Consider the following 55345-nt stretch of genomic DNA (forward strand, 5'->3'; position numbering starts at 1 on the left):
TGGCGGGCGCCGTCACCGGCCTCGGGACGCAGGGCGCGCTGCTCGGGCTCGCGGCCGGCGTCTGCGCCCTGATCGGGCTGCGCGTCGCGAGCTACGACTACCCGTCCCGGTTCGTCCACATGACGGCCGGGGTGGCCCTGCCGCTGTCGGCCGCCGCACCCGCGATCTGTCTGATCGGGCGGATCATCAACTGAACAGGCCGTTAGGCTCTGGCCTGTGCCGCCGGCACGCGAGGACTCGGGTACGAGCAGGGGGACACCGTTCATGCGAGCACTGCGGACACTGCTCATCGTCGTCGTGGTGCTGGGCGGGCTCTTCGTCCTCGCCGACCGGATCGCGGTGCATGTCGCGGAGAACAAGGCGGCTGACCGAATACGGACCAGCGAGAACCTCTCGGCCTCGCCCGACGTGGACATCAAGGGCTTCCCGTTCCTGACCCAGGTGCTCGACAAGAAGCTCGGCCGGGTCGACGTCACGCTCAAGGGCGTCGAGGCGAACGCGTCGGGCCGCCAGGTGCGGATCACCGAGGTGCGGGCCGAACTGCATGACGTCACGGTCTCCAGCAGCTTCAGCAGCGCCGTGGCCGCGCGCGCCAGCGGCAGCGCGCACATCTCGTACGCGGACCTCACCAAGGCGTCCGACTCCGGCGCCAAGGTCGCCTACGCGGGGAACGGCAAGGTCAAGGTCACCGGCTCGGTCGCCATCCTGGGGCGCACGGTCAGCCGCAGTGTGACGTCGTCGGTGACCATGGTGGGGACGAACCGGATCAAGGTCCACGCGGACACCGTGCCCGGCGAGGGCATCCCCGGTCTTGAGGGCCTGGTCCGCGGCCAGACCGACTTCGAGAGCGCGATCGGCGGGCTGCCGGCCGGTCTGAAGCTCAGCGAGCTGCGGGCCACACCCGACGGTGTCGACATCGGTGTCACGGGTACGAATGTCGCGCTGACCGGACAGTGAGGCCCCTGGAGCCGGTCCGCCCCTCGCCCGGTGACCTGCCCTCCACCTGGTGACCCAGCCCCCCTCCCGCCCCGCCCGTCCGGTCCGTGAGACGGAGGCGTCCGGTCCGTAGATGGTGGGCAGGTACGCAGGCGTGGGAATTCCGGGCCTCGTGTGCCGTGTCGAGAGATTGTCCCGTATCGCGGACGATCGCGTCTCACTGCCTGAAACGGCGGTGACATCTCCGGCCGTACTTCCCTACGATCGACCCCATGAAGCAACAGGCGGATCTCACGAAGCGGCGGGCAGTCGACCTGTGCCGCGTCGCCGCCATGCTCTGTCGCGCCTTCTGAGCGGGAGCTCCGACTCCCGTATCCCCCGGGTCCCCCGACCGTCCGTCGGGACCCCCGCGGTGCCGGACGCGCTCTGTCTCCCGGTCTCCGTGGATCCGTACGCCGACACCATCGCACCATCCCGCCGCACCGTCCCCGGGCTCCGCAGGAGCAGGGGATTCCCCATCCCCGGAGGAGATTCCGCATGAGCCGCAGCGACGTTCTGGTAGACGCCGACTGGGTCGAGGCCCACATCGACGACCCGCAGGTCGCCATCGTCGAGGTCGACGAGGACACCTCCGCGTACGAGAAGAACCACATCAAGAACGCGATCCGGATCGACTGGACCAAGGACCTCCAGGACCCGGTCCGCCGTGACTTCATCGACCAGGCCGGCTTCGAGAAGCTGCTGTCGGAGAAGGGCATCGGCAACGACACGACCGTCGTGCTCTACGGCGGCAACAACAACTGGTTCGCCTCGTACGCCTTCTGGTACTTCAAGCTCTACGGCCACAGCGACGTCCGGCTGCTCGACGGCGGCCGCAAGAAGTGGGAGCTGGACTCCCGCGACCTGGTCGACGCCGTGCCGTCCCGCCCGGCCACCACGTACAAGGCCAAGCCGCAGGACGAGTCGATCCGCGCCTACCGCGACGACGTGGTCGCCGCGATCAACAACAAGAACCTGGTCGACGTCCGGTCGCCCGACGAGTTCAGCGGCAAGCTGCTCGCCCCCGCCCACCTCCCGCAGGAGCAGTCGCAGCGCCCCGGCCACGTGCCGAGCGCCCGCAACATCCCGTGGTCGAAGAACGCCAACGACGACGGCACCTTCAAGTCGGACGACGAGCTCAAGGCTCTCTACGAGGGCGAGCAGGTCGACCTGGCCAAGGACACCATCGCGTACTGCCGCATCGGCGAGCGCTCCGCGCTGACCTGGTTCGTGCTGCACGAGCTGCTCGGCCAGGAGAACGTCAAGAACTACGACGGCTCGTGGACCGAGTACGGCTCGCTCGTGGGCGTGCCGATCGAGCTCGGCGCCAACAAGTAGGACCGGCCTTCACCACCTCAGGCCCCTCAACCTCTCAGGCCCCTCAGGAGAACAGCATGTGCGGAGCGAAGGCCGGCGGCCCGGACGCCTCGACGATCAAGCCCGGTGAGACCACGATCCAGGGCAGCGTGACCCGTGACGGCGAGCCCGTCACCGGTTATGTGCGCCTGCTGGACTCGACCGGCGAGTTCACCGCCGAGGTCCCGACCTCGGCCACCGGACAGTTCCGCTTCTACGCGGCCGAGGGCACGTGGACGCTGCGCGCCCTCGTCCCGGGCGGCACGGCCGACCGTACGGTCGTCGCGCAGACCGGCGGCCTCGCGGAGATCGCGATCGCTGTCTGACGGAGCCGCCGGAGGCCGGCGGAGCCATCCGATCCGGCCGGAGGGCCGCACCCCAGGGGGTTGGACGCCACTTGGACAGGGTGCGGTCCTCCGCGCCGTTCCGGGGCGGGCGGGCGGCCGGGAAAAGGCCGAGCGCCTTCCGGGGGCGGGGAGTTACCGATCGGTCTTACGCTGGAGGCATGTACTCGCGACGTCGGCGCGGCTATTTCCTGCTGATGGGCGGCTGTCTGCTGCTCTTCATCTCCGCCTGGGCCTTCGTACGTCTCTGGTCGGTGCCCGCCGCCATCGCCATGTGCTTCGTGGCGATGGTCATCCCGCCGGTCGCGGCGATCGTCGGCAACCGGCGCGGCCCGGACGACCGCTGGTGGGACGAGCCGCCACCGGGGCGGGGACCCGACGACAAGCAGAAGGATCTGCCGCCGTCGGGCGACCGTACGTCCGACGAGTGGTGGGACGAGCTGGACGGCAGGAAGCGGCGCCGGTAGCCGTCAGGCCGGCCGGCGGCAGCTGCCGATACCTGTCAGTAGACGAGCGCCTGGACGCCGTCGCCCATCGCTTCCTGCACGAAGAGCTGCGCGCCCGCGATCCGTACGCCGTCCAGCACGTCCTGCTCGGTGATGTCACGGCGGGCCGCGCACTGCGTGCAGACGGTGATCTGTCCGCCGGACCTGATCGAGTCGATCAGATCGGGCAGCGGCGCCGCGTGCGGCAGCTCGAACTCGGCGGCCCGGCCCGGCAGGGCGAACCACGAGGACTCCCCGGTGAGCCAGAGCGAGACCTCCACCCCGCTGGCCACCGCGACCGCGGCCACGGTGAACGCCTGGGAGCAGCGCTCGGGGGCGTCGGATCCCGCGGTCACCTTGATCACTAGCTTCTTCTGCGCCATGGCCGAACTGTAATCGGAGAACCGGACGGCGAACCGGAACCGGCGGACCGGCCTGACCTGTGCTGCGGAGCCCGACCGGGCCTCGCAGAGAAGGCCGGGCGCCCACCCATTAGGCTGGGACCCGGCCCCTCATGCTTTTCACGTTCACGCGGCCGCCGTTGTCCGTGCAGTCGCTCATACAAGGAGCACCTCGTGCTTGAAGCCTTCTACATCGCCCTGCTGATCCTGGTCTGCGTCGGCGTCATCGCCTTCACCGGTCTCTCGGTGAAGAAGCTGTACCAGGGCCAGCGCTGAGCGCTGGGCGGCCCGCAGCGACAGCCCGTACCCCCCTCTCACAGATCGTCTGAGCCCTCATGATCGAGATTCCGTCGGACCTCCATCCGAGCCTCGTCCCGCTGGTCTTCCTCCTCGGTAACTGGACGGGGGCCGGTGTCGCGGACTTCCCCGGTGAGGAGAAGTGCAACTTCGGCCAGGAAGTCGCCTTCACCCACGACGGCCGCGACTTCCTCGAGTACACCTCGCACACCTGGGTGCTGGACTCCGAGGGCGCGAAGGTCAGGCCGCTGGAGACCGAGTCCGGGTACTGGCGCGTCGACGAGGACCGCAAGGTCGAGGTCGTGATGGTCCGCGACCAGGGCGTCGTCGAGATCTGGTACGGCGAGCTGGCCGACCAGAAGCCGCAGATCGACCTGGTGACGGACGCGGTCGCGCGGACCGCGGCGTCCGGCCCGTACAGCGGCGGCAAGCGGCTCTACGGCTATGTGAACAGCGATCTGATGTGGGTGGGCGAGAAGTCCACTCCCGAGGTCGAGCTGCGGCCGTACATGTCCGCGCATCTGAAGAAGACCGTCGACCCCAGCGAGTGGGTCAAGGATCTGAAGGACCTTCCTGACGACGGAGTCGCCTTCTTCAAGTAGGCCGCTCCTACACTGGGGGTGTGGTGACCACTGACTGGCAGAGCGACCTCCGCAGCCGCGGATACCGGCTGACCCCGCAGCGACAGCTCGTGCTGGAGGCCGTGGACACGCTGGAGCACGCGACGCCCGACGACATCCTCACCGAGGTGCGGAAGACGGCGGGCGGCGTGAACATCTCCACGGTCTACCGGACGCTGGAGCTCCTGGAGGAGCTGGGCCTGGTGAGCCATGCCCATCTCGGGCACGGCGCTCCCACGTACCACCTCGCCGACCGGCACCACCACATCCATCTGGTCTGCCGGGACTGCACGGATGTCATCGAGGCGGACATCAGTGTGGCCGCGGGCTTCACCGGTCAGCTCCGTGAGTCCTTCGGCTTCGAGACGGACATGAAGCACTTCGCCATCTTCGGGCGGTGCGCGAAGTGCGCGGCCGGGGCCGTCGAGCCCCCGGCCTCCGGCGGCGGTTCGTAGCCTTCCGCCGGGCGGCCGTAGGCTTGCGGACATGAAGAGCCCGCTGTTGTCACTGCCCGGTGCCGTCCCCGCCGAAGGCCGGGACGAAGGTGTCGCCGCCCACTACGGGGACCTGTTCCGCGAACAGCGCGCGCTGTCCGACGGCACCGGCCTCGTGGACCTCTCGCACCGCGGCGTCGTCACGGTCTCCGGACCCGACCGGCTGAGCTGGCTGCATCTGCTGCTCACCCAGCACGTCAGCGAGCTGCCGCAGGGTGTGGCCACCGAGGCGCTGATCCTCTCGGCCAACGGCCACATCGAGCACGCCCTCTATCTCGTGGACGACGGCGAGACGGTGTGGGCGCATGTGGAGCCGGGCACGCAGCAGGAGCTGATCGCGTACCTGGAGAGCATGAAGTTCTACTACCGGGCCGAGATCGCCGACCGCACCGAGGACATCGCGGTCGTCCATCTGCCGGCCGGTTCGATCGCCGACGTGCCGGAGAACGTGGTCGTACGGGAGACGGCGTACGGCCGCGATCTCTTCCTGCCCCGGGAGCGGCTGGAGACGTACGCGGCCGAGCACGGCCCGGTCGCCGGGCTCCTCGCGTACGAGGCGCTGCGGATCGAGGCGCACCGGCCGCGGCTCGGCCTGGAGACCGACCACCGGACCATCCCGCACGAGCTGGGCTGGATCGGCACCGCGGTCCATCTGGAGAAGGGCTGCTACCGGGGGCAGGAGACGGTCGCCCGGGTCCACAACCTGGGGAAGCCGCCGCGCCGTCTGGTCTTTCTGCACCTGGACGGCAGTGAGGTGGTGCTGCCTGGGCCCGGTACGCCGGTCCGGCGCGCGTCGGACGGCGCTGAGGGCCGCCAGCTGGGCTTCGTCACCTCGTCGGCCCGCCACCACGAACTGGGGCCGATCGCGCTGGCGCTGGTGAAGCGCAATGTGCCGGTGGACGCGGAGCTGCTGGCGGGGGACACCGCGGCCGCGCAGGAAGTCGTCGTGGAACCTTAGGCGGTGGCCGGGGGGTGACTACAGGGGCTTTGAGTAGCCGTACTCATGATCGGGTCGCCGGGGCGGGGCAGAGTGGCGGCTACACCGATCCCTTAGGAGTGCACCATGCGCGCGTCCCTTCGTCCCCGTACAGCCCCGTCCGGAAGCCGGCGCGGCCGGCGCGGCCGCCGCTCCGTGCCCGTCCTCGTGCTGGCGGCGGTGTCGACGGTTTTCGCCGTCACCGGCTGCTCGCAGGCGGACGCGGTCTGCGGGGGCGGCGAGTACCCGGTCCTGAACGTGGGCTCCACCGGCAGCGCCTGCGAAACCAAGGGCCACGAGCCGTCGAAGGGCTACACCCGTTACCCGAAGGGCAAGGTGCCCGAGCACGTCGGCGACAAGTGGGACACCTACTGGCAGACCCACACGGTCGACAGGAACGGGAAGATCATCAAGGCACCGAAGGGCTGAGCACGGCCGAGCATGACTGCCCGGACTGAGCACGGACTCAGGACGGACTGAGCGTGGACGGACCACGGACTCAGCACGGACTGAGCATGGACGGACCACGGACTCAGCGCGGACTCAGCGCGCAGTGAGCACGGACCGAGCCCGGCCCGGATCTCCCGCCGGGCCGTGCGGGCTCGCCTCAGATCTCCAGCAGGACCGTGAACGGACCGTCGTTCGTCAGCGAGACCCGCATGCTCGCGCCGAAGCGGCCCGTGCGGACCGTCGCACCCAGGGCGCGCAGCTGCGCCACCACCTCGTCGACGAGCGGCTCGGCCAGCTCGCCGGGCGCCGCCCCGTTCCAGGTCGGGCGGCGGCCCTTCCGGGCGTCTCCGTACAGCGTGAACTGCGAAATCACCAGCAAAGGTGCATTCACGTCCGAGCAGGACTTTTCGCCCGACAGGATCCGGAGCGACCATACCTTTCGGGCTAGCTGCGCCGCTTTTTCCGTTGTGTCCTCATGGGTGACCCCCACCAGGACGCACAGACCCTCGCCGGTGATCTCACCCACCGTCTCACCAGCCACGACGACGCTCGCGCCGTCCACCCTCTGCACCACTGCACGCATGCGGTCCAACCTATCCGGGGCCGAACGGGCGCGGAGAGCCAGCAGTGGCACCACCTGGAGTGGCACCATGCACGAGAGGCGGTGCACCGCACCGGTCGAGGGGACGGAATACGCATATGAGCACATCTGGCGCCGGACAGTCGTCCGGTCCCGTATCCATGACCCGGATCAGCTCCGTACAACGGGCACCCGCGCAACGAGCGGGCGCCATGCTCCCCGCGGTCACCGAGCACGACATCGGCGGGCTGCGGCTGCCCGAGCTGCGCACGCTGCGCAGGGACGCCCAGCGGGACGAGGCCGACCTCAGTTACGTACGCCGGATGCTGCACGGGCGGATCGACATCCTCCGCGCCGAGCTGTCCCGGCGCACGGGCCCGGAGTCCCCGGTCGTCGAGCGGCTCTCGGAGATCCTGGCCGACGTGCCGTCGTCGCACCGTTCGTCCGCCCGCCATGTGACGCTCTCGACGCCGCGCAGCGCGGAGAACAGCAGGCTGGCCGCCGACATGCTCGCCGAGGTGGAGCTGTCCGACCTCGGCGCCCGTACGGACGAAGAGCTGCACACCGGAATGGGCCGCCTCGTCCGCTACGAGCAGCAGGTGTCCAGCCGCAGACAGCACCTCCAGCGCACCGCGGACGATTGCAGCGCGGAGATCGCCCGCAGGTACCGTGAGGGCGAAGCGCAAGTAGACGACCTGCTCACCTGAGGCGATCCTTCCGGTGGGCGGCCCCGTTCCGGAAGGCCGATGATGACCGCCACCACCACCGCCCCTGTATCCCCGGTCCTCGCGGAGGTCGTACGCTCCGGCTTCGTGGAGGGCCGGCACCGGGGCTCACTGGTGGTGCTCGCGGCCGACGGGAGCGTCGAGTACGCGATCGGCGACCCGTCACTGCCCGTCTTCCCCCGTTCCAGCAACAAGCCGATGCAGGCGGCCGCCGTGCTGCGGGCCGGACTCGACCTCTCCGGCGAGCGGCTGGCGCTGGCCTCGGCCAGCCACTCGGGCGAGGAGTTCCAGCGGGCGCTGGTACGGACGATGCTCGGTGAGTACGGCCTGCACGAGAGCGACCTCCAGTGCCCGGCCGATCTGCCGCTCGACCCCGTCGAGGCCGAGGGATATCTCGCCGCAGGCCACGAGCGCGAGCGCGTCACCATGAACTGCTCGGGCAAGCACACCGCGATGCTGGCCGTCTGCGCCCTCAACGGCTGGCCCACCGACTCCTACCTCGACCCCTCCCACCCGCTCCAGCGGCTGGTCCTGACGGTGGTCGAGGAAGCGGCGGGCGAGCGGGTGGCGTCGGTCGGTACGGACGGCTGCGGGGCGCCGCTGATGGCGATCAGCCTGGTGGGCCTGGCCCGTGCGTTCCGTACGTTCGTCCTGGCCCCCGAGGGCTCACCGGAGCGCCGGGTCGCGGACGCGATGCGGGCCCACCCCGAGTACGTCGCAGGCACCCGCAGGCCCGACACCTGGGTGATGCGCGCGCTGCCCGGAACGCTCTCCAAGATGGGCGCCGAGGCGGTCCAGGCGCTGGCGCTCCCCGACGGCCGGGCGCTGGCCTTCAAGGTCGACGACGGTGCCACCCGGGTGCTCGGCCCGGTCCTGGCGCGGACTCTGGAACGGATGGGCGTGGAGAGCCCGGTACTGGCCAGGCTGGCGGACGCGCCACTGCTCGGCGGCGCCGCCAAGGTCGGCGAGATCCGCGCGACGGTCTGAAGTTGTCCGAACCGGACGACGGTTGTCCGGACGAGCCGGTCCGAAATTCGCGCGACAGTCCGAAGGATGGGTGCTTACCGTGGCCACCATGGCAGTTGACGTCCGTACGGTCTCCGATTCCGAGTTCCCCGGCTGGCTGCGCGCCTGTCGCACCGGCTTCCTCCAGTCACCGGCGGTCTCCGACGAGGAGGTCCGCAGCCGCCGCCCGCACACCGATCTGGCGCGGACTCAGGGGGCGTTCGACGGCGGCCGCTGTGTCGCGACCTTCCGCTCCTTCGCGCAGAAGATCACCGTCGTCGGCGGGGCCTCGCTCCCGTCGGACGCCGTCTCCAGCGTCACGGTCACGGCGACGCACCGCAGGCGCGGTCTGCTCAGCCGGATGATGGCGGTGGACCTGGCGGCGGCGAAGGAGCGCGGGGAGGTGCTGGCCACGCTGATCGCCGCCGAGTACCCGATCTACGGCCGGTTCGGCTTCGGCCCGGCCGCCTGCGCCACCGACTGGACGGTCGACGTGCCGCGCGCCGGGCTCGACCGGCGCTGGGCCCGCCCGGAGTGCGGCGGCCGGATCGATCTGGTCGACGGCGCGGACGTACGCAAGCTCGGCCCCGAACTGCACGCCCGCTTCCGGCAGTCGCAGCCCGGCGCGATCAGCAGGGACGAGCACTGGTGGGCCGTGCGGACGGGTCTGGAACACGCGGGGCCCGGCCACCCGTGGACCGAGCCCTTCTACGCGGTCTACCGCTCGCCCAGGGGCGAGGTCGACGGCCTGCTCGTGTACACCGCCGACGACCACTGGGGCGCCGCCAAGCAGCCGCTCAACACCGCGACCGTGCAGGACATGATCGCCGTGTCCCCGGCCGCCGAACGCGCCCTGTGGCACTTCCTCTGCTCGGTGGACTGGATCACCACGGTGAAGGCCGAGCACCGGAGCCCGGACGATCTGCTGCCGTCGCTGCTGCCGGACCCGCGCGCGGCCAGGATCACCCAGCAGGCGGACTACCTGTGGATCAGGCTGCTCGATGTCGTACGGGCGCTGGAGGCCAGGACGTACGAGACGTCCGGCACGGTGGTCCTTGAGGTACGGGACCACGACGGGCTCTCGGCGGGCCGCTACCGGCTGGACGCGTCGCCCGAAGGCGCGGTCTGTGCGCCGACCTCCGATCCGGCCGATATCACGCTGGACACGGGGGAGTTGGGGGCGCTGTATCTGGGCGACGCCTCGGCGGTCCGGCTGGCAGCGCTGGGCCGGATCTCGGAGGAGACGCCGGGTGCGGTCGCCGTCACCGAGGCGCTGTTCCGTACGGCGGTCAGGCCCTGGTGCCCGGACGGCTTCTGAGCAGGGTCACGTCCGGCCGGGCCGTCAGCCGAGCAGGGGCCGTCAGCCGAGCAGGGGCTGTCAGCCGAGCAGGGCCTTCACCTGGACGAAGAGCATGAAGGCGCCCAGGCAGCTGCACGGCACACTGCCCGCCTTCACGCCGACGGTGAGCATGCCGAATCCGATGAGACCTGCGATTCCGAACGCGGACTGAACGGTCTGCTCGATGATGAATCCGAGTCCTGCGACCAGGAGAGCTGCGGTAGGCATGGGGTTCCCTCCTTCGGGATGGCGGGGAGCACCCGTTGCCTGCACACCGTTGTATCGGCTCGTATGCCCCGTGGAGAGTTCTTGCAGTCAAGTACCAGACAAGTTGGCCTGGTTGGCCTGACAGTGGTATGCCCGTTGGTCGGATGTCCGTAAACTTGTCTGGTCGCTGGCCTGGTTGGTTGGCCGGAAAAGGGCCCCTGCCTGTTCGGTCCTGTCAATTACGCCGAGGTGCCCGGTAGTTGTACGGTGGTCCGGTGGCCCCACGTGACGCAGGCAGCACAGACGGCAGGAAGTTCCAGGTCATCGCGGACGACCTGCGGGCCGGGATCGCCGACGGAGTGCACCGGGTGGGCGGCCGGTTGCCCTCCCAGCGTGAACTCCAGGCCGCCTACGGCGTATCGCGCGAGACGGTCGGCCGGGCGCTCGACGTGCTCAGGGCCGAGGGGCTGATCACGTCCAGCCGGGGCCGTCCGGCGACCGTGACCGGTGGCCCCGCCGCCCCGGCCACCGCGCACTCCGTACCGCCCGCACAGCCCGCGCAGGTCACCCTCCAGCCCAGGCTGCGGGCCGCCTTCGAGGCCGAGTCGATCACCATGGACGTGCTCTCGCTGACCTCCGAGACGATGGCCCAGCACCTCGGTGCGCAGGTCGCCCGGATCAGCGACGGCGAGATCCGCCCGCAGAGCATCGCGCTGCGGCTGATGCTTCCCGACATCACCGGGATACGGCTCGCCTTCCCGCGGGGGGTCGATGACCCCGACGACGACCGGCCGCGCAAACGCCACCGGGACATGGTGATCAACCACGCCAGGTCGCTGCGCCACTCCCTGCTGCGGCTGCGCCACCAGGGGCTGGTGCCCGAGGTCTCGGTGCAGATCCGGACCGTGCCCTTCACCCCGCCGCTGAAGTTGTACCTGCTGAACAAGGACCAGCTGCTGGAGGGCTACTACACCCTGGAGCAGTGGACACCTGAGCCCATCGACGGCGTGGAGGTCACCATCCTCGACTCGCTCGGTGTGGGCGCGACGCTCTTCCCGTACACCAAGCCCGGACAGGCTCTGAAGGTGGAAGCGGCGCAGAAATTCTTCGACTCCTACTGGGACCAGCTGGCCCAAGATGCGGATTTCGGCGACTGACGTGCTGCCTTCCTCCGGTGCCTCTTCCTCCGGTGCTCCTTCCTCCGGTGCCTCTTCCTCCGGTGCCCTTTCCCCCGGTGCTTCTTCCTCCGGCGCCCCTTCCCCTGTCTCCCCTCCGCCCTCCTCCCCTGCCCCCTCTCCTCTCAGCCGGCCGCCCGCTCCCACTCCCGTCCCCGGGCTGCGCGTGCTGCTCTCCCGTGCCTCGCTGGTCCTCTGGGACTTCGACGGCCCGGTCTGCGGGCTCTTCGCCGGGCTGCGCGCCCCCGCGATCGCCGCCGAACTGCGCGCCATGGCCGCCGCCGGGCTGCCGCACTGGTCGAAGCCGGACGACCCGCACGACCCGCTGGCGGTGCTCAGGCGCGCCCACAGCGCCTTCCCCAGCGATCCGGACGGGCTGGTCGCCGCCCTGCGCAAGCGGCTGGAGGAGCTGGAGACGGAGGCGGCCGCCACGGCGGAGCCCACCCCCGGTGCGTTCGGCCTGATGGAAGAGCTGCTCTCGGCCGGGAAGCAGCTGGTCATCGCGACCAACAACAGTGAGGCCGCGGCCCGCGCCTATCTGGAACTGCACGGAATCGAGAAGTACTTCGGAGCGGTCGTCGGACGGCACGACGACCCCCGGCTGATGAAACCGCACCCGTACTGCCTGGAGCGGCTGCTGGCCGAGACCGGTACGGCCGCCGCCGACGGGCTGATGATCGGGGACTCACCGGCCGATGCGCTCGCGGCCGCCGCGCTCGACGTCCCGTTCGTGGGCTACGGCACCGGTCCGGCCAAGCTGCTGCGGCTCGCGGAGGCGGGCGCCGAGTACTTCGTCGGGGACCTGGCGGCCCTGACGGAGGCGGTCGGCGACTAGGCCGCAGGGGCGGGCAGGTCCGGTCGGCCGGGGTCCGGGCCTACGGGTCCTGGGCACGGCAGTCGTTGCAACTCCCTTTCACCCCGGTGGGTTTGAGGCCATCGGTACTCTTGGTATGAAGGTGGGCAGCGGCCAGGGACGGCCCGCCGGCGAGCTTCCGGTCACGAGAGCGCAGGAGCCGCATGCCTGATGTAGCCCGCAGCGCCTCCGGCCGTACGGCCGACAGCTGGGACCTGCTGTACCGAGCCGCCGGTGAAGGAGAGCCTCTCAGCGGCTACTACCACCGGAACTACCGCGTACGGCTGCCGCCCGACCTCGCCGAAGCGGCCGCGCTCCCCGCCGGTACGCCGGTGAAGGTGCGCGCGCCCATTCCGGAAGCGGTCCAGTTCAATCTGCGGATCTGGCTGGAGGGCGAACTGCTGCGCGCCATCGCGGGCCGGGTGGACGGCAGCCCGCGGGTGCTCGCCGACCGGCCGGGCTACAGCGTGCACTCCTTCGCCCAGGGCATGCCGCTCTCCGGCCCGGGCGGCGTGACGGGCCGCCGCGCCGGGCGTGCGTACACGGCCCAACTGGAGTCGCTCTTCCGGCAGATGGCCGCCGTGCCGTCCCATGTGCTGCCGCCGCTGCCCGACGGCTGGCCGGCGGACGGGGACTGCGGCGGATTCCTGCGTACGCTCATCGACTTCACCGAGTCCGAGGTCAAGGGCCGCGGCAGCCCGGCCCACCAGGAGCTCTTCAGGGCGCTCGGAGTGGACGACGGAGCGCTCGGGAGGCTGCGGGAGCGGGCGGCCGGGCTGGGCGAGCGGCCGTTCGCGCTGCTGCACACGGATGCCCACGCCGGGAACCTGATCGTCGGGCCGGGCGGCGAACTGTCACTGATCGACTGGGAGTTGGCGCTGTTCGGCGACCCGGTCTACGAGATAGCCGCCCATCTGGGCCGGATGCGGTACGCGACAGGCAGCCGGCGCAGGGCCGCGCTCCGGGCCTGGCGCTCAGCGGTCACGGTGAGCTGCCCCGGTGCGCTGAGCGGCCACCGGGGCGCGCTGCGGATCTATCTGGACTTCGAGCGGCTGCTCTCCGTCCACATCGATGTGATCCGGCTGACCCTGGCGCTGCCGCACCGGGCGGGCCCGGCGGAGCGGGCGGCGACCGCGGAGCGGATCCGGGCCGTGCTCGCCGCCGCGCGGGGGCCGCTGGGGCTGCGCCGGGTGCCGGATGCGGAACGGATCGCGGCGGCCTGCGCGGTGTGGCAGCGGAACGTACGGGATGTGCCCCCGATGTGGAACGGCCGTTCGTCGGCGGGCGTCTTGACGTACGGGCAGAAGCGTTCGCAGGGAAAGCGGAACGTGGTGAAAGAGCCTCAGAAGTGGTTCGATGCAGTCAGGACTGCGAAGGGACCGGACATGGGCAGCCTGTCCGAGTGACTTCAGAGGCGGCTGATGTGACTGATGAGACCGACCCGACTGTGACGGCCGGCCCGACTGTGACGACTGACCCGATGAGAAGCGAACAGGCGGTATCCGTGATCCGTGAGAACCTCCGAGACCGGATCACCGCGACCCGCTATGTGCTGTTCGGCTTCGACGGACCGCTCTGCCGGCTCTTCGGCCCGAGCGCCGAGCGGGCGGCGTCCGACGGGATGCGGGCCTTCCTCGACGAGCGCGGGGTCACCGCCCTCGCCCCGGACACGGATCTCGGCGGGCTCACCGATCCGCTCGCCATCCTGCGTACGGTCGGGGCCCTCCACCCGGACAGCGATCTCGTGGCGGACCTGGAGGAGTGGCTGACGCGCCAGGAGCAGCGTGCCGTCGCCGCGGCCTGGCCCGCGATGTACGCGGACGGCGTCGTGCGCACCTGGGCGGCGACCGGCGGGCGGCTGGCCGTCACCACCAACCACTCGTCCCGTACGGTGCGCGCGTACGTGCAGGGCCGCGGCCTCGACGAGTGCTTCGGGCCGCACATCCACGGCCGGGCGACGGCGGACCTCACGCTGCTCAAGCCGCACCCGCACACGCTGGAACAGGCGCTGGCGGGGCTGGGGGCGGACCGCGAGACGACGCTGGTGATCGGCGACTCGGTGCCGGACCTGCGGGCGGCCCAGGAGATCGGCCTGCCGTTCCTGGGCTACGCCACGAGCGACCCGGCCGTCGACGAACTCGCTTCGGCGGGCGCCGACCTGGTGCTCAACACCTGGGAGCCGGTCCTGGACATCCTGTGGGGCCGGTAGACGGGTGGGCCGGTAGACGGGTGGGCCGGTGGGCCGGATGGCCGGTAGGCGGGTGGGCCGGCAGGCCGATGGGCAGGTGGCCCGGCTCCCGGCTCCCGGGAACTGCCCGCGCAGCGCATGGCGTCCTCCGGTGGGGAGTGAGGCCCGGCGCAGGGGTGTGATATTCGTTCGATCACTCGTGCGGGGGCCGGGTGCACCCCCTGAAGCAGGCATGGCGCATATTGAGGACCATGGTTGAGCAGGCAGATGAGGGGCGCGGGAAGGCCGTGTCCCCGCTCGCCCGCCGGTCTTCGTCGATGCTTGCGGGTGCCGGGGACGGTCACCTGTGGGCTGCGTGAGTGGGGACGACATGGAAATCGTGGTGAAGTTCGACCGGACCCCCCGGGCGGAGCACCAGTTGTGGCAGGAGCTGTGCGCCGGGCTGCCCGCCGGTACCCCGGAGCCCGCGGGGAGCCGCCCGCGCCCTGGGACGCTGGGCGTGGCGACCGCCCGCTCCGGCGACGGCGCACTGCTCGGGTGGGCCCCCGTGTTCACCGGCCAGGAGCCGAAGGCGGCGACCGTCGAGTGGCTGCTGGTGACCCGGGAGCGCGAGCGCATCGTCCACGGCTCCGTGGCCGATCCCGACGGGACCGGGGACGAGGAGGCGGCCCTGGTCGCCCTCTTCCGCGCGGCGGCCGACGCGGCCCGCGCGGCCGGTTTCCGGGCGCTGGACTGGCTGGACCGCGGTGACACCGGAGCGGAGCTGGACGCCCGCGCGGCGGCTGAGCTGGAGGCTTCCGTACACCGGGAGCTGGGCCGTAAGTGGGGCGTCTCGGCGCTGGCCCGCTGGCAGCGCCCCGGGGGAATGCCGGCCGTACGGACCCGCCGTGCCCCCGGCGGCACGGGGTGGCAGGGCCTGGAGCTGCTGACGGCCGACGGACGTACGGCGGCCCGGATCGCCGCCGTGGTCGCGGGCCCCGAGGTGTACGTCGAGAAGGTCGGCCACCACGGCGTGGACGCGCCCGAACTGGGCTCCCTGGTGGCGGACTTCGTCGAGCAGGTCCGCGAGGACCACCCGTCCGTGGAGTCCTTCCAGGTACGTGAGCAGGACGACGAGGTGCTGGGCGCGGCGCTCAAGTCGGCCAAGCTGCGGATCAGCCATCGCTGGTGGCAGTACCGCCTGACTCTCTGACCGGCTCAGAGACTCCCGGACGTGACGACGACCCCGTACAGGTCGCTGATCGTCGCGAGTGCGCTGTGGTGGATCTGGGCGGCGCTGAGGCCGATGCCTCCCTCGGCGCCGGCCGAGCGCAGGGGGCGTGTCGCGCAGGCGTCGGCGACCACGGTGGGCCGGTTTCCGCGCAGGAAGGCGCCCTCGGCGGTGAACGTCACACACATGTGGGTCATGAACCCGGCGATGATGACGTCCTGGTGCCCGGCGGCGTCGACCCGCTCGCCCAGATCGGTGCCGACGAAGGCGTTCGGTGCGGTCTTGACGACGACGGGCTCGCCTTCGGCCGGCGCCACGGCCGGGTGGATCCGGCCGGTCTCGGCGCGGATGTCGTACGGGGTGCCCGCGCCGCCGTCGTGGATGACGTGGATGACCTCGGCACCGGCCTCACGGGCCCTGGCCAGCAGCGCGGCGGCGGAGTCGAGTGCGGCCCGCCATCCTTCCAGCTCCAGTACGCCGCCGACGTAGGTGTTCTGGTAGTCGACGAGGACCAGGGTCGCGTCGGCGAGCGACGCGGGCGTCTCGTCGAAGCCGTTGAGCTCGCGCAGGGTCGTCGTAGCCATGGGAGTACCGCCTCGGGGTCCGTGCTGGATGTTGCCGGATGTCACGCGCTCGGTGAGTGCGTCCAGCTCGATGAGCTGTGTCCAGAAAGCTATGGCCCGCCGGAGAGTGTCGGCAATGTCGTCTAACCTGCAGATCCAGACATGGCCGGCTGGCCAGACATGGCCAGGAACACATGAACAACAACCGGGTGGGGCTTCATGCGTACCGTCGGACGACTCGTCGTCATCGTCCTGTTCGACGGCGTCGACCTGCTCGACATCACCGGACCACCGGAAGTGTTCTCGCTCGTACGACGGGAGATGGACGCGTCGACGACCGGGCCGACGAGTGGGCCGACGGGCGCGTCGACGAGCGGGCCGACGGGCGGTGAGCCGGGTGGCGAGGCGGGCTGCGGTGCGGCCGGGTACGAAGTCGTCCTCGCCGCCGGGACCATGGACCCCGTCACCACCTCGGCCGGTGTGCGCGTCCTGCCCGACGCCACCTTCGACGAGGTGTCCACGAGGAGCATCGACACGCTTCTGGTGCCCGGTGCGGTCGAGATCGACAACGACCGCCGTGTCCATGCCCTCGCCGACCCCGCCGTGGTCGGCCGGGTCCGGACGCTCGCCGCCAGGGCGCGGCGGGTCACGTCCGTCTGCGTCGGCGCGCATCTGCTGGCGGCCGCCGGGCTGCTCGACGGCAAGCGCGCCACCACCCACTGGTCGACCGCGCAGCAGCTGGCCGCCGATCACCCCCGGGTCGAGGTCGACGCCGACCCGATCTTCATCCGCGAGGGCGATGTGTGGACGGGCGCGGGAATCAGCGCCTGTCTCGACCTGTCACTGGCCCTGGTCGCCGACGATTTCGGCGAGGCGCTCGCGCTCCGTGTCGCCCGCCAGCTGGTGATGTACCTGAAACGGCCGAGCGGGCAGAGCCAGTTCAGCGTCCCCCTCGAACCTCTCTCCACGACGCGGCGCGTGGAGGACCTCCGCCACCACATCATGCGGCACATCACCGAGCGGCTCACCGTCGCGGACCTCGCCGCGTACGCCCACGTCGGGGAGCGGCAGCTCACCCGGATCTTCAAGGCCGAGCTGGGCACGACCCCGAGCGCCTATGTGGAATCGGCGCGCGTCGAAGTGGCCCGCCAGCAGCTGGAATCCACCGATGCCACGCTTGAACGGATCGTGTCCGCCTGCGGGTTCGGCACGACGGACACGCTGGTACGGGCGTTCCGCCGCAGGCTGGGCACGACACCGACGGAGTACCGCCTCCGGTTCCGCGCCACGGCGGGCTGACCTCACGGAGCCCGCGGCCGCCACAGGGGGCGGGGCAGGGCAGGGCAGGTGAGCGTTGAGTGTTGAGTGTTCACGCAGGTCGAGGGCGTGAGCGGTAATCTGGGAGCCATGAAATCGCGTGATCTTGAGAACCTCACGCAGCTGCGCCGGGCGCGGGATCTGATCGACCGGGAGTACGCGAGCCCGCTCGACGTGCCCGCGATGGCCCGGCACGCGCTCATGTCGCCCGGGCACTTCTCGCGGCAGTTCCGTGCGGCCTACGGCGAGACGCCGTACAGCTATCTCATGACCCGCCGTGTGGAGCGGGCGATGGCGCTGCTGCGCGGCGGTACGAGTGTGACCGACGCGTGCATGGAGGTCGGCTGTACGTCGCTCGGCTCGTTCAGCTCGCGGTTCAGCGAACTCGTGGGGGAGTCGCCGACCGCGTACCGCGCCCGGGAACACCGTGCCGTGCGGGCGATGCCCGCATGCGTGGCGAAGGTCCGTACCCGTCCGGTCAGGAACACTCCGGCGGCAAGCGGCGGAATTGCGGAAACGGGCCAGGACAGGACTTAGCTTGGGCCGCATGACCATCGCTCTGCAGTACTGCCACATCACCGTCAACGACCCGGACGAGGCCCTCGCCTTCTACCGTGACGCGCTCGGGCTCGAAGTCCGCAACGACGTGACGTCGGGCGCGTTCCGCTGGGTCACCCTCGGCAGCCCGTCCCAGCCCGGCCTCGAGATCGTGATCTCGGAGCCGCACGCGGGCCGGTCCCAGGCCGACGGCGACGCACTGCAGGAACTGCTCACCAAGGGCGTCCTGCCGAACATCGTCTTCTGCTCCGACGATCTCGACGCGGCCTTCGAGAAGGTACGGGCATCCGGCGCGGAGGTGCTCCAGGAGCCCATCGACCAGCCGTGGGGGCCGCGGGACTGCGCGTTCCGCGACCCGTCGGGCAACATGGTGCGGATCTCGCAGGCACCGAAGGCGTAGCGGGAGCCGGAGCCGGAGCCGGGGCGTAGCCGGGCAGGCAGGCACCGAAGGCGTAGCGGGACCGGGCACCTGAGGCATAGCGGGGACCGACGTCGGCGCCCACGCCGGATGTCACTGCGGGGGCGGGGCGTCAGCTCTGTGCGGTGCCGTCGCCCGCCTGCGCGGCGCCGTCAGCTGTGCCTGCCCTCTCGCGCATCTTGCGCACCAGCTCGGCCTTCTGGTCGGCCGCACCCCGGCGGTCGAGGTTGCGGTGCGGACCGTTGTTCTGCCGTTCGGCGCGGGACAGCTTCTTGCGCTGGCCGCCGCCCATACCCACGGGGTTGTTGATGTTCTTGCTCACGGTCATGGGTTCTCCCGGTAGTGATGTGAAGTGATCTACGGGTGCATCGGTGGGGACGGGCAGCGACACGGTGACACGGCGACGTACGGCGACGTACGTCGAAGGACGTCGAAGGACGTCGAAGGACGTCAGCAGAGGCCCGTCACGCTCTCACTCGTGAATCGGCGTCTGGAAGAGCGTGACCTGGAAGAACATGACAAAGACGTTACCCGGTTCCGCGAGGCCCGCATACCAGCCGTTTTCCGGTAGGCCCGGCACCGCAACCACGGGGCGTGACACCTCGCTCACTCCTCGACGGCCTCCGCATCGACCCGATCCGCATGGCCGACGGCTACTACCTGGCCGCGAACGGCAGCGTCGCCGCAAAGCCCTACACCCTGCTGCGCCAGGCCCTGGAACGCAGCTCGAAGGTCGCCATCGCCAAGTTCGCGTGGCACGGGCGGGAGCGTCTGGGCGTGCTGCGGGTCGTGGACGACGTGATCGTGCTGCACTCGATGAAGTGGCCTGATGAAGTCCGCCGGCCTGAGGACGCAGGCAGGGCGCCTGAGGCAGAGGTGAGCGATGTCGAGATCGACGCGGCTGTTGAGCGGAAGCTTCACAGGTTGCGCATGGACCGCATCCTGGTTCGTCCCCGGCAAGGCAATCAAGGCGATCGGAGATGCAATACGCGCCGTCGACGCCTCGATGCGTACGGGCATCGGAGTCCGGGACGCGCTCACGGCTCTGAAGGCACTGGATCTGGACGCTGCGGCCCTCGCCAAGCTTGAGGACACCGTCCACGTCTACGAAGACATCCTCACCGCCTGCAAGACCAACAGCTTCCCCGGCGAAACCCAGGTGTTGCTGGCTGACGGCACGCACAGACCGATCCGTGACATCCACATCGGTGACCTGGTTATGGCCACCGATCCCAGCACAGGCCGCAATGCCCCGGAACCGATCACTGACACCTGCCGACACGGCACCGACCACCTGGTCGACATCGTTATGACCGACGGGTCCTCCCTGACCAGCACGACCGGGCACCGTCTGTACGTAGTGGGGCGCGGCTGGACCCGAGTATCGGGTCTGAGCACAGGCGTACGACTTCGCACCCAGGACGGAACGGTGCAGACGGTGACCGGGCTCCACGACCGGCCCGGGCTGGCACCGCAGGAGGTCTTCGGCCTGACGGTCGGCGGTCTGCACACGTTCTATGTCAGCTCTGAGGGTGCACAGCGGCGGGAGGTGCTGGTGCACAACTGCACCAACATCGTGGCCGATGAGGGCATCGAGGGGGCGCATACCCTCCGTGACCACGTGGTTCGTACTGACAAGCAGATGGCGGATGACGCCATCGTGAAGGGGATCGCAACGAGGTGGAACGACGAGGCGACAGCCGCACAATCACAAACCGACCAAATTCGTCGTGTACACGTCCTACCTGCAGTGAGGAAGAATCCCGATGGAGCAGGGCATGAAGCAGGACGAAGAGAGCGATGCGGAGGGGTACGAAGAGTTCATCCTGGATATCGGGCTGAGCTGGATGGCGTCGAAGTCCGAGTACCCGGCGTGGCTTTCCGAGGAGGACTTCAACCAGTTTGTCCCCAAGGGCGGGCCGGTAGACGTACAACTCAGCATCGTGGACGAATCCATTACCGAGTTCGAACGCACGGCTGGTATGCAGATCGGCGAGGACGTACGGCGGCTACTGGACTCGGAATTGCCGGATGAGGTGATCCGCACTGTGTGGCTCGGCGTCACGAAGTCGTACTTCGACCCCGCGAAGCATGGGATGACCGGACGAGACTGGATGCGCCGGATCGAAATGGTATGGACCGCCAGTGCGCGCCGGCTGGACGCGGCGTTCGTCCCGCCCCCACCGCACCCGGTGACCGATGCCGGTCTACGAAGCGCTGTTCTGGACCAGATCCGTCCTGTCGCGGATGAGCTGGAGCAGGCGGCCTCGAAGCGCTCTGTGCCGGGTGTGGTGCCTGCGCTGCAGCAGGTCGTCAGCGAAGCCTGCGCGGACCTCGGATACCGGCTGTTCCTGAGGGCTATGAAGGCGTACTCCGTGGAGGTCAGCGAAGAACGCTGCGAGATGTTCCTCGCTCTTGGTGAACGTTTCGGGTACCCGGAGTTCCTCGTCGACGACAATCTCAACGTCAGAGTCGACTGAGCTCTACAACAGGCCCTGCTGAAGCTGTTCTGTGCACAATCCGGCTTCGGCGGGGCCTGTTCAGCTCGCACTTTGGTCGTCGTCTTGCCTGCCACCGTGGGTGCCGTTGAGCCATACGATCATGGAAACCACGCTAACGCTGGACGGGTGAACGGCGGTCGCCGTCCACGGACGGCGGGCCGGGAATACTGTCGCGGGCATGGCCGAACCCGATACCCACCATGTTCACCGTCCCCGCGATTCCCGCGATTCCCGCGATGCCTGCCGTGCGATCCGTGCGATCCGTGCGACCCGGGAGGCTTACGACGCTGCGGCCCCCACCTATGCGGAGCTGTTCCGCGACACGCTGCGGGACAGCCCTCTGGACCGCGCGTTCCTGAATGCCTTCGCCGAGGCCGTCGGCGCGCAGGGAGAAGGCAGGGTGGCTGATGTGGGGTGTGGGCCTGGCCATGTCACCTCGTATCTGAGTGAGTTGGGGCTGGCCGCGTTCGGTGTCGATGCCTCTCCGGTGATGATCGGGTTGGCCCGGCAGGCTTATCCGGACCTGCGGTTCGACGTGGGCTCGATGGCAGCCCTGAACATCGCTGACGGTGCGCTGGGCGGCGTACTGTCGCGGTGGTCCATCATTCACACCCCGCCCCATGAACTTCCCGCTGTCGTGCGGGAGTTCCACCGCGTGCTGGCGCCCGGCGGCCACCTCCTGATCGGCTTCTCGGCCGGCGACGATCCGGCCGGCCCGCCGCAGGTCTTCGATCACGCGGTCGCGCCGGCGTACCGCTGGTCGCCGGACCAGCTGGCCGCGATGCTGCGCGAGGCCGGGTTGGCCGAGGTGGCCCGGATGGTTCGCGCGCCTCAGCCGACCGACCGGCGGCAGTTCCAGGAGATCCACCTCCTCGCCCGCAAGGCTCAGCAGGGCGCTGCCCGGCCGGGTGCCTGACCGCGGCGGATCAGAGGTGGAGTTCGGGCGGGAAGCCGGTCCAGCGCAGCTCTTCGGGCAGGTGCCGCATGTCGTTGTAGAAGAGCACGGCGGACGGCTTGCCGGGTGTGTAGCGGAGGACCGTCAGAGCCGCGTTGCTGTGGTTGATGCCCAGCCAGCGCCACTGGGGTGCGTCGAGGGCGGCCCGGATGAGCCAGCCGATGAGGAAGTTGTGCGTGACGACCAGCTCATGGCGGGGACCGTCACCGTCGGCCGGGCCGGTGAATTCCGCGACCGCTCGCCGGGCCAGCGCCGGACCGCCGTTGCGCTCCTCGTCCGAGAACTGCGCGAGGAAACCGAGCAGGGCATCGGCCGAATCCGGCGGCAGCTCATCCTTCGTGGGCAGGTAGGGGATGTAGTCACCGGCCGGTTCCGACTGGTGCAGCGGGACGCCGTCGAGCTGCGCGCCGATCAGCTGGGCCGTCTGCCGCGCCCGGGGGAGCGGCCCGTGGTGGATCGCCGAGAGCGGGGCACTCCGGAGCCGTTCCCCGAGCAGAACGGCCTGACGCCGGCCGCTGGCCGTCAGGGTGGTCTCATCCGCCGAGGCTTCGCCGTGCCGGGCGAGGTAGAGGCATCGGGTGGCTTTCTCTGTATCTGTATCTCTGTCTGTCATGTCCCCGGCTCTGTCGTGTTCAGCGGATCGGCGATCGGCGATCCGTGATCTGTATCGCGTATGTCAGGGACGGACGCCGAGGCACTCCTGCGTGGTTCCGTCGCGGTGCGGGTGCCCTGTGCCGGCCGGACTCTTCACCGGCTCATCGGCTGTCGATGCCTCAGCTCCACGACGTCGGCGACCACGCAGCTGACGTTGTCGGGACCTCCGTAGCCATTGGCGAGGGCGACGAGTTCGCGTACGGCCTGTTCCGGATCCCGTACATCGGCGAGCACTTGGCGAATTTCCGTGGCCTGGACGACGGTCGACAGGCCGTCGGAGCAGAGCAGGTAACGGTCTCCGTGCTGAGCGTCGTGCAGGCGCATATCTGTGGTGCAGTCGGCCGCTCCATGGCCGAGGGCGCGTATCAGCAGTGCCCGCTGGGGGTGGGAGACGGCTTCCTCCGGGGTGAGGCGGCCTTCGTCGACCATCGACTGCACCATGGTGTGGTCGTGGGTGATCTGGAACAGCTCTCCGTCGCGCAGAAGGCAGACGCGGGAGTCGCCGATGTGGACGAGAGCCAGCTGTGACCCCGTCCAGAGCATGGCGGTGAGCGTGGTCCCGTCCGCTGCGGAGCCGGAGCCGGAGCCGGAGGCGGATCCGGTCCGGGTGATGTCGTGCACGGCCCGCCTGGCCTGCTCGACCGCTTCCTCCAGGACGTTGAGGAGACCGCCCTCCGCGATGGTGCCGGTTTCGAGGTGCTTGAGCGCGTCGACGGCGGCCGCGCTGGCGGGGGCCCCTTGGGCACCGCAGCCGTCGGCGACGGCGAGCAGACGAGGACCCGCGTAGGCGGTGTCCTGATTGCTCTCGCGGACAAGGCCCGTGTCGGAAAGGGCGGCGTAGCGGAGGCCCAGGGGTCTGGTGGTCGGAGACATGGCGGGGTCCTTCCGGGACAGATGGTCGATGAGGAAGGAAGCGAGGTCCCGCCGAGCTGCGGTGTCGGCCTCGGCTTGGGCCCAGAACGACCGGATCTCCTGGGCCGCCGGGTCCGGCTCCAGCGTGGAGACGTACTGGATACGGGCCAGAGGCATCCCCAGCCGCCGGAGCCAGGCGACCAGGCGGGCCTGGTCGAGCTGGGCCGGCGCGTAGAAGCGATAGCCGCTCACCGGGTCGACGCGGGCCGGGGTCAGCAGGCCGAGCTCGTCGTAAAGACGCAGCGCCTTCGGCGACAGACGGGACGCCTTCGCGAAGGCCCCGATGGTCAGCAGCCCCATGAGCGCTCCCTGTTCCTCCTCATGCCGAGCATGTCGCCCGGCCCCACCGATGCTGTGGCTTTCCCCAAGGTGAAGGTCAACTGCCGGGTAGCCGACTGTTCGTCCGACTGAGGGAGTGCCTGGTCGGCCGGCGCGCGGACAGTCGGTGCACACAGGCAGTCCACCGGTGTACGCACCGGACTGGTCGTGCGTGGACGTGCGTATCGACAGGCACCGCTGCACCAACTGCATCAGCTCGGAAGTACCAGCAGACTCGGCCGAGAGGATATGCGCCGGCGCTGCTCGCCACCTGTCCGCGAAGGCGTCGACCGACGCGGCGATCCCCCTGGGCGATCGCCCAGGGCCTGCGTCAGCTGCGGCGCGTGAGTCCGTCGAGGATCAGCCCGATGGTGAAGTCGAAGCGTTCGTGGTCGGCTCCCGCGGTGAGTTCGGCGGCGTAGCGCTTGGTCTGCGGGAATGTGTCGGGCAGCTCGGCGTACCGCTGCAGCATGTCGTCGCGGCCGCCGGGCCACTCGTCGCCGCTGCGGCCGAGCAGGGAGAGCTCCAGGGTGTAGGAGCTGATGTAGAGCGACAGGGCGTCCATGCCCCAGGCGGCCCTCTGCGGAGCCACGCCGCCCGCGAGCAGAAGGGCGAGCATGCATTCGGCGAGGCGCAGTGTGTCGTTGTTCGTGGGCGCGGCCGCGAGGGCGGCCCGGGAGATGCCCGGGTAGCGCAGGTACTGGTCGCGCAGGCGGGCGCAGACGCCGGTGAGTTGCTCGCGCCAGGTGGCGGGGTCCGGCTGGGGCAGGGCGAGTTCGGCGCACAGCCGGCCGATGAGCAGCTCGTCCAGGTCGTCCTTGTTGACGACGTGGGCGTACAGCGACGCGGATCCGGTGTCCAGGGCGGCTGCCACGCGGCGCATGGTCAGCGCTGGATAGCCCTCCCGCGCCACGATGTCGAGCGCGGCCTCGATGATCGCGTCAACCGTGATCGGTTTCGTGCGCCGACCCCGCTTCGGGCCCGCTTCGGACACGGGCTGGTGGTGCCGCGCGGCGCGCCGCTGCTGAGGGGTTGGTGCCATGCCCCGACCGTACCCGCCGGACGAACCACGTTCCACTTCAACGAGCAGTGATCGTGTTAGTACGAGCGGTGCTCTAGTATGGATTGGCGTTCGCTTGTCAGGCGCCAGAGCACCGTCGGAGCGCCGCGTGTCTGCTGCAAGTCGCCCCAGCAACGAAAGGTGTGCGTAATGGCCACCAGGACCGCCCTGATCACCGGAGCGAGCCGCCCGGCCGGGCTGGGCTTCGCCGTCGCCCGCGACCTGGCCGAGTGCGGCTACCACGTGTTCCTCACCGCCCGTGACCAGGCCGCTGCTGAGCCGCTGGCCGCCCAGCTCCGCCAGGACGGGCACGCGGCCACTGCCCTGCGGCTGGACCTGTCCGACCACGCCGCCGTGGATGAAGTGGCCGGCTGGCTCGCTGAGACCTCCGGCCGCCTGGACGTCCTGGTCAACAACGCCAGCGTGATGCCCGACTTCCGAGTTCTCGACGCGCTGGACGCCGACATGGACGCCCTGCGCATGGCGATGGAGGTCTCCGTGATCGGCCCGTGGGCGCTGACCCAGGCGCTGCTGCCGCTGCTCAAGGCAGCACCCGCCGCCCGGATCGTGAACGTCTCCAGCCTGTCGGCCCAGCAGATCGCCACCGGGCTCGACCTCGGGGCGCCCCTGCGTTCCCCGGCGTACTCGATCGCCAAGTACATGCTCAATGCCCTGACCACGGTCATCGCCCGGGCCCTGGCCGACACCCCGATCCTCGTGAACGCCGTCGATCCCGGCAGCACCGCCACCCACCCCGAACGCGGCGACGACGCAAGCGACCGCTCGGCTGCCGAAAGCGCCCGCGACATTGTCAAGGCCGCCACTCTCGGCGCCGACGGACCCACCGGACAGCTCTTCTGCAACGGACAGCCGACTGCCTGATGTCCTGTCCCAAATAGCTGTGGGCAGGGCGAGGTTCTGACCTGCGGTGTCTACGGTTGAGTGGGACAGGTCGGCCGTCGATGTCCCGCTCAACTGTAGGCAGCCGCCTCTAGGGTGCTCATCGCGGAAGTCCACTGGTCGGCGCGGAGGTGCCGGGCCCGCCGAGGCCCGGCGTAAGAAGTCGGGGAACTTTCCCCGCTTGCAAGTTCTCTTCCCCGTTTCCCTGGGGCGTCGCCGAGTTCACCAGTCTGTTCCGCCCGGCGACGCCCGACGTTTGCGGCGGTCAGGCCGTACGGGAGCGGGCAGAGGTGATCACGACGGATGTGTAGGGCATGGTGGCGTGGCCGCCGAGCATGTCGATCGCAGTCCCGGCGCTGTCCAGGACCTCCGCCATTGTGTCCGCGGAGAGTTGGGTGAGGCCGCCGAAGGTAGGGAGCTGGTCGATCCACTCCTCTCGGGAGTAGGTGTGCTCCCAGGTGAAGCGCCACTGTTCCGGCTCGCTGAACCTGCCGGTCTGCCGGATGCCGTCGGCGATCTTCGCGAACAGTGGCTGGTAGGCGTCCACGGCCGATCCTCTGAGCAGGCCGGGGTTGAACGGGGAATCGGGGGCGACCCGTTGGAGTGTTTCGGCGAGGGCGTCGATCACCTCGGCCGGGAGTTGGGGGACGTGGTGGAAGGGCGCGAGTCGGCCGCCGGGCCGGAGCACCTGGGCCGCCTTGGCCGCACCGGCGACGGGGTCCACCCAGTGCCAGGCGGTGCCGGCGATGACCGCGTCGAACTGCCGCCCTGCCGGCTGCCAGTCCTCGAACCTGGCGACCTCGACCTCGACATGGCTGCGTCGCGCGAAGGCGGCCATCCGCTCGTCGGGCTCGACACCGAGCACGGTGCAGCCGGCTGTCCGGAATTGCCGGGCCTCGATGCCGGTCCCGGCTCCGACGTCGAGGACGTGCCGGCCGGGGCTTGCCGCGACGATCCTGTCCACCAGGGGCTGGGGATACGGCGGTCGGGCGCGGTCGTAGCGTTCAGCGTCCGTCCCGAACGACTCGGCCGTCTGCCGGTGGCGGTGGGGCTCGGGGCCGGACTCGTCCGGCTGTCCGTGCGATAAAGTGGGCATGCGCCCACATTAATGGGCGGACGCCCACTTATTAAGGCGGGGCGGCGCGGAAAGGGAGACAATGCCGTCAGGAGTGCACATCCGCAACGTGCGCGGCCAGTTGTTCGAAGCCGCCGAGCGCGTCCTGCTTCGGGACGGGCCCGACGCGTTGACCAGCCGGGCGGTCACGGAGGAGGCGAAGTGTGCCAAGGGTGTGCTGCACCGGCACTTCACCGACTTCGACGCTTTCCTGGCGGAACTGGTCCTCGACCGCGTCCGCGGCATCGAGGACCGGACCACGACTCTGCGTGCGGCCGCCGGCACCGGGAGCGTGGTGGACAATCTCTCCGACGCGCTGCAGGACCTGTTCGGGCCGGTCACGGTGGCGATTGTCGCGCTCATCACCTTCCGTGACGGCCTCCGCGCCCGGTTGCGCGAGGCCGGTCTGACCGGCATCCCGCTGGCCGTGCAGGGCGCCGCCATGATGGCCGCATACCTCACTGCCGAGCGGGAGCTGGGGCGTCTGGCCGGTGACGCCGACATCGACACGCTCGCCCCCACCCTCGTCGGGGCTGGGCACCTGCTGTTCGCCGACCGGACAAGCGCCCCACCGCAGCCCGCTGCCGTCCGCAAGATGGTGACCACCGTCATCGCCGGCGCCTTGCGACCACCCCAGTCGTGACCTGAGCGCCCAGGTCACATGTCGCCCCGCCCACCCCTGCCCCCCCCGATCTGGTAGGCCTCCGACTCGTATCCCACATGGCCACCGCAGGTCGCCGACCAGTACCAGCCGCACCAGTTGCCCTGACCTCGGAAGGCCGGGAACCGGCGCTCAGGCCGTACGGACTCGAACGGGAACGGCCACAGGTGTCTGAAGGCTCCCTGCCCACGGATGCCGACCGCATTGACGTACTCCAGCTACTGCTGCCCTGCCGCGCCATCAGGAAGCCGGTCAGGGCCGTCAGCACCCAGCCGCTGTCGTAGGCAATCATGAGCTGCGTGTAGGTGCGCATCGACCGGCTGCGCGTGTATCTGATTTCGATGCGACTTGACTGACGCAGGGCATCCCTGCGATCCCGGGATCGCGGCGTCCGTGACCGCTCTCCTGCCGACCTCCCCTGGTGGCACTGCCAGACCGCAGCTGACCTTGAGGTCCTCCGGGGACAGCTACCGATCGACGTCGACGGGAAATCCACGCATCTGCAGCCGGGCCTTCAGGAACTCCATCTCCGACAGCGTCCCCACCAGGCCATCGTGGGTCAGCTCCTCGACCAGTTCACGAGCCCGTGACAAGGAGGCCGCTGAAATCTCTCGAAAGATCTTCAACGCTGGGACGAGACTGGGAACCGAACCGACCAACCGCAGCCTGACGGACCCATGCGCTGCGAGGAGAGCCACACGTACATCATCAGGTGCTGGTCCCGGACCAGCGTGTTCGCACAGGTAGGTCCCACAGGACCCGCAAGAGAACTCCGAATCCCACCACAACTCATCGTGAAGGATGAACTGGTTCACCTGCCGCACCGCCGTGCTGCCGCACTCGCAAGGCGATGCGATCTTTGCGGTCTGACCAGTCACAAGGGCTCCCCAACGTTCCACTCCGGCGGCAGATCCTCACCGCAGAAGACGCATACGAAGTCCTTTTCCCGCACGATGTTGAGCTCTCGGCAGGAGTGGCATCGGCGAAAGACGACCTCCTGCGTGAATCCGGGCGGTCGATGGATACCGGTCCGATCCAGAGCCTCGGCCACGGCGGGCCATGAGCTGACGTCCGGGCAGTAGCCGGTCGACTGGTTGCTGACCTCCTCGACCACCCATCGCCCGGCTCCTTGCGGAAGCTCATCTCACCTGCGCTCAGAACCTCTCCGCCGGCACACACCACGTGCTCACTTCGGCGCGGAGACAGTCGCAGCACCCCGCCGCCATCGACGACGAACGTGAACGGCTCGGCCAACTCATCCAGGGCCAGCGCCGAGGCCCACTCGCCGAAGTCCGCCGCCGAGCGGATGCTCCGCCCCTCACCACCCGCCCGGACGAGCACCTTCAGCTCAGCCGGACCCACATACCGATACCTCTGCCCCCGTGTCTCCACGCACACCAACCTAGTGGCTCACACAGTCAGGGCCTGGGGGATTTCCGCTCGGCGACTACGGGCGACTGGTGACAGAAACCCCTGCGAAGTGACAGTTATCGCTGCGAGTCACACCCGGCCCACAGGTCAGATGTAACACTTTTGCAAGCGCCTGCTTGCAAAAGTTAGCGACATGGGTGCAGAGTCGTCGTATGGCATCACTCAACGTCGGCAATCTCGGTGGGTACCTGCGCGAGCAGCGGCGCTCCGCGCAGCTCTCCCTGCGCCAGCTTGCCGATGCGGCCGGGGTGTCCAATCCGTATCTGAGTCAGATCGAGCGCGGCCTCCGCAAGCCCAGCGCGGACATCCTCCAGCAGCTGGCCAAGGCATTGCGGATCTCCGCGGAGACCCTGTACGTCCAGGCTGGGATCCTCGATGAGCGGGAGCGGGACGAGCTGGAGACGCGCGCCGTCATTCTGGCCGACCCCTCCATATCCGAGCGCCAGAAGCAGGTGCTGCTCCAGATCTACGACTCCTTCCGCAAGGAGAACGGGCTCGATCCGGACGCGCCCCGCACGGCGGACACCGGCCAGGCGGGCGGCAGTGATGCCGCGCGGCCGCCCCAGCGCGCAGCGCACGGCGAACAACACGTGCACGACGACGTGCATGAACACGTGCATGAAGACGTGCATCAAGAAGTGCAGAACGACGTACGCGGCGTACGAGACGTACGCGACGACCACGAACCGAACTGATCCGGGAGGACCACAGTCATGGCCATCACCGATGACCTGCGTAAGACCCTCACCGACCCGACCCCCCTCTACTTCGCGGCCGGCACGGCCGATCTCGCCGTGCAGCAGGCCAAGAAGGTGCCCGCGCTGCTGGAGAAGTTCCAGGCCGAGGCGCCCGCCCGTATCGACGCGGTGCGCAACACCGACCCCAAGGACGTCCAGGACCGCGTGACCACGCAGGCCAAGGAGGCCCAGGCCAGCGTGACCGCGAAGGTCAATGAGGTGATCGGGGCGTTCGACACCGACCTGAAGAAGCTCGGTGAGACCGCGCAGGATCTGGCGCTGCGCAGTGTGGGCGTGGCCGCGGAGTACGCGGTCCGGGCCCGTGAGACGTACGAGAAGGTCGCCGAGCGCGGCGAGCAGTCCGTGCGGCAGTGGCGGGGCGAGGCCGCCGACGACATCGTCGTGTTCGGCACGGTCGTCGAGCCGGACACCCAGGCCAAGCCGAAGTCAGGCGCGAAGCCGGCCGGCAAGACCACCACGCGGACCGCGCCCAGCAGCAGGACCGCGCCCAGCAGCCGGACCGCGAAGTCCAGGACCGAGGCCAGGACCGGGACCGCCCCGAAGCCGGGTGCGGAGGCCAAGGCCGCGCCCAAGCCGGGCGCCAGGTCCGAGTCGCGGATCGCTCAGCCCCGCGCCGCCGCCAAGCCCGCGTCCGCCTCCACCTCCACGTCCGCGCCCACCTCTGCTGCGGCTTCGAAGTCCGAGGTGAAGGCTGAGGCCAAGCCCGCCACGGCCAGGAAGAGCCCCACCCCGCGCAGCACGGCGGCGAAGAAGAACACGCCGCCTGCCGGTAAGTAGGGCCTCCGGGGAAGTCTGCGAAGCGGGGCATCCGTCCGCAGGGGGCGGATTCGGATGGATCGGGCCGGGCCGGGCACCTCCTGGGTGCCCGGCCCGTTCTCCCGGTAGCTTGGCCGTGTTGATGGCCGGTCGAACAGGCGGTGTTGTGCAGTGTTGATGCAGGGTTTCGCAGGGTTGATGTCGCTGTTGAGTCTGGCGCTGATCCTCTTCAGCGGCTTCGCGGTGGTGGACGCGGCGATCCGCCGGGAGGACGCGTACCGGGCGGCGAGCAAGCAGACGAAGCCGTTCTGGCTGATCATCCTGTCCATCGCGTTCGTGGTGAACTGGCTGTTCTCGATCTTGTCGTTCCTGCCCGTCATCGGGCTGATCGCGACGATCGTCTACATGGTGGATGTGCGTCCCGCGGTCCGGCAGATCTCGGGCGGTGGCGGCCGCGGCCGCAGAGGCGGCGGCTCCAGCAGCGACGGACCATACGGCCCGTACAACGGCGGTCGGTAGCCCTTACGCTCCGATCCCGGCTGCGGTCCCGACTGCGGTCCCGACTGCGATCTCGACTGCCGATCCCGATTACTGCTCCCGGCTGTCGATCCCGCCCCCACCGGCACGTAACGCCCCGGACGCCATGGCATCCGGGGCGTTTCCCGTCCACCCCATCTCCATCCCTGTCCCCGCCCCTGTCCCTATCCCCGCTCCCGCCCCCTGTCCCCGTCCCCGCACCCGCCCCACTCGCTGGTCGCGGCGGGCCGGGGCCTACAGGTTCGTACCCCGCCGGCGCTCCAGCAGCAGTACCGCCACGTCGTCGGTCAGTTCGCCGCCGTTGAGGTCGCGGACCTCCGCCACCGCGGCCTCCAGCAGGCTCTCGCCGCGCAGCCCCGCCGTCAGCTGGCGGTCGATCATCCCGACCATGCCCTCCTGGCCGAGCCGTTGCGTCCCCTGGCCGACCCGGCCCTCGATCAGGCCGTCCGTGTACATCAACAGGTTCCAGGCGGAGCCGAGTTCGACCTGGCGCCGGGGCCAGCGTGCCTGCGGGAGCAGCCCGAGTGCGGGGCCGCCGTTCTCCTGGGGGAGGAGCCGCGCGGTCCCGCCGTCGTGGGAGATCAGCGGGGCGGGGTGCCCGGCCAGGCAGAGCCCGGCGCGGCGGCCGTCCGGGGCGATGTCGACCGTGCAGAGCGTCGCGAACAGTTCCTCGCTCTCCCGCTCGTGCTCCAGCACCCGCTGCAGCGTCGAGAGCAGCTGGTCCCCGCACAGTCCGGCGAACGTCAACGCCCGCCAGGCGATGCGCAGTTCCACCCCCAGCGCGGCTTCGTCGGGGCCGTGCCCGCAGACGTCGCCGATCATCGCGTGCACCGTGCCGTCGGGGGTCCGCACCACGTCGTAGAAGTCGCCGCCGAGCAGCGCGCGTGAGCGGCCCGGCCGGTAGCGCGCGGCGAAGCGCAGGTCCGAGCCTTCGAGGAGCGGCGTCGGGAGCAGGCCGCGCTCCAGACGGGCGTTCTCCTGGGCGCGCAGCCGGGACTCGGCCAGCTTGTAGTGCGCGGTGTCGGCGCGCTTGCGCTCCACGGCGTACCGGACCGCGCGGTTCAGCAGCCTGCCGTCCAGCTCCTCGCGGAGCAGATAGTCCTGCGCCCCGACCCGGACCGCGTCCGCCGCGCTCTCCACATGGCCCGATGTGGCCAGCGCCAGTACGGCATGGCCGGGCGCGAGCTTCAGGACATGGCGGAGTACGGACAGCTCGTCGTCCGCGTCCGCTCCCGGCAGTGCCAGGTCGAGCAGGATGCAGTGCACGTCGTCCGTGAGCAGCCGCTCGGCCTCGGTGAGGTTCCGCGCGGTACGGACGCGTACCCGCGTCCCGGACGCGTCGAGCAGCTCCGGGACCGTGAAAGTGCCCGCTGGATCGTTCTCGATCACCAGCAGCGTCAGGTCGGTGCTGCCGGTGGAGTCCGGTCCCCTGGTCTGGTGGGGCAGAACGGTCTGACCGTTCTCCATCGCTTCGGTTTCCTTCCCTCCCCCCGAGGGCGCGGTGGAGCGCCAGTCGACGCACCACCAGACGGGGACCTTAGCGGTTGGCGGGGCTCCAGTGGAATGGCGCCGGAGAAACCACCGGGGTCATATGCCCACTCCAGGCCCGCATCCGGCGGTTTGGCGGTGTGCCGGTCCATGACGAACGTCACTCGGCCGCCGGGCCTGCCCGGGGTGACGCACGCCACGGAATGGGGGGCGGGGAGGGCCGGAGGGACGACCGGGGGAGCGGGCCGGCGGGCGGCTACCTCTCCGGCGGCCACGTGTCCGGCCGGGCCACACCCAGGATCGGCATCGAGCCCGGGCTACTTGTCCGGCCGGACCACACCCAGGATCGGCATCGAGCCCGCGCCCCCGATCGTGACGTTCCTGCCGGGCCGCGGGGCGTTCACCATCGCTCCGTCGCCTATGTACATCCCGACGTGGGTCGCGTCCGAGAAGTAGATGATGAGGTCCCCGGGGCGCATGTCCTTCACCGGGATGTGCGGCAGCTGCTTCCACTGCTCCTGCGAGGTGCGCGGGATGGGGTCACCGGCCGCGGCCCACGCCTGGGAGGTCAGTCCGGAGCAGTCGTACGACTTCGGTCCTGTGGCGCCCCACACGTACGGCTTGCCGATCTGGTCCGTGGCGAACTTGACGGCCTTCTTGCCCTCGGCGCTCGCCTTGTTGTTGATCTCCTTGAGGATTCCCGAGCTGAGCCAGGCCGTCTGCGCCTTGAACTCCTGCTGCTCCTCAAGCTTCTTGAGCCGCGCCTGTTCCTTCTTGGCCAGGCCCGATTCGAGCTTCTTGGCCGCCTTGATCTTCTGCTCGATATCCTTCTTCTTCTTGGCCTGCTCCTTGCGGTTGGACTCCAGCTTCTGCCACTGGTCGCTCGCGTCCTGGGTGTACGCCGTCAAGTCCTTCTGCGTCCGGTCCATTTCGGCCAGCAGGTTCTTCTGTGCCTGCTGGCCCGCGCGCAGCTGGTCGGCGCCGTCCAGGAAGCTGTCCGGATCGCCGCTGAGCATCAGCTGCGCCGCCGGCGGCAGACCGCTGTCCCGGTACTGGGCGCGGGCCTCGGCACCGGCCTGCTTCTTCAGCGCGGTGATCCTCGACTGGCCCTGGACGATGCGCTGGGCCAGCTTCACGATCTCGGACGACTGCTTCTCGGCCTGCTCCTTGGCCAGGTTGTACGCGTCGGTGGCGGACCCGGCCTGGCGGTAGAGGCCGTCGATCTTCTTCCGGACGGCTTCGAGCCGCTCGGTACTGGAGCTGGAGCTGGAGCCGGAATCAGAGCCGGAGCCGGAACCCGAGCCGGCGGACGCGGATCCCGATGGCCCGGGATCGGCGTACGCGGCAGTCGGCGCGGTCAGCACGGTCAGTGCGCAGACCAGCGGGACTGCGGCGGCAACACAGCGGCGTCGGTTCACGAGCTCCCCCTCCAGAGCTGAAACAGACCTGATTTACCGTCAGTAACTTAGGTGGCGCTGGCGCGATAGTGCCATGCCCCGCACGAATGCGACAGAGGTGTACAACAACTCCCCGGCCCCGCCCGCTCCCCGCGTCACTCCCTGCCTGGTCCGACGAACGGAGTCAGGTCCGAGTTCCCGGCAGGGGCGCCAGCGCCGCCCAGTTCACGGTGATTTCACCCTGTCGCCACCTGCGGACGTCGTCGGCCAGCGGCCAGTCGGCGGAGAGGGAACGCACCGCGGCGATCCAGCGCTGCCGGGCGCCGAGCGAGGCGTACGGGGCGGCCGCCGCCCAGGCGCGGTCGAAGTCGCGTAGAAAGGCGTGCACCGGCTCGCCGGGGACGTTCCGGTGGATCAGCGCCTTCGGCAGCCGCTCCGCCAGGTCGGACGGCTGGCGCAGCGAGCCGAGCCGGGTCGCGAACGTCACCGTGCGCGGCCCGCCGGGCCCGAGCGCGACCCACACATGCCGCCGCCCGATCTCGTCGCAGGTCCCCTCCACCAGCAGTCCGTCCGGGGCGAGCCGCGCGCACAGCCGTTCCCAGACGGCGGCGACCTGCTCCTCGTCGTACTGCCGCAGCACATTGGCCGCCCGGATCAGCGAGGGCCCGCGGCCCTCCAGCGGCACCTCGAAACCGCCGTGCCGGAAGGTGAGCCCCGGCCGCTCGTACGGCTTCGCGGCCGCGACCCGGGCCGGTTCGATCTCGATGCCGACGACCTCGGCGGCGGGCGCGGCCGTCCGCAGCCGCTGGAGGAGTTCCACGGCGGTCCAGGGCGCCGCCCCGTACCCGAGGTCCACCGCCACCGGGTCGGCCGAGCGCCGCAGGGCGGGGCCGTGGACGGCGGCGATCCAGCGGTCCATACGGCGCAGCCGGTTGGGGTTGGTGGTCCCACGGGTCACCGCACCCACCGGACGGGCGGCTGCGGGGCGGCGGGGTGACGACTGGGCCATGTGCAGAGCGTAGGTGAGCGGCGTCAAGGTAATTATTCGGTAAAGCGGAAATGCGGCGGCGCGTCCCGCTGTTCCAGACGTCTGACGGGGTGCGCCTGCCCTGGAGTCGAGCGTGCCCGCGCGAGGAGAGGACCGCCCACGTGAGCCAGTACGTGTCCCGGCTCGGCGGCCGGATCACGGGACCCGCGCGGCCGCCCCGGCTGAAGTTCGCCGGGCTCCGCAAGCCGCGCAGGGTCGCCATGCTCAGCGTGCACACATCCCCCCTGCACCAGCCGGGCACCGGCGACGCGGGCGGGATGAACGTCTACATCGTGGAGCTGGCGAAGCGGCTGGCCGCGATCAACATCGAGGTGGAGATCTTCACCCGCGCCACCACGGGCGGCCTCCCGCCGCTCGTCGATCTCGCGCCCGGCGTCCTCGTACGCCATGTGGACGCCGGCCCCTACGAGGGCCTGGCCAAGGAGGAGCTGCCCGCCCAGCTCTGCGCCTTCACGCACGGCGTGATGCAGGCATGGGCCGGCCACCGGCCCGGCTATTACGACCTGGTGCACTCCCACTACTGGCTCTCCGGCCACGTCGGCTGGCTCGCCGCCGAGCGCTGGGGCGCGCCGCTCGTCCACGCCATGCACACCATGGCGAAGGTCAAGAACGCCGCGCTGGCCGACGGCGACACCCCCGAGCCCGCGGCGCGGGTCATCGGCGAGACCCAGATCGTGCGGGCGTCCGACCGGCTCATCGCCAACACGGACGAGGAGGCCGACGAGCTGGTACGCCACTACGAGGCCGACTCCGGCAAGGTCGCCGTCGTCCACCCCGGGGTGAACCTCGACCGCTTCCGCCCCGCGGACGGCCGGGCGGCGGCGCGGGCCCGCCTCGGGCTGCCGCAGGACGCCTTCGTACCGCTCTTCGCCGGCCGGATCCAGCCGCTCAAGGCCCCCGACATCCTGCTGCGCGCTGCGGCGGTCCTGCTCGACCAGGACCCCTCGCTGCGCAAGCGCATGGTGGTGCCGGTGGTCGGCGGGCCCAGCGGCAGCGGCCTCGCCAAGCCGGAGGGCCTGCAGAAGCTGGCAGCCCGCCTCGGCATCGCGGATCTCGTGCGCTTCCACCCGCCGGTCGGCCAGGACCAGCTCGCCGACTGGTTCCGGGCCGCGTCCGTGCTGGTCATGCCCTCGTACAACGAGTCCTTCGGCCTGGTCGCCATCGAGGCCCAGGCGGCCGGAACGCCGGTGGTGGCCGCCGAGGTCGGCGGGCTGCCCGTCGCCGTACGGGAAGGGTCGACCGGCTTCCTCATACCCGGCCACGACCCGGAGCGGTACGCGGTGGCGCTGCGCCGCTTCATCGACAACCCGGGGCTGGTGGACGAGATGGGCGGGGCCGCCGCGCGTCACGCGGGCCGGTTCGGCTGGGACACGGCGGCGTCGGCGACCGCTGACGTCTACACGGCGGCGGTGCACGAACACCGTCGTCGCGTACGCTCGCACCATGGCTGATCAGGCTGGCGGTGCCGACGTGCGACAGGCGGCCGACGCGCGGGAAATCCTGGAGCAGGCGTTCAGGGACGCCGAGCTGCAGTGGGAGAGCCCGGAGCCCGGTTCCTACGTGGTGCAGCTCCCCGGCACCCGGAAGCTCTCCACCACCTGCTCGCTGATCGTCGGAAAGCATTCGCTCTCGGTCAACGCGTTCGTGATCCGGCACCCCGACGAGAACGACGCGGCGGTGCACCGGTGGCTGCTGGAGCGCAACCTCCGTCTGTACGGGGTGAGTTACGCGATCGACTCGCTCGGCGACATCTACCTCGCCGGGAAGCTCCCGCTGTCCGTGGTCACACCGGACGAGATCGACCGGCTGCTCGGATCCGTGCTCGAAGCGGCCGACGGGCCCTTCAACACGCTCCTTGAGCTGGGTTTCGCGAGCGCGATCAAGCGGGAGTACGCCTGGCGGGTGTCGCGCGGCGAGCCCACCCGGAACCTGGATGCGTTCACGCATCTGACCCGCGAGGTCGAGGGCTGACGCACTCGCGTCCGCCTGCGTCCGCCTGGTCGGGTCCGCCCGCCCCCCCCGCGTCGGCACGATCCTGCCCGCCGCCCAGCGCGGTGTGATTCCCGTGTGCACGCCCCTTCCCCGCCTCCGGGCCACCGTGGCATGCTCACGTCCCGACGCACTCATGAACGATGTTCAGATACGTGAAGACCCGGGAAAGGGTGGCTCTCGTGGGGATCATCAGCAGACGTGCACTGCTCGGCAGCGCCACGGCCGTCGCGGCCGTCGTCGCGACCGGAGGGACGGCCAAGGCCGCACCGCGACCCAAGGCCGCACCACGGCCCAAGGCCGCACCACGGGGCGGGGCGGCCCCGTCCGCCGGCCCGCTCTGGCGGGAGTTCACCCGGACCCCGTACACCCACCCCCAGATCCCGTACATCGGCGGCGCAGGCCGGCGCACGGGTGAGCGCCGCTTCCCCCGGCTCCCCGTCGTGGCCGACGTCCGGGAGTACGGCGCGGTCCCCGACGGCTCCGCCGACTCGGCGCCCGCGATCAACCGGGCCATCGCCGACACCGGCCGGCGCGGCGGTGGCACGGTCCTCCTCCCGCCCGGCACCTTCCGTATCGACGACCTCATCCGTATCGGGCACAGCAACGTCGTGCTGCGCGGCGCGGGCAGTGGCCGCACCACGCTCCACGCGACGAAGAGCCTCACCGAGCTGATCGGCCCCTACGGCTCCCGGTACGGCGGCGACAAGTCCTCGTGGTCCTGGGCGGGCGGGCTCATCTGGCTCTGCCCCGAGGCGCGGTTCGCGAGCCTGAGGGCCGCCATCACCTCCGCGGTCTGGCCCTTCGAGGGGTGGACGGGCAACAGCCGCGACGAGTGGCGCACCCTCACCACCGTCGCCCCCGCGCGACAGGGCGACCGCACGGTCACCGTGGCGGACACCGAGCGGCTGCGCCGCGGCGACCTGGTGCTGCTCCGGCTCGCGGACGACGCGGGGCACACGCTCCTGGAGCACATGGCGGGCGGCGGCCCGGGCCCCGAGGCGTACGAGTGGGACGACAAGACCAAGCTGACCTCGTACGTCCCCTACGAGTGGCCGGTGCGCATCATGGCGGTGCACGGCCGCAGGCTCACCCTGGAGCGCCCCCTCCCGCTCGACATCCGCCCCGAGTGGGACCCCCGGCTCACCACCCATGTGGCACCGCTGACCGGGTCGGCCGTGGAGGGGCTCACGCTCGAAGCGGTCCTCACCCCGCAGTCGCCGCATCTGCTCGACAAGGGGTACAACGGCGTCGCGTTCCAGTGCACGTACGACTGCTGGGCCGACGACGTCGTCGTACGCGACGTCGACAACGGCTTCGGCCTGGTCGCCGCCTCCGCCACCACCCTGCGCCGCACCCGCGTCGAGGGGCGGGGCTCGCACCATCCGTACTTCTGCCGGGAGGGGTCGCACGACAACCTCGTCGAGGACTTCACGATCGCCGAGCGCACGGTGCCCGCCCCGGCCGGCACCCAGCTGCACGGCATCAACGTCGAGGGGCTCTCCAGCCACAACGTCTGGTCGCGCGGAGTGATGGAGATGGGCACCTTCGACTCGCACCGGGGCCTGCCGTTCGCCAATGTGCGCACCGACATCACCGTCGACAACGACGGGCAGCACGGCGGGGACGCATCGGCAGGGCCGCTCTTCGGCGCCAGGTTCACCCACTGGAACATCCGGGTCACCAACGGCCGCGAGGGCCTGATGAAGATCGACGGCCTCGCCCCGTACAGCGCGAGCGTCGGCATCAGCAAGGTCAGACCGTTCGGCCAGATCGACGTGCCGGACTTCACCGGCGATCTGCATACGCGCCTGGAGGCGTACGGCGCGCCGGAATCCGTACACCCCGCCAATCTGCACGAGGCGCAACGGGGGCTGCACCCGTAGCCGGCCCGCCGGGCGCTCCGGGGCAGGGTAGGCCCGGCCACCCCGGAACGCCTGTGCCCTGCCCGGCCAGGTCCTGCCAGGTCCTGCCTTGCCCGGCCCGGCCCTGCCCGGCCAGGTCCTGCCTTGTCCCGCCCGCCCGGGGCCGCCCGGGGCCGGGCGTTCCCCGCGTGCGGGGTCCCGGCGTGCTGGTCCCGGTGTGCGGGGTCCCGGCGTGCTGGTTTCCGGTGTGCTGGTCCCGGCGTGCGGGATCCCCGGCCCCGGTGGACTATTTCGTCCATGAGCGACAAAGGGGACCACTCCGCCTCCTCCTCCTCCTCCTCCTCCGCACCCGCCACCGGCAGATTCGCGCCGAACCAGACGCTGACGCTGGCCGCCATGCTGTTCGCCGTCTCGATGACGTTCATCGACCAGACGATCGTGGCCATCGCGGCGCCGGACATCATCCATGAGCTGGGACTTTCCGCGTCCGGGATGCAGTGGGTGGTCAACGCCTATCTGCTGACCCTGGCCGCGTTCTTCGCGCTCGGCGGCCGGCTCTCGGACATCTTCGGGCACCGCCGGATCATGGTGACCGGCACGCTGGTCTTCGTGATCGCGTCGGCGCTGTGCGGTGCGGTACCCAGGGGCGGGGGCGCCCAGACCTGGCTGATCGCCTTCCGGGCGGTGCAGGGCGTGGGGGCGGCGCTGATGTTCCCTGCGGCGCTCGCCGTGGTGGTCGCGGTCTTCCCCGTGGAGCGCCGGGGGCGCGCGCTGGCGCTCTTCTTCGGGCTGTCGGGCGCCCTGACGTGTGTCGGCCCGCTGCTCGGCGGCTGGCTCACCGACTGGACCTGGCGGGCGATCTTCTGGGTCAACGTACCGGTCGCCATCATCGCCCTGGCCCTGACGGCGAAAGCCCGTATCCCCCGCAACGCGACCCACGAGCCCCTCGACGTGCCGGGTGCTGTGCTCGTCGCCGTGGGGATGGGGCTGAGTGTCTTCGGACTCCAGCAGGCGTCCGCGTGGGGCTGGGACAGTGCCGCCACCTGGCTCTGCATCGCGGGCGGCCTGCTGGTCCTGGTGGTGTTCGGCGCGCTGGAGCTCCGCACGGGGCATCCGCTCATCAGGCTCCGGGTGTTCCGGGACCGGGCCTTCACCGTCGATGTCGTCGTGCTGTTCCTGGCGATGATCGCGTTCGTACCGGTCTTCTTCTTCGCCTCGGTGTACGCGCAGGTGTCGCTGAGCGCCTCACCGAACCAGGCGGCCCTCTACCTGCTGTACTTCTTCGTCGGTTTCGGCCTGGCCTCCCAGTGGGGCGGGCGCATCCTGGACCGGCGCGGCGCCCGGCCGGCCCTGAAGCTGGGCTGCGCGCTGGGCGCCATCGGATTCGCCCTGTGGGCCCACCGGATGACGACACTGGCGATGCACGACCAGTGGCCCTACGCGGCACTGGCCGGGGCAGGCATCGGATTCCTGCTCGCCCCGGCGTCCACGGACGCGGTCAACCGCGCGATCGACGCGTCGTACGGGGAGGTCACCGGCATCACGCAGACGGTGCGCAACTACGCGGCCAGTGTGGGCCTCGCGGTGTTCGGCACGGTCCTCACCCATGTCACCACCGACCGGGTCACCCGCACCCTGCGCGCCGACGGCCTGCCGGACCGGGCGGCGAAACGCACGGCGCACAGCATCGCCGAGGCCGTGACAGGCCACGCCGATTCGAGCGGTCCGACGGGCAGCGGGCCGGTCGCGAGCGCGACGCGGCACGCGATGGGCGCGATCCGGCTGGACTTCGCCGAGGCGAACCGGGTGGTCTTCTACGGGATGGCCGGCGCCCTCGCCCTCGCCTTCATCTGCTCGTACTTCCACCCGGGCACCCGGGTGACGGCGGAACCGCAGCCCCCACAACAGCGGACGGAGGACGGCGCGCGGGTGTGACGGGACAGGACGGCGGGGCGGGGCGGACGGGGCGGACGGGGCGGACGGGATGAACGGAGCGGAAGGAGTGGGCGCAGTGGGCGCCGTGGATCGCCGGTCCCGGCGATCCGGTCACGGCCGGCCGGCCGTCCCGTCGTCCGGACCCAGGGCGTCAATCGGCGACCCCCGGGCCGTCGATTAGGCTCGGGGGCATGGCCGACGCACCGTACAAGCTGATCCTCCTCCGCCACGGCGAGAGCGAATGGAACGCGACGAATCAGTTCACCGGTTGGGTGGACGTCAACCTGACGCAGAAGGGCGAGAAGGAGGCGGTCCGCGGCGGTGAGCTGCTCACGGACGCCGGCCTGCTCCCCGATGTCGTGCACACCTCCCTCCAGAAGCGCGCCATCCGCACCGCCCAGCTCTCGCTGGAGGCCGCGGACCGCCACTGGATCCCCGTGCACCGCTCCTGGCGGCTGAACGAGCGGCACTACGGCGCGCTCCAGGGCAAGGACAAGGCGCAGACGCTCGCCGAGTTCGGCGAGGAGCAGTTCATGCTGTGGCGCCGCTCCTACGACACCCCGCCGCCGGCCCTCGAGGACGGCGCGCAGTACTCGCAGAGCGACGACGCCCGGTACGCGACGATCCCCCCGGAGCTGCGCCCGCGCACCGAGTGCCTCAAGGACGTCGTGGTCCGCATGCTGCCGTACTGGTACGACGGCATCGTCCCGGACCTCCTGGCCGGCCGCACGGTCCTGGTCGCCGCACACGGCAACTCCCTGCGCGCCCTGGTCAAGCACCTGGACGGCATCTCGGACGCGGACATCGCGGGCCTGAACATCCCGACGGGCATCCCGCTCGCCTACGAACTGGACGCCGACTTCAAGCCGGTCAACCCGGGCGGCACCTACCTGGACCCGGACGCGGCGGCGGCGGCCATCGAGGCGGTCAAGAACCAGGGCAAGAAGAAGTAAGCCTGACGCTTTAAGCCCCCTACCTGCGGGTTCTCCGCTGGTAGGGGGCTTTTTGCTGCGCTGGGGCCGTGGTTGGGCCGTCGCGCCTCAGACGAGCCGGACGCGAACCCGGACCGTCGCGAGGAAGGCCGCGGGCAGGGTGATGAGCGGGTCGACTCCTGCCTGCATGCCCAGGGCGGCACCGCCCATGGCGAGGAGCCAGAACGGCAGCTCCCGGGGGAAGAGGTCGATCTGGAGGGTGCGCCGTGGCACCATGGTGGCCTCCATAGGGTTCGTGAATTTCGCTAGGGATACGCGTAGTGCATGCACCGATGGAGAGGAGGGGTCGCCCCTGCATGGGCGGCCCCTCTTTCTTTCGATGCTGAGGGAGCCTAGCTATCTTTCGGCCGAGCGCCAAACCTTGCAGTATGCGGCCTCTATGGCTCTCCGTGGGGCCTGCGCCATTCCTGGCCGCGTGGTTCTGTTCGCGGGTCGATCTCGCCTAGCCGCCTCAATTGGGCACCTGAGTGAGTGGCGGGCTCGACTCCTAGCCTCGGGCCAATCGAACCATCTATCCATCCGCCCATCGAGCCGCCTATCCATCGAGCCATCGAGTCAGCCAACAAGCAAGCCAGCAAGCCAACTAGCGAGCTAGGTAGCTAGCTCGCTAGTTGCGTGATGTGCCCGGATGCTGGAGTCTGTCGATAGATCGTGAATCACGAACGATGAAGCGTTGACTCGGGCTATGAATCACGAACGATGAAGCGTTGACTCGGGCTATGAATCACGAACGATGAAGCGTTAACTCGGGCTATGAATCACGAACGATGAAGCGTTAACTCGGGCTATGAACCATGAACGATGAAGCGCTAAGTCGGGCTATGAATCACGAAGACTAAGCCTTAGTCACGCAAAGACGGAGGATGGGGGCAGGGGTAAGTGGTGGGTGAGGAATCGCCTCGGTTCGAGTAGTACGAAAGCCGCTCTCAGGCGAGACGGGTTATCGACCCTAGGGACTCTCCTTGCGTTCATCGCGTAGTCGTAGAGCGAGACGCTGCATAGCTTCGTCAGGTGCCCGAAGGTCTTCTGGGCTCAGCTCAAGAGGGGAATTCGAGTACGGAGCGAAGGAGCCTGAGTACCGCGCCAAGCCTATCCGGAGGGTAAGGCGCACGACCGGCTGCCACCTATCTTCTCGTCTCAACACTCGCTGCCATACTCTCCGCTGCCCAAGAACCGCCTCGATCACCGCCTGGTACTCACGCCCTTCCGGTATGAAACCTGGCGACGGAACGCTGAAGGTCACAACCCGCTGCTCTGCCGTCCGACCCGCAATGGCGAAGCCCGCTGGGGGTAGAACGCGACTTCCTGATTTAGGCATGAGCTCTTCAGATGTGCCGGTCCATTGCAGCGGCCACAAGGCGGTGGGCTCCTCCGGGAAACGCATGCGCATGTCCAACACCACGATTGACCTCGCCCCAGTGTTGTACATGACCAGTGGCAGGCGTACACGAACATAGTCCCGACCGAGTGACATCGCGTAGGTCTGGGGCTCCCAACTCTTCAAGCGCCCCAGTCGGGCATTGAGCCACCAGAACGTAACGACCGTGAACAGTAGGGCCATCGCCCCTACGAGTGCAGCAGCCGGGATAGACGACATGAAGCTCTCGGGCTGCCCTGCGGCAGCAGTCACACTGATCACTGGCTGAGTGTGTCAGGGCAAGGGGCTAGTCGTACGCAGAAGAGCGAAGACAGGCTCTCGGACCTGAGAGCGTGCGTGCCCCATCCATACCCGATAGACCAGGAAAACCACGGGGAATCATCGCGGTCACCAACAAGCAGTGGTCGCGGGCCGACGATCGATGTTCCTGATCAGGGCCTTCAACCTGCTCCATGAGTGCTTGATCTGAAACCACGGTGGCTTGCACCACCACGGTTTCCAAGATCACCCGCAGCCAATCTTGGCCCACCGCGATGGCGCTCAGGCCAGCATGTTCCCCGAGATAGGGAACCTGGTAGCGCAGCGACCGAAAGCCAGCCATAATTTGGCCATGATGCCGCAAGATGAACAAATTGCTGCCGTAGCTAGCGCCATTGATCAAGCAGGCCAGGCTACATCGCGGTTTGAGGCCGACCGAGCTTTACGTGTGGCCTTGCTCAGTGGAATGCCGAGCGATTTCCCGGTAGAAGAAATTTCCGATCTCCCGGTAAAGGCAGCCCTTTGGGCTTTCGAATACGAAATCTCGGTTGAACAGGACAACAACCGGCGAAGGCTGGCGGTGGAGCCACGTTTCTTTGGGGCTTCTGAGGAAACGACCCCTCCAAAGGTGGCTGTTGTTGCCGAAGAGGTTGTCAGTGTGTGGCATACATTGACAACAAGAGTCACTTCCCACTGGGGATTGGCACGCCTTCAGCACCTTCTATTTGAACGACGTTTCGGAAGGGCTCATGAGTACGCGATCGCAGCAGCTGAAAGCTACCGGGCGGCTGCGAAGAATTGGGAAGTAGGCCTTGATCGAGCGAAATTTTTGGGAATCGGCCTGAGGGTTGCCCGCTCGGTCAATTCTTACGATCAAGCAGACCTGATCGTAAGCGAATTGTTGGACGATGCCCGCCAGGAGCTATCTGGCGGTGGCCAGCGCCCTGGTGTCTTCATGCGCCTGATTGAATCGGTTCTCGCGGAGGACAACCCTCCGGACGCGGTTAATGACCTGCTGGAGGATGCCTTTACTGAGTATGACGACCCATTCATTCGTGACAGTATTTTGAGGCTTCAGATTGCCAGGGCCTCGGATGCAGCAGCGAAAAAAGAACTGTGGGCGCATCTGGTGGAGGTATGGACCGAGGCGGCAGGCCACTCCGAGGGGCTCATCCGCGCTACCCACCTGAAGAAAGCGCTGGAATGTGCCGAGAGTAGTCAAGACCGTGGTCTGGTTGAGCAGGCAGCCGCTAACTTGCAGAGCCTCCGTAAGGAGGACCTGGGGTTGGTTACCTTTTCGGCGTCAACCGCTATCGATGACGCCGAGATTGAGCGTTTGCTCGCACCCATCACCGGAGCCGGAAATTGGCAGCACGCCTTGCTTGGCCTCTACCAGGTTTACGGTCCAGCAACCGGAGACTTGACGCAAAATAAGGCTAGAATGGAACAGCATGCGCGTGAATTTGCACTCAGCAATCTACTCTCTAAAGAGTTGCTCGGAGGTGACGGACTGCCGAGATATCGCCCTCAATCGGACGGAGATCGTGAAGCTGTTGCTCTTGCCGAGCAGGAGTCTTACAATATTCAGATCTTTGCTCCGATACTGGCCATGGCCCTTTCAAGAGTGGCCGATACGTATGGCATCCCTACGGAAAACGAGCTGGCGGAATTTTTTTCTCAAGCGCCGCTCACTGACGAAGATCTAGCCCATTCATTAGCGCGAGCGTTCATTCGCTATTGGGCGGGGGACGCTGAGGGGTCAGCCTTCACCATCATTCCAAGAATCGAGACCATGGTTCGCAATCTGGTGATCGCCATGGATCGGGGCGTCTATCGACTTCAGCGTGACCAGAAGCCTGGACAGTACCCCGGATTGGGATATCTGCTCGACATCTTGAAAGCCCACGGAATGGAAGAGTCCTGGCATCGATGCGTACTGACAGTTTGCGCTAACCCTGCCGGAGGTTGGAATATTAGAAATGAGATGGCGCATGGATTCATTGACAATTTGGGGATGCCTGCTGCTGCCGTAGTGTTGCAGATTGCGATCTATCTATGGTCGTTGCATGACCGCCCGGATGATGGTGCGGACTCTTAACGGGCCGAGGAAGCATCAAGGACGCCTGGCGCATGTGTCTGGTCCCTCGAAGAACTACAGGTCGTCCGACAGGCCCTCTGTAGGGCCGCATGGGAGGCGCCGTGTGTATCGGCGCCCCTCTCCCGAGGAGGTGCAAGGTGGTCAGACTAGGGCGGAGCCCGAGAGTTTCGGGCCGTCCCTGGGCCGTCCGAAGCCGCTCAACACCGGCCAGCAACGACCAATGACGACCAGTCAGACGCCTGAGCCCCGGCCCCAGAGCTGCAAAAACGCAGGCCCCCAAGATCCCCGACAAGACCCAGGGCAAGAAGAAGTAAGCCCCGAAGCTTTGAGCCCCTTGCCCGCGGAGTCTCCGTGGGCAAGGGGCTTTCAGCTGAGCGGGGGTGTGCGTGCGGGGGCCGCGGGGGCCCTCACACGGATCAAGCTCAGTTGCTGCCCCCGTCGAACCGGGTGCTGACGGCACCGCCCATCCCGGGGAACGGCTTCGCTCCCGTCAGGTAGGGCTCATACTGCGTCCGGCCGAGCAGGTGGTCGGCGAAATAGGCGCTCACGTAATCCTGGGTGATCCGGCGCTGCCGCTGCTCCGAGAGTTCCTTCTGATCGCTCTGGGGGGTGGTGGCCCCGGGGAACTGGGACTTGCAGGTGCCTGGCTTGCTGCCGGGAACGGCGTCGTCATGGGCGCTGACCTGGCCGCTGCTGGGTGACCACTGCTTGTTGTAGAAGTCGTGGACACCGCCGGGCACCGTGTACTGGGCTATCGGTGCGCTGTTGTCGTCCTTGTTCCAGTCGAAGTACTCCCCGGTGTTCACCTGGTCGCACGTGCCCCACATCACCGCAAACGATGTCTTGGTGATGGGATCGACGTCCCAGGTGGCGGTGGGTGCGAGAGCGAACGCCGCGTTGATGGACACGCCTTTGGGCCACGTGTTGCGGCTGCTGTCGGCGATCTCCTGCATCACTCCGCCGCCGCCCATGGAGTGGCCCATCAGCCCCACGTTCTTCAGGTCCACATGGTTCTTGAAGTTCACCGGCGACGTATGTCCGGACCTGGCGTCGACGAAGCTGCCGTGCAGCGGGCCCTCGCCCGTCGACGACAGTTGCTGCCACATCCGCAACTGGGCGTTGATCAGTGCCGCGCGCTCCTGATAGACCGTGTCGGCCTGGCCGGAGGACGTCGAGTTGATGCCGTTCGCCCCGATGGAGACAACGACGAACCCCTGGCTTGCCAGATCACGGCCCAGGTAGTCGTATCCGAGATAGCTGGGGATCTGCCGCACCCCGGATGCGCACGGCCAGGCCGACAGCCGGTCCGAGTCGGCCTTGATGATCGCCTCCTGCTTCGCCGCGTCTACCTTGTCGCCGCTCTGCTCGTCCTTCGCCAGCGCGGCTTGCGCCGCGGCAAGTGACGTGGAGGCGGCGGCGTCGGCGCAGGTGTCCCAGAATCCATGCTCGATCATGATCAGCGGGTGGGTGCCCGAGGAGATGTCGTCGGGGTAGTACACGGCCCCGTCCAGCTCGTTGTTGCCCACGTATCCGAGAGACTTGGGCGGCGGGAAAGCCTGGTCGCCCAGGTTGTAACGCACCTCTCTCACCTCGTGCCGCGCAGGCTGAGTACCGGACCCACCGGCGGCAGCGAACGCCTCTGTCGAAGTGAAGCAAACGGCACAGGCTGTTACGGGCGCGGCAAGCAGCAGCAACTTCGCACGCCCTGTGAGTCCAAGTTTCATATTCGCCTCACCCATGTGGAAGGTAGATGTAAAAGGTGGATGCCGAGAATTGCGATGGCTTTTGATGCGACGGAGCGACGAGCGACGGAGCGGCCGACGGGAAATGAGCGGTGGGTGATCGCCGCCGGCTCGGCTCAGTCCCCTTCCTGTTCCTGTGCGACTGGGGCGCCACTAGGCCCGCTGGGCCCGGTCGTGCAGCGGCTTGGTGATCGCCGGTTCAGTCCGTGGTCCGTGGAACGTGGCCCGCCGCTGGAGCCGCGGGCAGGCGGGTTGTCGGACGCCGACGTGGTGAGCGCGGCGATGCGCTCCGGCGTCCAGTACTGGAGCACCGAATGCTGCTGTGCCACGGTGACCGCCCGCTGGTGGACGGCTACCCGGCCTGCCGAGGGGCGTTCCGCTGCGGCGGACGGAGGGGTGGCCGACGGAGCGGACTTGGGAGGTATCGCATGGGTGGGAGGGTACGGAGAGGGTGTCAGGAGGCTGTCAGATTCCTGTTTTCAGTCGATGCCGGTCCTGGCAGCATCTCTGGGGCTCTGGATCTCAGGATCTCTGGACGTGTTCACTCAGTTCCGCGTTCGCGGTGACCACCACGCCGGCGGTCTCCAAGGTGGTCTCCGGGACTCCCGGATCGTCAGCGAGTAGCGCAAGCGGTCTCGTCAACGCCCAGTCGGGAGTGCCGGACGCCACCGTCCGCACCACTCGGTAGCCGTGCCCCTCCGGCTGCTCTGGCCTCTCCGGCCCCTCCGGCCGCCCCTGCCGGAGGTCAGGTCACGCTGGTGTCCGGCAGGCCGGGCCACTTGTAGGTCAGCGTGCAGAGCGTGCCGTGGTAGATCAGGCTCGTGAACCAGATGGGGTACTGCGGGAGGCCCGCAGTACCCCATCTGGCTGTCGCCGTCTCTGCCCTGCCAGGTGAACGGCACGGTGATGTTCAGATCCCGGACGACCCACTTGCCCTTTCCGCGGAAGTCACGCGGGAGCTGGGGTGGCCGGGGAGTGGTGGTCCCGGATGACGGTGCGGTCTCGGTCCTGGTGCCCGTGACGGCCGCGCCTTGCGGCAACACGGTTCGGGGCAGGCGAATGTGACAGGTAATCAGAGATGGGCGGGCGGGGACGTTCCTCCCCGGTACCGCCGTCCGTGCCGCCCGTAAGCGGCACAGCGAAGGCCCCGTCCCGCACCACCGCGATCAATCGTCAGGTGGTACGGCCGGGGCCTCGCCGTCGTACGGAACCGTCCGCCTCAGCCCTGTCAGCCGCCGCACTGGCACGGAGCGCCGGACTGGCAGCCGCAGCCGCAGCCCGAGCCGCAGCCGCAGGCTCCGAGAACGCGCAGATGGTGCACTTCGATCGGGGCATCCTGCTGGGGTTCGGTGACGGGGGAATCGGCCATGATTTCCTCCTGCTCGGCATGCGAGGACGTAACTGCCTCCGCCATCCCATACCCACCCGGGCGGGGCGCATCAACGGCGCATGCGCGCAAGCGCGCCGTTCACGCCCCCTCTACCTGGGCGGGCGCGGACTGGATCTCGTCGGCGTGCTCGCCCGTCACCAGATACACCACCCGCTTGGCCACCGAGACCGCGTGGTCGGCGAAGCGCTCGTAGTAGCGGCCGAGGAGCGTCACGTCGACCGCCGTCTCGATGCCGTGCTTCCACCGGTCGTCCATCAGGTGCTGGAAGAGCGTCCGGTGCAGCAGGTCCATCTCGTCGTCGTCCGTCTCCAGCTGGAGCGCCAGGTCGACGTCCATCGTGATGATGACCTCCGCGGCCTTCGCCATCAGCCGCTGCGCGAGCTGTCCCATCTCCAGGATCGTGGCGTGCAGGTCATGCGGAACGGCCCGGTCCGGGTAGCGGAGCCGGGTGAGCTTCGCGACATGCTGGGCCAGGTCGCCCGAGCGTTCCAGGTCGGCGCTCATCCGCAGCGAGGTGACCACGATGCGCAGATCGGTGGCGACGGGCTGCTGCCTGGCGAGCAGGGCGATGGCTCGTGCTTCGAGGTCGTGCTGGAGGTCGTCGACCTTCTGGTCGGCCGCGATCACGCTCTCGGCGAGCTTCAGATCGGCGTCCAGCATCGCGGTCGTGGCCCGGCCGATCGCCGAACCGACGAGCCGGGCCATTTCGACCAGGCCCTCGCCGATCGAGTCCAGTTCCTCGTGGTACGCGTCCCGCATGGGAGTCCCTCTCTTGTACGGCTGATCTATTACGGCTGATCATGTGCGGCTGACCGGTGCAGAGGTGTCCCCACCTCCACGCTTCCACGGTCGGTGGGCCACGCGTCCGTTTCCGTCATCCCAAGTGAACCGGCCCTATCCCCTCGGTGAACTCTGAGCGACGAACGTTCGAGCAGACACCCGTATGGCTGGGGATGTGTCGGTGGGGCCGCATAACCTGGACACATGGACGTGAACGCGGCGGTCGCCGCAGCAAGCGCGATCGCCGGGCTGTGCACCGGTGTGATCGGCGTGCTGGCGTTCCGCTGGAGCGAGCGCGAGCTGGCACGCCCCACCCGGACCTCCCTGCACACCGACGACGTGCTGCCGCCCGGCGTGGACACCGTTCTCTCCGTGCTCAGCTCATCGGCCGTGGTGCTCGACGAGAGCGACGCGGTGGTCAAGGCCAGCTCGGCGGCGTACGCCCTGGGGCTGGTCAGGGGCGGGAAGCTGGCCGTGGAGCCCATGCTGCACATGGCCCGGGACACCCGGCGTGACGGGGAGATACGACAGGTCGAGCTCGACCTTCCCCGCCGGGGCACCGGCCGCGGCGAGGCGCTCGCGGTCTCCGCCCGGGTGGCGCCGCTCGGCTCCCGGCTGGTGCTGCTGCTCGTCGAGGACCTCACCGAGGCCCGGCGCATCGAAGCCGTCCGGCGCGACTTCGTGGCCAACGTCAGCCATGAGCTGAAGACCCCGGTCGGCGCGCTCTCGCTGCTCTCCGAGGCGGTCATGGGCGCATCGGACGACCCGGAGGCGGTCACCCGTTTCGCGGGCCGGATGCAGATAGAGGCGACCCGGCTCACCAATCTGGTCCAAGAGCTCATCGATCTCTCCCGCGTCCAGAACGACGACCCGCTCGAAGACGCCGAGCCGGTCCGGGTCGACGTGCTGGTCGCCGAGGCCATCGACCGCTGCCGCCACCAGGCGGGCACCAAACAGATCACCATGGCCGCCGGCGGCACGGCCGACCTCCATGTCTGGGGTAACCGCTCCCAGCTCGCCGCCGCGCTGGGAAACCTCGTGGAGAACGCGGTCAACTACTCACCGGCCCGCACCCGGGTCGGCATCGCCGCCCGCCGCTCCTCCGCCCCCGGCGGAGGGGGCACCTCCCAGGCTTTCGGCTCTGGGGGACTCATCGAGATCGCCGTCACCGACCAGGGCCTCGGCATCACCGAGAAGGACCGCGAGCGGATCTTCGAGCGCTTCTACCGTGTCGACCCGGCCCGCTCCCGCGCCACCGGCGGTACGGGCCTGGGCCTCGCCATCGTCAAACATGTGGCCGCCTCGCACGGCGGGGAGGTCACGGTGTGGAGCTCGGAGGGCCAGGGCTCCACCTTCACCCTGCGGCTGCCGGAAGCCGGTTCCGTACGCAACCGACGCGGCCGCAAGGATCCGGCCCCCGCACCCGCACCTGCCGCACCGGACGCTCCCGCCGACCCCGCCGACCCCGACGACGCTGTCGGCGATGACGGTGACGACGGCGATCAGCCGTTCGCGACCTTCCTGTCCTCTGAACCCATTCCTGCCCCGGAGGTCCTTCCGTGACCCGAGTGCTTGTCGTCGAGGATGAGGAATCCTTCAGCGACGCCCTGTCCTACATGCTCCGCAAAGAAGGGTTCGAGGTCGCCATCGCGGCCACCGGCCCCGACGGACTCGACGAATTCGAGCGCAACGGCGCCGACCTCGTACTGCTCGACCTGATGCTGCCGGGGCTGCCCGGCACCGAAGTGTGCCGCCAGCTGCGCGGCCGCTCCAACGTCCCGGTGATCATGGTGACGGCCAAGGACAGCGAGATCGACAAGGTGGTCGGGCTGGAAATAGGGGCCGACGACTACGTCACCAAGCCCTTTTCGTCACGGGAGCTGGTCGCCCGTATCCGCGCGGTGCTGCGCCGCCGGGGCGAGCCCGAGGAGGTCTCGCCCGCGGCCCTGGAGGCAGGTCCGGTCCGGATGGATGTGGACCGCCATGTCGTGACGGTCTCCGGCGCCAAGGTCGACCTGCCGCTCAAGGAGTTCGACCTGCTGGAGATGCTGCTCAGGAACGCGGGCCGGGTCCTGACCCGGATGCAGCTGATCGACCGGGTCTGGGGCGCGGACTACGTGGGGGACACCAAGACCCTCGACGTCCATGTGAAGCGCCTGCGCGCCAAGATCGAGCCGGACCCGGGCGCGCCCCGCTACCTGGTGACGGTCCGGGGCCTGGGCTACAAGTTCGAGCCGTAAACCGTACGCGTACGGAAAGCAGAGGTGCCCCGCCGGAATCGGACTGTCCGGTGGGGCACTTCTGTGTGGGGCACCTCTGTGAAGCGTGTTGCTGTTCGCGTTTCGCGGTGCTCGGTGTGCCTGGTGCGCTGCGCGCTGACCGGTGAGCGGTGCGTGTGTGCGGCTCCGTGCGCGGGTCAGCTGCTCGGCGTGCCCGTGCCCGTGCCCGTGCCCGTACCTGTGCCCGTGCCGGCCGGCGTGCCGCCGCCGGGGGTCGCGTTACCGCTGGGGGTCGTGTTCCCGCTCGGGGTGGTCTTTCCACCGGGAGTCGCCTTGCCGCCCGGGGTGGCCTTGCCGCCCGGTGTGGCCGGGGCGGAGGGCGTCGCGGGCAGGCTGCTCGGGCCGAAGCCGTGGAAGTAGCTGGTGGCCGGGACGACCAGTGCGGCCAGTGCCACCCGGCCGGTCTCGCTGAACTGGAAGACCAGGTTCTGCGTCGAGCCGTCGGCGGCAGCCGAGCGGCCGTCGGTGAGCACCGCGGCGGCGTTGTTCTTGCCGCCGATGGTCACCGAACCGTGCGCGGGCACCGAGATCGGCCCCTTGCCCTTGGCCGGGGTGAGCTTCACCGCGGAGCTGGAGCCCGCGAGCTTGACGTCCTGGAGCGTCTGGTTCGTGTCACCGTTGTTGAAGAGGGTCGCCGAGATGACGGCGGGGCCCTGGACCGTGGCCTTCGGCTGGGTGATCACTGTCGCGTTCTGGACCTTGATGACACCGACCGACGTAGCGGCGTTGTCCGGCTTGACCTCGATCGTCGCCGCGTTGTTGCCCGCGCCACAGGCGGACAGGGCGGCGATCGAGACCACGATGGCAGAAGCGGCGAGGACGCCGCGTCGAAGGCTGCTGCTCACGGCGGCGGCTTCTCCTAGGACGTACGGACAGGACGGGACGAGGGGCGGGAGGGGGTAAAGCCTCCCTAAGGGTGTGTCAGCGGCCTCAGGTTACCGAGCCGTCGTCACGGCCCCGCACCCGACCCGCCCCGCAGGCGGTACGGGTACCCGGCGGATGCCGCGGGCGCCCGCTCCACGGCTCCGGCTGACGGTCCGAACTCAAGCCCCGAACTCATGCCCCGAACTCATGCTCCGACTCATGCCCCGACTCGACCCCCGACTCATGCTCCCGACTCAGGGGTCCGCTCGTGGCTTCGTACGCCGTTCACATATCGCGAGTGATCAATTCTCTCTGCCGCTCCCGGCCGCCACGTATTCCTTACGGAAAACCCTCTTCCGGCGCACAGTGATCAATTTCTGATTGCGTCCGTATGGGTGATCGACATCCGAACTGAGGTCGCGAAGTTCACCGTTTCGAATGCGGCAAATCGGGACGTTAGCCGCCTGCGGGAAGGCTTCGGATCCCTGTGGTGTCCGCGTTTCTCTCCGTACGCAGAGCCGCTCCGACCTGCGAATACCGTCCCGGGGGAGCTGTCCGCAGCACGTTCGTGTTGCTGTTGTCAAGCCCCGAGATATGCCCTGACCTGCGAAAACGTCATTCAGAAGAAGCCGTTCTCGTGTTAGACTGGATAGCCACGGAAGGGGTACCTGTCACATGACGTTCAAGGTTGGCGACACCGTGGTCTATCCCCATCACGGGGCCGCGCTGATCGAGGCTATCGAAACTCGCCAGATCAAAGGCGTGGACAAGACCTACTTGGTGCTCAAGGTCGCTCAGGGCGACTTGACTGTTCGTGTGCCGGCGGACAATGCGGAGTTCGTAGGCGTGCGTGACGTGGTTGGTCAGGAAGGACTTGACCGGGTCTTCGAGGTGCTTCGCGCACCGTATGCCGAAGAGCCCACGAACTGGTCCCGTCGCTACAAGGCGAATCTTGAGAAACTCGCCTCCGGCGACGTCATCAAGGTGGCCGAAGTGGTCCGCGACCTGTGGCGTCGTGAGCGTGAGCGCGGACTTTCCGCTGGTGAGAAGCGCATGCTCGCCAAGGCCCGCCAGATCCTGGTGAGCGAGCTCGCTCTCGCGGAGAACACCAACGAAGACAAGGCCGAGGCTCTGCTCGACGAGGTCCTCGCGTCCTGAACCGCTTGACCCGTTTCGCCTGTTTGACGCTTTGAATGCCGTGGTGCCCGCTGGCCACATGGATCAGTCCGGTTGGATCTCCGACCGGATCACTCCATGTGTCATCGGGCACCACGGCATGCTGCTTTCTCGCGCGGCGCTTCCGCCGCGGTGCCCAGGGTCTCCTGGCCTCCGCGGCTTCGGACGGTCGGTGCTGCTGTTCGCCTGTTTTTCATGGAGCGATGCTGCGTGAGCCGTACCGTGACCGATACTGATCGGTACGTGGTGTGCCGGGCCCGGGATGCCGACTCGACCAGTCGTCACGGAAGGGGCCGGTCAGGGCGTCGCGCCCGGCACTCCCAGGCCATACCCATGTCGGCTGAGGACACAAACCCTGAACGCGCAACCGATGTCAGACGAGCCCGGGACCCCGTCCCCTACCAGCTCCACCGGCGGATCTCCTGCCGCCGCTCCGGCTGGATCCAGCCACACCACCGCCGCGGTGATCCCTGCCGCCGGCCGCGGTGTCCGGCTCGGTCCCGGAGCCCCCAAGGCGCTCCGCGCCCTCAACGGAACCCCCATGCTGGTCCACGCCGTACGGGCGATGGCCGGATCGCGTGCTGTCTCCCTCGTGGTCGTCGTGGCCCCGCCGGACGGTGCCGCCGAGGTCGAGGCCCTGCTGGCCGGCCATTCCTGGCCGGCGGGCACCGAGCTCCTGGTCGTCCCCGGTGGTGACACCCGCCAGGAGTCCGTCCGCCTCGGGATCGGCGTACTCCCCGAGGGCGTCACCGCGGTCCTCGTGCACGACGCGGCCCGGCCGCTCGTGCCCGTCGAGACCGTGGACGCGGTCGTCGCGGCCGTACGGAACGGCGCCCCGGCGGTCGTGCCCGCCCTGCCGCTCGCCGACACCGTCAAACAGGTCGAGCCGCAGGCCGGCGGCGCTCCCGAGCCGGTCGTCGCCACCCCGGAGCGGGCCCTGCTGCGCGCCGTGCAGACCCCGCAGGGCTTCGACCGCGCGCTGCTCGCCCGCGCGCACGCCACCGTCACCCACGACGTCACCGACGACGCGAGCATGGTCGAGCAGCTCGGGGTGCGGGTCGTGGTGGTCCCGGGGCACGAAGAGGCGTTCAAGGTGACCAGGCCGCTCGACCTGGTCCTGGCCGAGGCGGTTCTCGCCCGCAGGAGGATCAACAGTGGCTTCTGAACACGAAGTGGTTTCTGAACCCGAAGTGGTTTCTGAGCACGCAGTGGCTTCCGGGCACGAGCAGCCCGAGCAGCAGCCTTCGACGGTTCCCCCGCAGGTGGTGCTGCCGCAGGTCGGCATCGGGACCGACATCCACGCCTTCGAGGAGGGCCGCGAACTCTGGTGCGCCGGCCTCCGCTGGGAGGGCGAGGGCCCCGGCCTCGCGGGGCACTCCGACGCCGACGTGGTCGCGCACGCCGCCTGCAACGCGCTCTTCTCGGCCGCCGGGATCGGAGACCTGGGCGCCCACTTCGGCACCGGCCGCCCCGAGTGGTCGGGCGCCTCCGGAATCACCTTGCTCACCGAGGCCGCCAGGATCGTCCGCGCCGAGGGGTTCACCATCGGCAATGTGGCCGTCCAGGTGGTCGG

General features: G+C 69.1%; 56 protein-coding genes and 4 pseudogenes (1 of these 60 cut by a window edge). 40 read left to right on the forward strand and 20 right to left on the reverse strand.

Features of this window, described 5'->3' with window-relative positions; all coding sequences use genetic code 11:
• From G3I19_RS04420 to G3I19_RS04440, 5 genes and pseudogenes are all read left to right on the forward strand, one after another.
• Positions 1 to 194 (forward strand): annotated as a pseudogene (locus G3I19_RS04420) (hypothetical protein); the annotation flags it as partial.
• Between the two features lie 70 nt (positions 195 to 264).
• Positions 265 to 957 carry a DUF2993 domain-containing protein gene (locus tag G3I19_RS04425; protein ID WP_164259674.1) on the forward strand — a complete coding sequence of 231 codons (693 nt, stop codon included), beginning with the start codon at positions 265 to 267 and terminating at the stop codon, positions 955 to 957.
• A gap of 516 nt (positions 958 to 1473) precedes the next feature.
• Positions 1474 to 2313 carry a sulfurtransferase gene (locus G3I19_RS04430; RefSeq protein ID WP_164259676.1) on the forward strand — a complete coding sequence of 280 codons (840 nt, stop codon included), beginning with the start codon at positions 1474 to 1476 and terminating at the stop codon, positions 2311 to 2313.
• 56 nt (positions 2314 to 2369) lie between these two features.
• Entirely contained in the window at positions 2370 to 2657 is a 288-nt protein-coding gene (locus tag G3I19_RS04435; protein ID WP_164259678.1) for a DUF1416 domain-containing protein, read from the forward strand.
• Positions 2658 to 2836: 179 nt separating this feature from the next.
• Entirely contained in the window at positions 2837 to 3142 is a 306-nt protein-coding gene (locus G3I19_RS04440) for a DUF3099 domain-containing protein (RefSeq protein WP_164259680.1), read from the forward strand.
• Between the two features lie 35 nt (positions 3143 to 3177).
• Here G3I19_RS04440 and G3I19_RS04445 read toward each other — a convergent pair whose 3' ends face one another.
• Positions 3178 to 3543, reverse strand: coding sequence for a DsrE family protein (locus G3I19_RS04445; RefSeq protein ID WP_164259682.1), 366 nt, complete (start codon positions 3541 to 3543; stop codon positions 3178 to 3180).
• A gap of 353 nt (positions 3544 to 3896) precedes the next feature.
• Here G3I19_RS04445 and G3I19_RS04450 point away from each other — a divergent pair, with 353 nt between their 5' ends.
• From G3I19_RS04450 to G3I19_RS04465, 4 genes are all read left to right on the forward strand, one after another.
• Positions 3897 to 4460 carry an FABP family protein gene (locus G3I19_RS04450; protein WP_164259684.1) on the forward strand — a complete coding sequence of 188 codons (564 nt, stop codon included), beginning with the start codon at positions 3897 to 3899 and terminating at the stop codon, positions 4458 to 4460.
• 20 nt (positions 4461 to 4480) lie between these two features.
• A complete protein-coding gene (locus G3I19_RS04455; protein WP_164259686.1) occupies positions 4481 to 4933 on the forward strand; it encodes a transcriptional repressor in 453 nt (150 codons plus the stop codon).
• Positions 4934 to 4964: 31 nt separating this feature from the next.
• Positions 4965 to 5930: a folate-binding protein YgfZ gene (locus tag G3I19_RS04460; protein ID WP_164259688.1), complete on the forward strand. Its 966-nt coding sequence runs from the start codon at positions 4965 to 4967 to the stop codon at positions 5928 to 5930.
• A 105-nt stretch (positions 5931 to 6035) separates the two neighbouring features.
• The gene (locus G3I19_RS04465; protein ID WP_164259690.1) at positions 6036 to 6377 is read left to right on the forward strand and encodes a hypothetical protein; all 342 of its coding nucleotides are present in this window, start codon (positions 6036 to 6038) and stop codon (positions 6375 to 6377) included.
• A gap of 178 nt (positions 6378 to 6555) precedes the next feature.
• Here G3I19_RS04465 and dtd read toward each other — a convergent pair whose 3' ends face one another.
• Positions 6556 to 6981 (reverse strand): D-aminoacyl-tRNA deacylase, encoded by a 426-nt coding sequence (gene dtd, locus G3I19_RS04470; protein ID WP_164259692.1) that lies wholly within the window; start codon positions 6979 to 6981, stop codon positions 6556 to 6558.
• A gap of 116 nt (positions 6982 to 7097) precedes the next feature.
• Here dtd and G3I19_RS04475 point away from each other — a divergent pair, with 116 nt between their 5' ends.
• The 3 genes from G3I19_RS04475 (at position 7098) to G3I19_RS04485 (ending at position 10026) form a co-directional block, all read left to right on the forward strand.
• Positions 7098 to 7685, forward strand: a complete 588-nt coding sequence (locus tag G3I19_RS04475) for an ABC transporter substrate-binding protein (RefSeq protein ID WP_164259694.1) — start codon at positions 7098 to 7100, stop codon at positions 7683 to 7685.
• Positions 7686 to 7727: 42 nt separating this feature from the next.
• On the forward strand, positions 7728 to 8690 hold the full coding sequence (locus G3I19_RS04480) for an asparaginase (RefSeq protein WP_164259696.1): 963 nt from the start codon (positions 7728 to 7730) through the stop codon (positions 8688 to 8690).
• Between the two features lie 88 nt (positions 8691 to 8778).
• Entirely contained in the window at positions 8779 to 10026 is a 1248-nt protein-coding gene (locus G3I19_RS04485) for a GNAT family N-acetyltransferase (RefSeq protein ID WP_164259698.1), read from the forward strand.
• A gap of 60 nt (positions 10027 to 10086) precedes the next feature.
• Here the strand turns inward: G3I19_RS04485 and G3I19_RS04490 are convergent, their stop codons facing one another.
• Positions 10087 to 10275, reverse strand: a complete 189-nt coding sequence (locus G3I19_RS04490) for a hypothetical protein (protein ID WP_164259699.1) — start codon at positions 10273 to 10275, stop codon at positions 10087 to 10089.
• A gap of 254 nt (positions 10276 to 10529) precedes the next feature.
• Between G3I19_RS04490 and G3I19_RS04495 the strand changes: the two genes are divergently transcribed.
• From G3I19_RS04495 to G3I19_RS04515, 5 genes are all read left to right on the forward strand, one after another.
• A complete protein-coding gene (locus G3I19_RS04495; protein ID WP_164259701.1) occupies positions 10530 to 11411 on the forward strand; it encodes a GntR family transcriptional regulator in 882 nt (293 codons plus the stop codon).
• Positions 11412 to 11595: 184 nt separating this feature from the next.
• On the forward strand, positions 11596 to 12264 hold the full coding sequence (locus G3I19_RS04500; RefSeq protein WP_164259703.1) for an HAD family hydrolase: 669 nt from the start codon (positions 11596 to 11598) through the stop codon (positions 12262 to 12264).
• A 182-nt stretch (positions 12265 to 12446) separates the two neighbouring features.
• Positions 12447 to 13688, forward strand: coding sequence for an aminoglycoside phosphotransferase family protein (locus G3I19_RS04505; protein ID WP_164259705.1), 1242 nt, complete (start codon positions 12447 to 12449; stop codon positions 13686 to 13688).
• Between the two features lie 74 nt (positions 13689 to 13762).
• A complete protein-coding gene (locus G3I19_RS04510) occupies positions 13763 to 14491 on the forward strand; it encodes an HAD hydrolase-like protein (protein WP_164259707.1) in 729 nt (242 codons plus the stop codon).
• Positions 14492 to 14840: 349 nt separating this feature from the next.
• Entirely contained in the window at positions 14841 to 15662 is an 822-nt protein-coding gene (locus G3I19_RS04515) for a hypothetical protein (protein ID WP_164259709.1), read from the forward strand.
• Positions 15663 to 15667: 5 nt separating this feature from the next.
• On the opposite strand, the gene G3I19_RS04520 is transcribed toward G3I19_RS04515, so the two are convergent.
• A complete protein-coding gene (locus tag G3I19_RS04520; protein WP_164259711.1) occupies positions 15668 to 16264 on the reverse strand; it encodes an isochorismatase family protein in 597 nt (198 codons plus the stop codon).
• A gap of 198 nt (positions 16265 to 16462) precedes the next feature.
• Between G3I19_RS04520 and G3I19_RS04525 the strand changes: the two genes are divergently transcribed.
• From G3I19_RS04525 to G3I19_RS04535, 3 genes are all read left to right on the forward strand, one after another.
• Positions 16463 to 17542 (forward strand): helix-turn-helix domain-containing protein, encoded by a 1080-nt coding sequence (locus G3I19_RS04525; RefSeq protein ID WP_164259712.1) that lies wholly within the window; start codon positions 16463 to 16465, stop codon positions 17540 to 17542.
• A gap of 108 nt (positions 17543 to 17650) precedes the next feature.
• A complete protein-coding gene (locus G3I19_RS04530) occupies positions 17651 to 18097 on the forward strand; it encodes a helix-turn-helix transcriptional regulator (protein ID WP_164259714.1) in 447 nt (148 codons plus the stop codon).
• Positions 18098 to 18107: 10 nt separating this feature from the next.
• Entirely contained in the window at positions 18108 to 18518 is a 411-nt protein-coding gene (locus tag G3I19_RS04535) for a VOC family protein (RefSeq protein WP_164259717.1), read from the forward strand.
• Positions 18519 to 18648: 130 nt separating this feature from the next.
• On the opposite strand, the gene G3I19_RS04540 is transcribed toward G3I19_RS04535, so the two are convergent.
• Together G3I19_RS04540 and G3I19_RS38000 are read right to left on the reverse strand one after the other, a co-directional pair.
• Complete coding sequence (locus G3I19_RS04540) at positions 18649 to 18864, reverse strand: DUF6243 family protein (protein WP_164259719.1); 216 nt, start codon at positions 18862 to 18864, stop codon at positions 18649 to 18651.
• 144 nt (positions 18865 to 19008) lie between these two features.
• Complete coding sequence (locus G3I19_RS38000) at positions 19009 to 19137, reverse strand: hypothetical protein (RefSeq protein ID WP_275402689.1); 129 nt, start codon at positions 19135 to 19137, stop codon at positions 19009 to 19011.
• Between the two features lie 26 nt (positions 19138 to 19163).
• Between G3I19_RS38000 and G3I19_RS37250 the strand changes: the two are divergent.
• The 4 genes and pseudogenes from G3I19_RS37250 to G3I19_RS04560 all read left to right on the forward strand — a co-directional run.
• Positions 19164 to 19445 (forward strand): annotated as a pseudogene (locus G3I19_RS37250) (Ku protein); the annotation flags it as partial.
• Between the two features lie 97 nt (positions 19446 to 19542).
• Positions 19543 to 20088 (forward strand): annotated as a pseudogene (locus G3I19_RS38005) (polymorphic toxin-type HINT domain-containing protein); the annotation flags it as partial.
• A 226-nt stretch (positions 20089 to 20314) separates the two neighbouring features.
• Complete coding sequence (locus G3I19_RS04555; protein WP_239073968.1) at positions 20315 to 21016, forward strand: hypothetical protein; 702 nt, start codon at positions 20315 to 20317, stop codon at positions 21014 to 21016.
• Between the two features lie 199 nt (positions 21017 to 21215).
• Positions 21216 to 21953, forward strand: a complete 738-nt coding sequence (locus G3I19_RS04560; protein WP_164259727.1) for a class I SAM-dependent methyltransferase — start codon at positions 21216 to 21218, stop codon at positions 21951 to 21953.
• Positions 21954 to 21963: 10 nt separating this feature from the next.
• Here G3I19_RS04560 and G3I19_RS04565 read toward each other — a convergent pair whose 3' ends face one another.
• The 3 genes from G3I19_RS04565 to G3I19_RS04575 form a co-directional block, all read right to left on the reverse strand.
• Positions 21964 to 22605: a histidine phosphatase family protein gene (locus G3I19_RS04565; RefSeq protein WP_164259729.1), complete on the reverse strand. Its 642-nt coding sequence runs from the start codon at positions 22603 to 22605 to the stop codon at positions 21964 to 21966.
• Positions 22606 to 22739: 134 nt separating this feature from the next.
• On the reverse strand, positions 22740 to 23858 hold the full coding sequence (locus G3I19_RS04570; RefSeq protein ID WP_164259731.1) for a MerR family transcriptional regulator: 1119 nt from the start codon (positions 23856 to 23858) through the stop codon (positions 22740 to 22742).
• Positions 23859 to 24207: 349 nt separating this feature from the next.
• A complete protein-coding gene (locus G3I19_RS04575) occupies positions 24208 to 24918 on the reverse strand; it encodes a TetR/AcrR family transcriptional regulator (RefSeq protein ID WP_164259733.1) in 711 nt (236 codons plus the stop codon).
• A gap of 168 nt (positions 24919 to 25086) precedes the next feature.
• Here G3I19_RS04575 and G3I19_RS04580 point away from each other — a divergent pair, with 168 nt between their 5' ends.
• Complete coding sequence (locus G3I19_RS04580; protein ID WP_164259735.1) at positions 25087 to 25818, forward strand: SDR family NAD(P)-dependent oxidoreductase; 732 nt, start codon at positions 25087 to 25089, stop codon at positions 25816 to 25818.
• A gap of 283 nt (positions 25819 to 26101) precedes the next feature.
• On the opposite strand, the gene G3I19_RS04585 is transcribed toward G3I19_RS04580, so the two are convergent.
• Complete coding sequence (locus G3I19_RS04585) at positions 26102 to 26932, reverse strand: class I SAM-dependent methyltransferase (protein ID WP_164259737.1); 831 nt, start codon at positions 26930 to 26932, stop codon at positions 26102 to 26104.
• A gap of 61 nt (positions 26933 to 26993) precedes the next feature.
• Here G3I19_RS04585 and G3I19_RS04590 point away from each other — a divergent pair, with 61 nt between their 5' ends.
• Positions 26994 to 27593 (forward strand): helix-turn-helix domain-containing protein, encoded by a 600-nt coding sequence (locus G3I19_RS04590; protein ID WP_203599174.1) that lies wholly within the window; start codon positions 26994 to 26996, stop codon positions 27591 to 27593.
• Between the two features lie 485 nt (positions 27594 to 28078).
• Here G3I19_RS04590 and G3I19_RS38010 read toward each other — a convergent pair whose 3' ends face one another.
• On the reverse strand, positions 28079 to 28204 hold the full coding sequence (locus tag G3I19_RS38010) for a hypothetical protein (protein WP_275402690.1): 126 nt from the start codon (positions 28202 to 28204) through the stop codon (positions 28079 to 28081).
• A gap of 281 nt (positions 28205 to 28485) precedes the next feature.
• Positions 28486 to 29003 (reverse strand): annotated as a pseudogene (locus G3I19_RS04595) (hypothetical protein).
• A 191-nt stretch (positions 29004 to 29194) separates the two neighbouring features.
• Between G3I19_RS04595 and G3I19_RS37260 the strand changes: the two are divergent.
• The 3 genes from G3I19_RS37260 (at position 29195) to G3I19_RS04610 (ending at position 31075) form a co-directional block, all read left to right on the forward strand.
• Positions 29195 to 29737, forward strand: coding sequence for a helix-turn-helix transcriptional regulator (locus tag G3I19_RS37260; protein WP_239073961.1), 543 nt, complete (start codon positions 29195 to 29197; stop codon positions 29735 to 29737).
• An 18-nt stretch (positions 29738 to 29755) separates the two neighbouring features.
• Entirely contained in the window at positions 29756 to 30577 is an 822-nt protein-coding gene (locus tag G3I19_RS04605; RefSeq protein WP_164259739.1) for a hypothetical protein, read from the forward strand.
• Positions 30578 to 30727: 150 nt separating this feature from the next.
• A complete protein-coding gene (locus G3I19_RS04610; protein ID WP_164259741.1) occupies positions 30728 to 31075 on the forward strand; it encodes a DUF2516 family protein in 348 nt (115 codons plus the stop codon).
• A 252-nt stretch (positions 31076 to 31327) separates the two neighbouring features.
• Here G3I19_RS04610 and G3I19_RS04615 read toward each other — a convergent pair whose 3' ends face one another.
• The 3 genes from G3I19_RS04615 to G3I19_RS04625 form a co-directional block, all read right to left on the reverse strand.
• Entirely contained in the window at positions 31328 to 32560 is a 1233-nt protein-coding gene (locus tag G3I19_RS04615; protein WP_164259743.1) for a fused response regulator/phosphatase, read from the reverse strand.
• A 338-nt stretch (positions 32561 to 32898) separates the two neighbouring features.
• Complete coding sequence (locus G3I19_RS04620) at positions 32899 to 33999, reverse strand: C40 family peptidase (RefSeq protein WP_164259745.1); 1101 nt, start codon at positions 33997 to 33999, stop codon at positions 32899 to 32901.
• Between the two features lie 163 nt (positions 34000 to 34162).
• Positions 34163 to 34987 (reverse strand): class I SAM-dependent methyltransferase, encoded by an 825-nt coding sequence (locus G3I19_RS04625; RefSeq protein WP_164259747.1) that lies wholly within the window; start codon positions 34985 to 34987, stop codon positions 34163 to 34165.
• A 140-nt stretch (positions 34988 to 35127) separates the two neighbouring features.
• On the opposite strand from G3I19_RS04625, the gene mshA reads away from it, so the two are divergent.
• The 5 genes from mshA (at position 35128) to G3I19_RS04650 (ending at position 41768) form a co-directional block, all read left to right on the forward strand.
• Entirely contained in the window at positions 35128 to 36477 is a 1350-nt protein-coding gene (gene mshA / locus G3I19_RS04630; protein ID WP_164259749.1) for a D-inositol-3-phosphate glycosyltransferase, read from the forward strand.
• Complete coding sequence (locus G3I19_RS04635; RefSeq protein ID WP_164259752.1) at positions 36470 to 36997, forward strand: YbjN domain-containing protein; 528 nt, start codon at positions 36470 to 36472, stop codon at positions 36995 to 36997. The genes mshA and G3I19_RS04635 overlap by 8 nt, the downstream gene beginning before the upstream one ends.
• Positions 36998 to 37170: 173 nt before the next feature.
• Complete coding sequence (locus G3I19_RS04640) at positions 37171 to 38901, forward strand: glycosyl hydrolase family 28-related protein (protein ID WP_343234983.1); 1731 nt, start codon at positions 37171 to 37173, stop codon at positions 38899 to 38901.
• Positions 38902 to 39276: 375 nt separating this feature from the next.
• Complete coding sequence (locus G3I19_RS04645) at positions 39277 to 40815, forward strand: MFS transporter (protein ID WP_239073967.1); 1539 nt, start codon at positions 39277 to 39279, stop codon at positions 40813 to 40815.
• Positions 40816 to 41006: 191 nt separating this feature from the next.
• Positions 41007 to 41768 carry a phosphoglyceromutase gene (locus G3I19_RS04650; protein ID WP_164259757.1) on the forward strand — a complete coding sequence of 254 codons (762 nt, stop codon included), beginning with the start codon at positions 41007 to 41009 and terminating at the stop codon, positions 41766 to 41768.
• Positions 41769 to 41855: 87 nt separating this feature from the next.
• Here G3I19_RS04650 and G3I19_RS04655 read toward each other — a convergent pair whose 3' ends face one another.
• Positions 41856 to 42023, reverse strand: a complete 168-nt coding sequence (locus G3I19_RS04655) for a hypothetical protein (RefSeq protein ID WP_164259759.1) — start codon at positions 42021 to 42023, stop codon at positions 41856 to 41858.
• A 1772-nt stretch (positions 42024 to 43795) separates the two neighbouring features.
• Here G3I19_RS04655 and G3I19_RS04660 point away from each other — a divergent pair.
• Positions 43796 to 45541, forward strand: a complete 1746-nt coding sequence (locus tag G3I19_RS04660) for a DUF4209 domain-containing protein (protein WP_164259761.1) — start codon at positions 43796 to 43798, stop codon at positions 45539 to 45541.
• A 422-nt stretch (positions 45542 to 45963) separates the two neighbouring features.
• On the opposite strand, the gene G3I19_RS04665 is transcribed toward G3I19_RS04660, so the two are convergent.
• The 3 genes from G3I19_RS04665 to phoU all read right to left on the reverse strand — a co-directional run bounded on the left by G3I19_RS04665 (position 45964) and on the right by phoU (position 49432).
• Positions 45964 to 47121 (reverse strand): alpha/beta hydrolase, encoded by a 1158-nt coding sequence (locus G3I19_RS04665; RefSeq protein ID WP_164259763.1) that lies wholly within the window; start codon positions 47119 to 47121, stop codon positions 45964 to 45966.
• Between the two features lie 1390 nt (positions 47122 to 48511).
• The gene (locus tag G3I19_RS36785) at positions 48512 to 48652 is read right to left on the reverse strand and encodes a hypothetical protein (protein WP_203599177.1); all 141 of its coding nucleotides are present in this window, start codon (positions 48650 to 48652) and stop codon (positions 48512 to 48514) included.
• Between the two features lie 99 nt (positions 48653 to 48751).
• On the reverse strand, positions 48752 to 49432 hold the full coding sequence (phoU, locus tag G3I19_RS04670; RefSeq protein ID WP_164259765.1) for a phosphate signaling complex protein PhoU: 681 nt from the start codon (positions 49430 to 49432) through the stop codon (positions 48752 to 48754).
• Between the two features lie 225 nt (positions 49433 to 49657).
• On the opposite strand from phoU, the gene G3I19_RS04675 reads away from it, so the two are divergent.
• Positions 49658 to 51016 carry an ATP-binding protein gene (locus tag G3I19_RS04675; RefSeq protein WP_164259767.1) on the forward strand — a complete coding sequence of 453 codons (1359 nt, stop codon included), beginning with the start codon at positions 49658 to 49660 and terminating at the stop codon, positions 51014 to 51016.
• On the forward strand, positions 51013 to 51693 hold the full coding sequence (locus G3I19_RS04680; protein ID WP_102918029.1) for a response regulator transcription factor: 681 nt from the start codon (positions 51013 to 51015) through the stop codon (positions 51691 to 51693). The genes G3I19_RS04675 and G3I19_RS04680 overlap by 4 nt, the downstream gene beginning before the upstream one ends.
• A 176-nt stretch (positions 51694 to 51869) precedes the next feature.
• Here the strand turns inward: G3I19_RS04680 and G3I19_RS04685 are convergent, their stop codons facing one another.
• Positions 51870 to 52577, reverse strand: a complete 708-nt coding sequence (locus G3I19_RS04685) for a DUF461 domain-containing protein (protein ID WP_164259769.1) — start codon at positions 52575 to 52577, stop codon at positions 51870 to 51872.
• 694 nt (positions 52578 to 53271) lie between these two features.
• On the opposite strand from G3I19_RS04685, the gene G3I19_RS04695 reads away from it, so the two are divergent.
• The 3 genes from G3I19_RS04695 to ispF all read left to right on the forward strand — a co-directional run.
• The gene (locus G3I19_RS04695) at positions 53272 to 53754 is read left to right on the forward strand and encodes a CarD family transcriptional regulator (RefSeq protein ID WP_006380568.1); all 483 of its coding nucleotides are present in this window, start codon (positions 53272 to 53274) and stop codon (positions 53752 to 53754) included.
• A gap of 388 nt (positions 53755 to 54142) precedes the next feature.
• Positions 54143 to 54937, forward strand: coding sequence for a 2-C-methyl-D-erythritol 4-phosphate cytidylyltransferase (ispD, locus tag G3I19_RS04700; RefSeq protein ID WP_164259771.1), 795 nt, complete (start codon positions 54143 to 54145; stop codon positions 54935 to 54937).
• A 43-nt stretch (positions 54938 to 54980) separates the two neighbouring features.
• A protein-coding gene (gene ispF / locus G3I19_RS04705) for a 2-C-methyl-D-erythritol 2,4-cyclodiphosphate synthase (RefSeq protein WP_164259773.1) crosses the window boundary here: on the forward strand, positions 54981 to 55345 show its 5' portion. The gene runs 166 nt beyond the window's last position; 365 of the gene's 531 nt are visible here — the first part of the coding sequence; the start codon lies at positions 54981 to 54983; the stop codon falls past the right edge of the window.

This window comes from Streptomyces sp. SID10853 (assembly GCF_010548145.1).
GTDB lineage: Bacteria > Actinomycetota > Actinomycetes > Streptomycetales > Streptomycetaceae > Streptomyces.

Excerpts from the sequence above, each read along its gene's own strand:
- G3I19_RS04425 (WP_164259674.1), top strand. The coding sequence starts at position 265 with ATGCGAGCACTGCGGACACTGCTCATCGTCGTCGTGGTGCTGGGCGGG.
- G3I19_RS04430 (WP_164259676.1), top strand. The coding sequence starts at position 1,474 with ATGAGCCGCAGCGACGTTCTGGTAGACGCCGACTGGGTCGAGGCCCAC.
- G3I19_RS04435 (WP_164259678.1), top strand. The coding sequence starts at position 2,370 with ATGTGCGGAGCGAAGGCCGGCGGCCCGGACGCCTCGACGATCAAGCCC.
- G3I19_RS04440 (WP_164259680.1), top strand. The coding sequence starts at position 2,837 with ATGTACTCGCGACGTCGGCGCGGCTATTTCCTGCTGATGGGCGGCTGT.
- G3I19_RS04445 (WP_164259682.1), bottom strand. The coding sequence starts at position 3,543 with ATGGCGCAGAAGAAGCTAGTGATCAAGGTGACCGCGGGATCCGACGCC.
- G3I19_RS04450 (WP_164259684.1), top strand. The coding sequence starts at position 3,897 with ATGATCGAGATTCCGTCGGACCTCCATCCGAGCCTCGTCCCGCTGGTC.
- G3I19_RS04460 (WP_164259688.1), top strand. The coding sequence starts at position 4,965 with ATGAAGAGCCCGCTGTTGTCACTGCCCGGTGCCGTCCCCGCCGAAGGC.
- G3I19_RS04465 (WP_164259690.1), top strand. The coding sequence starts at position 6,036 with ATGCGCGCGTCCCTTCGTCCCCGTACAGCCCCGTCCGGAAGCCGGCGC.
- dtd (WP_164259692.1), bottom strand. The coding sequence starts at position 6,981 with ATGCGTGCAGTGGTGCAGAGGGTGGACGGCGCGAGCGTCGTCGTGGCT.
- G3I19_RS04475 (WP_164259694.1), top strand. The coding sequence starts at position 7,098 with ATGAGCACATCTGGCGCCGGACAGTCGTCCGGTCCCGTATCCATGACC.
- G3I19_RS04480 (WP_164259696.1), top strand. The coding sequence starts at position 7,728 with ATGACCGCCACCACCACCGCCCCTGTATCCCCGGTCCTCGCGGAGGTC.
- G3I19_RS04485 (WP_164259698.1), top strand. The coding sequence starts at position 8,779 with ATGGCAGTTGACGTCCGTACGGTCTCCGATTCCGAGTTCCCCGGCTGG.
- G3I19_RS04490 (WP_164259699.1), bottom strand. The coding sequence starts at position 10,275 with ATGCCTACCGCAGCTCTCCTGGTCGCAGGACTCGGATTCATCATCGAG.
- G3I19_RS04505 (WP_164259705.1), top strand. The coding sequence starts at position 12,447 with ATGCCTGATGTAGCCCGCAGCGCCTCCGGCCGTACGGCCGACAGCTGG.
- G3I19_RS04510 (WP_164259707.1), top strand. The coding sequence starts at position 13,763 with ATGAGAAGCGAACAGGCGGTATCCGTGATCCGTGAGAACCTCCGAGAC.
- G3I19_RS04515 (WP_164259709.1), top strand. The coding sequence starts at position 14,841 with ATGGAAATCGTGGTGAAGTTCGACCGGACCCCCCGGGCGGAGCACCAG.
- G3I19_RS04520 (WP_164259711.1), bottom strand. The coding sequence starts at position 16,264 with ATGGCTACGACGACCCTGCGCGAGCTCAACGGCTTCGACGAGACGCCC.
- G3I19_RS04525 (WP_164259712.1), top strand. The coding sequence starts at position 16,463 with ATGCGTACCGTCGGACGACTCGTCGTCATCGTCCTGTTCGACGGCGTC.
- G3I19_RS04530 (WP_164259714.1), top strand. The coding sequence starts at position 17,651 with ATGAAATCGCGTGATCTTGAGAACCTCACGCAGCTGCGCCGGGCGCGG.
- G3I19_RS04535 (WP_164259717.1), top strand. The coding sequence starts at position 18,108 with ATGACCATCGCTCTGCAGTACTGCCACATCACCGTCAACGACCCGGAC.
- G3I19_RS04540 (WP_164259719.1), bottom strand. The coding sequence starts at position 18,864 with ATGACCGTGAGCAAGAACATCAACAACCCCGTGGGTATGGGCGGCGGC.
- G3I19_RS04555 (WP_239073968.1), top strand. The coding sequence starts at position 20,315 with ATGAAGCAGGACGAAGAGAGCGATGCGGAGGGGTACGAAGAGTTCATC.
- G3I19_RS04560 (WP_164259727.1), top strand. The coding sequence starts at position 21,216 with ATGGCCGAACCCGATACCCACCATGTTCACCGTCCCCGCGATTCCCGC.
- G3I19_RS04565 (WP_164259729.1), bottom strand. The coding sequence starts at position 22,605 with ATGACAGACAGAGATACAGATACAGAGAAAGCCACCCGATGCCTCTAC.
- G3I19_RS04570 (WP_164259731.1), bottom strand. The coding sequence starts at position 23,858 with ATGGGGCTGCTGACCATCGGGGCCTTCGCGAAGGCGTCCCGTCTGTCG.
- G3I19_RS04575 (WP_164259733.1), bottom strand. The coding sequence starts at position 24,918 with ATGGCACCAACCCCTCAGCAGCGGCGCGCCGCGCGGCACCACCAGCCC.
- G3I19_RS04580 (WP_164259735.1), top strand. The coding sequence starts at position 25,087 with ATGGCCACCAGGACCGCCCTGATCACCGGAGCGAGCCGCCCGGCCGGG.
- G3I19_RS04585 (WP_164259737.1), bottom strand. The coding sequence starts at position 26,932 with ATGCCCACTTTATCGCACGGACAGCCGGACGAGTCCGGCCCCGAGCCC.
- G3I19_RS04590 (WP_203599174.1), top strand. The coding sequence starts at position 26,994 with ATGCCGTCAGGAGTGCACATCCGCAACGTGCGCGGCCAGTTGTTCGAA.
- G3I19_RS37260 (WP_239073961.1), top strand. The coding sequence starts at position 29,195 with ATGGCATCACTCAACGTCGGCAATCTCGGTGGGTACCTGCGCGAGCAG.
- G3I19_RS04605 (WP_164259739.1), top strand. The coding sequence starts at position 29,756 with ATGGCCATCACCGATGACCTGCGTAAGACCCTCACCGACCCGACCCCC.
- G3I19_RS04615 (WP_164259743.1), bottom strand. The coding sequence starts at position 32,560 with ATGGAGAACGGTCAGACCGTTCTGCCCCACCAGACCAGGGGACCGGAC.
- G3I19_RS04625 (WP_164259747.1), bottom strand. The coding sequence starts at position 34,987 with ATGGCCCAGTCGTCACCCCGCCGCCCCGCAGCCGCCCGTCCGGTGGGT.
- G3I19_RS04635 (WP_164259752.1), top strand. The coding sequence starts at position 36,470 with ATGGCTGATCAGGCTGGCGGTGCCGACGTGCGACAGGCGGCCGACGCG.
- G3I19_RS04645 (WP_239073967.1), top strand. The coding sequence starts at position 39,277 with ATGCTGTTCGCCGTCTCGATGACGTTCATCGACCAGACGATCGTGGCC.
- G3I19_RS04650 (WP_164259757.1), top strand. The coding sequence starts at position 41,007 with ATGGCCGACGCACCGTACAAGCTGATCCTCCTCCGCCACGGCGAGAGC.
- G3I19_RS04655 (WP_164259759.1), bottom strand. The coding sequence starts at position 42,023 with ATGGTGCCACGGCGCACCCTCCAGATCGACCTCTTCCCCCGGGAGCTG.
- G3I19_RS04660 (WP_164259761.1), top strand. The coding sequence starts at position 43,796 with ATGATGCCGCAAGATGAACAAATTGCTGCCGTAGCTAGCGCCATTGAT.
- G3I19_RS36785 (WP_203599177.1), bottom strand. The coding sequence starts at position 48,652 with ATGGCCGATTCCCCCGTCACCGAACCCCAGCAGGATGCCCCGATCGAA.
- phoU (WP_164259765.1), bottom strand. The coding sequence starts at position 49,432 with ATGCGGGACGCGTACCACGAGGAACTGGACTCGATCGGCGAGGGCCTG.
- G3I19_RS04675 (WP_164259767.1), top strand. The coding sequence starts at position 49,658 with ATGGACGTGAACGCGGCGGTCGCCGCAGCAAGCGCGATCGCCGGGCTG.
- G3I19_RS04695 (WP_006380568.1), top strand. The coding sequence starts at position 53,272 with ATGACGTTCAAGGTTGGCGACACCGTGGTCTATCCCCATCACGGGGCC.
- ispD (WP_164259771.1), top strand. The coding sequence starts at position 54,143 with ATGTCAGACGAGCCCGGGACCCCGTCCCCTACCAGCTCCACCGGCGGA.